This window comes from Bradyrhizobium sp. CCBAU 65884 (assembly GCF_028128835.1).
In the GTDB taxonomy this organism is placed as follows: Bacteria; Pseudomonadota; Alphaproteobacteria; order Rhizobiales; family Xanthobacteraceae; genus Bradyrhizobium; species Bradyrhizobium ottawaense.
The window spans coordinates 1-56,741 of the sequence record NZ_LBJU01000112.1 but is presented as its reverse complement, the minus strand read 5'-3'; the positions used below and the strand labels follow the sequence as shown (position 1 = coordinate 56,741).

The following is a 56,741-nucleotide window of genomic DNA, read 5'->3' as shown; positions in this document are numbered from 1 at the left end:
GCGCCGATCGGCTCCAGCGAGACCCAGACAGCGCTTGCACGCGTGGTGCTGCAAAATCCGGATGGCCGCCTGCGGCCCGGCCTGTTCGTCACGGCGAGGCTGATCCTCGCCGCGCGCAACGTCGCGGTCGCCGTACGCCGCAGCGCGATCCAGACGCTGGAGAACCGGACCATCGTGTTCGTCCGCGAGGACGGCGACAAGATCGAGGCACGCCCGGTTGAAACAGGGGATTCCGATCCGCGCCATGTCGAGATCAAGGCCGGCCTGTCGGCCGGCGAGCACTACGTCGCCGAGAACAGCTTCGTCGTGAAGGCGGAGATGGGCAAGGGCGAGGCCGAACATGATTGAGCGCCTCATCGCCGTCTCGCTGCATCAGCGCTGGCTGGTCCTCCTGTTGGCGCTCGGCGCCATTGCTTTCGGGGCCTGGAATTTCCAGCACCTTCCGATCGACGCGGTGCCTGACATCACCAACGTCCAGGTCCAGATCAACACCCGCGCGCCCGGCTATTCGCCGCTCGAGACCGAGCAGCGCATCACCTTCCCCGTCGAGACCGCGATGGGCGGCCTGCCCAAGCTCGACTATACCCGCTCGCTGTCGCGCTACGGCCTCAGCCAGGTGACGGTCGTCTTCAAGGACGGCACCGACATCTTCTTCGCCCGCCAGCTCGTCGGCGAACGCATCCAGCAGGTGAAAGACCAGCTTCCGGCTGGCGTCGAGGTCGCGATGGGCCCGGTCTCGACCGGGCTCGGCGAGATCTTCATGTACACCGTGGAAGCCAAGACGGGCGCGAAGACGCAAGGCGGTCACGACTATTCGTTGACCGATTTGCGCACCGTGCAGGACTGGATCATCAAGCCGCAGCTTCGCAACGTGCCAGGGGTGATCGAGGTCAACACCATCGGCGGCTTCGAGCGGCAATTCCACGTGCTGCCGGACCCGGGCAAACTGATGGCCTACCGGCTCGGCTTTCGCGACGTCATGACGGCGCTCGCCGCCAACAACGCCAATGTCGGCGCCGGCTATATCGAGCGCAACGGCGAGCAATATCTGGTTCGCTCCCCCGGCCAGGTCGGGAATATCGGCGAAATCCAGGACATCGTCATCGGCTCGCGCGGCGGAAATCCCGTCAGGATCAGGGATGTCGCGACCGTCACGGAAGGCCGCGATCTCCGCACGGGCGCCGCGACGCGCGATGGCGAGGAGACCGTGCTCGGCACCGCCATGCTCCTGATCGGCGAGAACAGCCGCACGGTGGCCCGCCGCGTCGCGGCCCGGCTCGAGGACATCGCCAAATCGCTGCCCGATGGCGTCGTGACGCGAACCGTCTACGACCGCACCGATCTGGTCGAAGCCACCATCCGTACCGTCAGGAACAACCTCCTCGAAGGCGCCGCCCTGGTGGTGGCGGTGCTGTTCCTGATCCTCGGCAACATCCGCGCCGCCCTCGTGGTGGCCTGCGTCATTCCGCTGTCCATGTCGATGACGATCACCGGCATGGTCGAGACGAAAGTCAGCGCGAACCTGATGAGCCTCGGCGCGATCGACTTTGGCATCGTCGTCGACGGTGCCGTGATCATCGTCGAGAATTGCCTGCGCATGCTGGCCGCGGCCCAGCGCGAGAAAGGCGGCCTGCTCACGACCTCTGAGCGGCTCCGTGCGATCCTGCGCGGGTCCAGCGAGGTGATCAAGCCGAGCCTGTTCGGAACGCTGATCATCGCCGTGGTCTATCTGCCCGTGCTGACGCTGACGGGCGTCGAGGGCAAGATGTTCACGCCGATGGCGCTGACAGTGCTGATGGCGCTGGGCGCCGCGGTGCTGTTCTCCATCACCTTCGTGCCGGCGGCCGTCGCCATCTTCGTCACCGGCAAGGTGTCCGAGCACGAAAACCTGTTCATGCGCATGGCCAAGCGCGCCTACCTCCCCCTGCTCCGCTTTGCCATCGACAACCGGCTCGCGGTCGCCGTCATGGCCGCATTCATCGTGGTCGCAAGCGGCATCGCCGCTTCGAGGATGGGCGGCGAGTTCATTCCGAGCCTGGACGAAGGCGACGTCGCGCTGGCCTCGATCCGGATTCCCGGCACCAGTCTGACGCAATCGCTGGACCTGCAGAAGGCGCTGGAAAAGCGCATCACGCAGATTCCGGAGGTGAAGGAGTTCTTCACCCGCATCGGCACCGCCGAGATCGCGACCGATCCGATGTCGCCGGCGCAGACGGATGGCTACATCATGCTGAAGCCGCGCGCCGAATGGCCCGACCCGGGCAAATCGAAATCGGAGGTGATCGAAGCGATCGACAAGGCCGCCGACGACATTCCCGGCAGCGCCTATGAGATTTCCCAGCCGATCCAGTTCCGCGTCAACGAGCTGATCTCGGGGGTGCGCAGCGACGTCGGCGTCAAGATCTTCGGCGATGACCTCGACATCCTGCAAGGCGCCGCCAAGCAGGTCGAGGCCGCGATCCGCGGCGTCCGCGGCGCCAGCGACGTCAAGATCGAGCAGGTCGCAGGGCTTCCGATCCTCACCGTCCGCCTCGATCGCCAGGCGCTCGCCCGCTACGGCCTGAGCGTCGGTGAGGTGCAGGGCATCGTCGAGATCGCGGTCGGCGGCAAGTCGGCCGGCAAGCTGTTCGAGGGCGACCGCCGCTTCGATATCGTGGTTCGCCTGCCGGAGCATCTACGCGGCAATCTCGAGGCGATCCGGGCGATCCCGATCCCTCTGCCGCCCGGCGAGGACGCCGCAACCGCCACGGCCGTTCGCACCGCGCTGTCCGCCTCCCCGCTCACCCAGATGCGCTACGTGCCGCTGTCGTCGGTTGCAACCGTGGATGCCACGCCCGGCCCGAACCAGATCAGCCGCGAGAACGGCAAGCGGCGCATCGTCGTCACGGCCAATGTCCGCGCGCGCGACCTCGGCTCCTTCGTGACCGAAGCCGAGACGGCGGTCGCGGAGAAGGTCAAGCTGCCACCCGGCTACTGGATCGGCTGGGGTGGCCAGTTCGAGCAGTTGGTCTCCGCGACAAAACGGCTGATGATCGTGGTGCCGGTGGCGCTGCTGCTGGTGTTCCTGCTGCTGTTCATGGGCATGGGGTCGGCGGCGGACGCAGCGCTTGTGTTTTCCGGCGTGCCGCTGGCGCTGACCGGCGGCGTCGCCGCGCTCTTGCTGCGCGGTATTCCGCTTTCCATCAGCGCCGGCGTCGGCTTCATCGCGCTGTCGGGCGTCGCTGTCCTCAACGGCCTCGTCATCATCGCCTTCATCGAGCGCCTGCGCAGCGAGGGGCGGCCCATCGCGGACGCCGTGCGCGAGGGGGCGCTGACGCGGCTGCGCCCGGTGCTGATGACCGCGCTGGTCGCCTCGCTCGGCTTCGTGCCGATGGCGCTCGCGACCGGTGCTGGCGCCGAGGTGCAGCGGCCGCTGGCGACGGTGGTGATCGGCGGCATCATCTCCTCGACCGTGCTGACATTGCTGGTGCTGCCCGCGCTCTACGTGCTGTTCCGCCGTGACGTCGCAAACGAAACGCCTACAATGGCAGCTGATTTGGCGACGTCCGGGGAGCGCTAGAATTGGGCAGCCACGACCATCACGGTCATCATCACCATGATCACGCCGACCATGGTCCTGGTCATGGTCACGACCACAGTCACGGCCATGTCCATGCGCCCGCCAATTTCGGCAAGGCATTCGCGATCGGCATTTCGCTCAACACCGCCCTCGTCGTGGCCGAGGCGGTCTACGGCTATCTCGGCAATTCCACCGCCCTGCTCGCGGACGCCGGCCATAATTTGTCCGACGTGCTCGGACTGGTCGTGGCCTGGGGCGCCTCGATCGCGGCACGGCGCGCGCCGAGCGGCCGCTTCACCTACGGTTTTCGCGCCTCCACCATTCTGGCGGCACTGGCCAATGCGGTGTTCCTGCTGGTCGCAACCGGCGCAATCGGCTGGGAGGCGATCCTGCGCCTGCGCGAGCCGGAGCCGGTCGCGGGCGTCACGGTGATGGTGGTCGCCGGCATCGGCATCCTCATCAACGGCTTCACGGCCATGCTGTTTGCGAGCGGCCGCAAGGACGATATCAACGTCGAAGGCGCCTATCTGCACATGGCCGCCGACGCAGCGGTCTCGCTTGGCGTCGTGGTCTCGGCGGCGCTGATCATCTGGACCGGCTGGCTCTGGCTCGACCCCGTCACCAGCCTCGTCATCTGCGCCACCATCCTGTGGAGCACGACCAGCCTGTTGCGCGGCTCCATCGACATGTCGATGGCGGCAGCGCCCAAGGGCACCGACCTCGCCGCGATCAGGTCGTTCTTGCTCGCGCGTCCCGGCGTGTCCGCGATCCACGATCTCCATGTCTGGCCGATCTCGACCACCGAGACGGCGCTGACCTGCCACCTCGTCATGCCCACTGGGGCCGGCGATGCCTTCCTGATGGAGACGGCGCAGCTCCTGAAGACGGCCCATCGCATCGGCCACACCACGCTTCAGGTCGAGACCCATCCGGACAATGGCTGCGCGCTGGCGCCGGATGATGTGGTGTGACCGCGTCTATGCCTCGCCGCGCTCGGCCCGCTCGGACTTGGCCCCGGCCCTGAGCCAATCGAACAGCACACTCCCCAGGATCGCGCTCGAGCCGGCGAGGAAGGGAATGACGTAGTACGCGTAGCGATTGAGCCCATAAACGAGGAAGGTCGGAAACGCGGCGCTGGCCAACGCCAGCAGGATCATCAAGCTGCCGCCGGCAACAAGGCGGCCGGTCGGCCACCGCACCAAACCCGCATGGCTCGCAGGGACGCCAATCAGAAGCACGAGAGCGAGGCCGAGTGTCGCCGCGGACAGCCACCAGATCGGACCCGGGAAATCGTCGTATTCGGTCGAAACCTCCACCCCGCAGCACAGCGCGACCAGCTCCGAGTTGGGCGCGTAGCCACGCGCAAAAAGGCGGTTCAGGGTGAGCTGAAGCCGATCCGCGGAGAGCAGCCGCGACAGTGGCCACCAGGGTTTGTAGTAGTCGTGAACCAACTGTCCGGACTTCAACCCGGTCGGGCTGCCAAAGAACGGGAACCTGTCGCGGTCCATGAAATATTCGTAGCCCTGCGGATTGGGCGTCCGCCGCGCAACCGAATTTGCGTCGAACAGCAGGAAGTACATTTCCCGGAGAAAGTGCTTCGTGAGGTGTCGATAGAGCGTCGACGGCGTCGTCAGCGTTTCGATGAAGATGTCACGCACGACCCGCTCGAGATCCACTTCGCTGTCGCCGGGCTTCGCCAGCCGGTGTATCGCGCCGAACGGCCACTGATAGACACCGGTGTCGGGCCATCCCTGAGGAGTGTCCGCAGCTCGCATCTGCTCGACGTATCCCCGCGCCTGCGCCTTCCGGTCGAGATGAACGCCGTGCTCGAAATCGCCGGAATAGCCGACCACGAAGGCCATCGCGGCCACGATCTCGTTGCCGGCGGGGCGTTTGCCGATCGCCAAGTTGATCGCCGCCGGCGTCAGGTAGACGGCCGAGGCGAAAAAGCCTGCCAGTGCAAGCACGCCAAGCCGGCGCAGGAGCCCTGCGTCCAGCACCACCACCAGCCATAACAGAATGACCGCGGCCTGACCTATTGCGGCCGACCGGCATGTCATCACGGCGCCGAGCGTCAAGCCCACGGCCGCTGCGGCCGGCAACGCCGGCCATTTCCTGAAGGCGGCGCCCGCGGCGATGAAAGCCGCAAGACTGACCAGGAAGTTGGAGATCGTCTCCGCACCGATCGTGTTGTCGTAGTGGACGATGCGGCCGTGCAACGCCGCCAGACAAAAGGCCACGAGCGCGAAGAAACGCGGCGCGCCGGCAAAACGCACGATCCCTGCAACGAAAAGCGCAGTGCCGACGCTCATCAGGTGCTGCGCGATGACGAAGACGAGGATGTGCGGGCCGAACAGTTTTGACAGCAGCACAAGGAAGGCGGCCACACCGTACGGCCGCTTCATCATATCCTCGAGATATTGTCCTCTCAGGATGGATTCGGCCTGTATGATATAGGCCGCGCTGTCCTCATGGATGAAGTGATCCGGCCAGTTCATCAGGAAAGCAAGGTGAACCATCAAGGCCAGGCCGATCGCGCAAACCCAGACCCAGAACCACGCGATGGAGTTCACCCACCGGGGCAAGGCGGACCAAAGACCAGTGCGCTGGTTCAGTGCTGGATTCATCTTCAATGCTCGCAACCGGGAGTTCGGGGGCGACTACGTCGCCTTCGCGGTCACGATCCAGATCGCGCCCTGCAACGCGACGCTCTGCTCCTTCTGGAACGGCGCGAGCATCTCGCGGATCGAGGCTTTTGCGGCCGCGTACGTCTCCGGCGGGTGTCCCTGCAGCGCGCGGCTGGCTGGGCCGATCTGCAGGGCACCGTCAACCGCGGCATCGAGGCCGCCACCGATCGCGACATCCATCTCCAGATTATGCGGCTCCATCGCCATGTCGACGAAACCCGCTCCCTTCAGGATGCGCATCACACGCTCCTCCGAGGCGAACGCGAACGGGCCCGGCTCCTCCGGCCCGACCGGCGGCATCTTCGGCACGTGCTTGTAGACCGCCATCAGCGGCGCCATCATCCACGGGTTTTCCTTTGGCTCGCGCCAGCAGGCGAAGGCGAGCCGCCCGGTCGGCTTCAGCGCGCGCCGCAAGTTGCTGAAGGACGCAATGGGATCGGCAAAGAACATCACGCCGAAGCGCGAGGCCAAAAGATCGAAGCTCGCCGGCTCCAACGGATGCACCGTTGCATCCGCCAGCACGAAATCGAGCGGCAGGCCTTTTGGCGCGAACGCGCGCGCCTGGGACAGCATCGGCTCTGACACATCGAGGCCGAGCGCAAACCCATCGGGCGCCACCGCCTTGGCGAACGCGAACGTCGTCGCACCGGAGCCGCAGCCGACATCGAGGACGCGCTCCCCGGGCCTCGGCTTGGCGCGGTCGATCAGCGCCGCGGCAATCGGTCCGAGCAGGCTCTCCTGCGCCGCATGGCGATCGGCCCAGCGCTGGCCGCTCGGGCCGTTCCAATAGGCGATCTGGTCGGCGTTTTGCTCGTGTCCGCTCGGCTGCTGCATGGTGTTCCCGGTCATTCCCATTCGCGATGCCCATCCCGTCGGTTTTGCAACCGCACAGGGGCGATACCACGTCGGGATGGCGGGCGCACCCCTTCAAGGAGTCAAGGCGGGTCGCGCGCCGGGCCCGGAATTACGAGATTGCGATGGTCGAACGGCCTCGGCTCATGCGACGCGCTTCGCGCAGGCACGCCCGGCAGACATGTCGGTAGATGAGATCCAGCAGAGCACACATTGGCCAACCCTCCGTTGTGACTTGCGGGCGGACATTGGCCTATGCCCGTACGGGCGCCTGTGATGTTCGTCACATTAGGCGTCTTTGCCTCCAGGGCATACTCCGACTACTCTGATCACATTGCGATTTGGGGCTGCAATGGGCACGATTCGGATTTTTCTATTTTTTCTGGCGATATTCTGCCTGGGCTGCGGATCGGCGCACGCTGAAAAGCGCGTGGCTCTCGTCATCGGCAATTCCGCCTACAAGAGCGTGCCCCGGCTGACCAATCCGGTGAACGACGCTTCGCTGGTCGGCGGCATGTTCAGGAAGGCCGGCTTCGACACCGTGGACGTCAAGCTCGACCTGAGCGTCGTCGACATGCGCAAGGCCCTGCGCGAGTTCGGCACCAAGGCGCGCGAGGCCGACGTCGCCGTCATCTATTATGCCGGCCACGGGATCGAGCTGGACGGCAACAATTATCTCGTTCCGACCGACGCCGCGCTGGAAACCGATACCGATGTCTTCGACGAGGCTTTCCCGCTCGATCGGCTGCTGTTCGCCATCGAACCGGCCAAGCAGCTCCGCCTCGTCATCCTCGATGCCTGCCGCGACAATCCCTTTGCCAAGACCATGAAGCGCACGATCGCCGCGCGCGCCATCGGCCGCGGCCTCGCCAAGGTCGAGCCGACCAGCCCGAACACCATGGTCGCCTTCGCGGCGAAGGCGGGCTCGACCGCTTCGGACGGCGACGCCAAAAACAGCCCGTTTGCCGCAGCGCTGGTCGAACGCCTGCCGACGCCGGGGCTCGACCTGCGCAAGGCCTTCGGCTTCGTGCGCGACGATGTCCTCAAGAACACCGGCTACAAGCAGGAGCCCTATGTCTATGGCTCGCTGGGCGGCGACGACGTGCCGCTGGTTGCGACGAAACCGGTCGTCGCCGGCCCCCAGGCCAACCCCGACAGTGAGATCCGGCGCGACTACGAACTGGCGCTTCAGCTCGGTACGCGTGACGGCTGGACAGCCTTCCTCAACCGCTTTCCGAGTAGCTTCTATACCGATCTTGCCAAAGGCCAGTTGAACAAGATCGCTGCCGAAGAAACCCGCGCGACCACGGCGGACAAGGCTCGGCAGGCGGAAGAGGAGAAGGCCCGGCTCGCAGCCGAGCGCGCCACCAAGGCCGAGCAGGAGAAGGCGGCGGCCGCGGCCAAGGCGGCCGAGGAGAAGCGTCTTGCGGCCGAGAAGGCCAAGCAGGTCGAGGAAGCCAAGGCCGCCGCAGCGGAGCAGCGCCGGAAGGACGCCGAGGCGGCAGCGGCGAAGGCCCTCGCCGAGAAGCTTGCCGCGGAGAAGGCGCTCGCCGAGAAGCTGGCGAACGACAAGGCCACCGCCGAGACGGCCGCCAAGCTGGCCGCGGAGAAACAAGCCTCTGCCAGCGCGGAGCAGAAGGTCGCAGCGATAGCGCCCTCTTCGACCCCGCCGACAATGTCGCCGCAGGAAACGACGAAGCTGGTTCAGTCGGAGCTCCGCCGTGTCGGCTGTCTGACAGCTTCCGGAGACGGCGATTGGAATGCCTCATCACAGCGTTCGCTGGCGCTGTTCAACAAATATGCCGGCACCAAATTCGACGCCAAGCTTGCAAGCTTCGATGCGCTGGACGCGATCAAGGCGAAGCCCGGCCGCGTCTGTCCGCTGATCTGCGACCGCGGCTTCAGGGCAGACGGCGACACCTGCACCAAGATCGCCTGCCGCGCCGGCTACCGCGTCAATGACGACAATGAATGCGAGAAGGTGCAGGACAAGAAGCCGATCGCGACGCGCGAGGACGCCAAGAAGCGGGATACTGAGCGCAAGCAAACGGAAGCCAAACCATCCAAGCCTCAGGCAAGCGGGCAGCTTATATGCGGCAACGCAGGCTGTCGTCCGGTCAAATCGGGATGCCGGGTCGAGAGTGGGAGCTCGTCGGGTGCGGGATCGGTCGGATACAGGGAAGTGTGTCCCTAACTCTTCGGCAGCTTCAGGAGTTTAGCCGGGTCGAATTTTTCGGCCCCAGAGTTGGCTGTTCTTCACTTTCGGTCACGGAATCGAACCGCGGACCCTCTCGGTGTAAACGAGATGCTCTAACCAGCTGAGCTAACCCCTTGCCGTAGACATCACCAGACCCGGCGCAGCCGGTCTCATCCGTGCGCATTACGGCCGCATTGGTTTCACCGAACGGCCACATCGGAATCAGATGCCAACCAGATTTCGTCGATAGGTTTTGCCGTTCCTCAAACTGGAAAAGGCATGACCATGCGCAGCTTCACGGCATCCGTCATCGTTGCAGCTCTCTGTCTCGGAACACCGGCTCTGGTGCAGGCACAGGGCGCATCGTCGCAATCCGGCGCGGAACAGCCGTCCACGCAGTCCAGCACCGAGATCCGGAGCATACAGGTTGTGGACGTCAAGGAATTGCAGCCGGCCGTGCGCGCGAAGGTCGATGAACTCGTGGCGCACACAAGCGACAAGGACATCCAGTCGCTCCGGCAGTCCATCGACGCCACACCGCAAGCAGCCTCCGTGCTCAAGGCCAAGGGCTTGAGCTCGTCACAAGTCGTCGCGATCAACATCGCCGATGGTGTCCTGACGATGTTCACCAAGACAGCCTGACAATCAGGCGGGGTTCCAGGCCGAGGCGTTGCGCAGCGGCGGCGAGCACGATCGCCGCCTCCTCGGGCGCGCTCGGCCCTTGCTCCGACACCCGCCGAGGCGCTAAAGAGGCGCCGTGGGGCGGTTAGCTCAGCTGGTTAGAGCATCTCGTTTACACCGAGAGGGTCCGCGGTTCGAATCCGTGACCGCCCACCAGCCTTCGCTCGCTTCGCGAGCTTCGGCTGGGCAAGCCGGCAACTCGGCAGGCCAGCATTCGTGCTCGTGGCGCGAAGTGAGCGAAGGCTGCCGCGCCGAAGCCCAACGGGCGAAGGCGGGCTTTGAGCCGCGAGCTTCGGCTCGGCAAGCCAACCTCAATCCTGCGGCCTCCCCGGCAGCAGCGGCACCGCGTCGATCCATACCGCCGCCGACTGGCACCAGATCTGCCTGACGGGGCGCAATTTGTCGCGCTGGCGGATAGAGCCCCAGCGGATGCCCCAATCGTCGGCCTCATCGCCCTCGCCGCTGGTGAACAGCGGGGAACCGCAATCGGCGCAGAAGTGCTGGAAGCGCATCCGGCCGTTGTCGCCGCGCTTGCCGTAGACCTTGGGCGTGCCGCCGGTCAGGCGGACATCAACGCCGGAGCAGACGGCTGTCACCCGGAACGGCGAGCCGGTCAGCGTCTGGCAATCGGTGCAGTGACAGACCGAGACCTCCTCCGGATCGACCTCGGCCTCGAAGGTGACTGTCCCGCAATGGCATTGCCCGTCGATCTGCATCGCCCTCCTCCCCTTGCCCCCAAAACAAAAACGGCGCCCGAAGGCGCCGTTCTATCATTTTTTCGCCGAACCTCAGTGAGCGGTCAGGCCGCCGGCGGCTTCATCGCCGTCCGGCTTCACCGTCACCTTGGTGTCCTCTTCCCAGACGATCGGCACAGGCTTCTTCACCAGCGCCTTGGCGACGACGTCGTCGAGGCGCGAGACCGGGATGATCTCCATGCCGCCCTTGATCGCATCGGAAATCTCCGTGAGATCCTTGGCGTTGTCCTCGGGGATCAGCACCGTCTTGATGCCGCCGCGGGCCGCAGCCAGCAGCTTCTCCTTCAGGCCGCCGATCGGCAGCACGCGGCCGCGCAGCGTGATCTCGCCGGTCATCGCGACATCGTGGCGGACCGGGATGCCGGTCATGACCGAGATGATCGCGGTGGCCATGGCGACGCCCGCGGACGGGCCGTCCTTCGGCGTCGCGCCCTCAGGCACGTGCACGTGGATGTCGCGGCGGTCGAACATCGGCGGCTCGATGCCGTAGTTGATCGCACGCGAGCGGACGTAGGACGCCGCCGCCGAAATCGACTCCTTCATCACGTCGCGCAGATTGCCCGTGACCGTCATCTTGCCCTTGCCGGGCATCATGACGCCTTCGATGGTGAGCAGCTCACCGCCGACATCGGTCCAGGCAAGGCCGGTAACGATGCCGACCTGCGGCTCGCTCTCGATCTCGCCGAAGCGGTACTTCGGCACGCCGAGCAGCTCTTCCAGAGTCTTCTCGGTGACCTTGACCGACTTCTTCTTGGAGATCATCAGCTCCTTCACCGCCTTGCGGGCGAGTGTGGAGAGCTCACGCTCCAGATTACGCACGCCCGCTTCGCGGGTGTAGCGGCGGATCAAAAGCAGCAGCGCGTCGTCGTCGATCGAGAACTCCTTGGAGTCCAGGCCATGCTTGGACACCGCGTTCGGGATCAGATGCTTGCGCGCGATCTCGACCTTCTCGTTCTCGGTGTAGCCCGCGATCCGGATGATCTCCATGCGGTCCATCAGCGGCCCGGGAATATTGAGCGTATTCGCGGTCGTGATGAACATCACGTTGGACAGATCGTAGTCGACCTCGAGATAGTGGTCGTTGAAGGTGCCGTTCTGCTCGGGGTCGAGGACCTCGAGCAGAGCCGAGGACGGATCGCCGCGGAAATCGGCGCCCATCTTGTCGATCTCGTCCAGCAGGAACAGCGGATTGGACGACTTCGCCTTGCGCATCGACTGGATGATCTTGCCGGGCATCGAGCCGATATAGGTGCGGCGGTGACCGCGGATCTCGGCCTCGTCGCGCACGCCGCCGAGCGAGACGCGCACGAATTCGCGCCCCGTCGCCTTCGCGATCGACTTGCCGAGCGAGGTCTTGCCGACGCCGGGAGGCCCGACCAGGCACAGGATCGGGCCCGTGAGCTTGTTGGCGCGCGACTGCACGGCGAGATACTCGACGATGCGCTCCTTGACCTTCTCCAGCCCGTAGTGATCGGAGTCCAGGATGGCCTGCGCCGATTCCAGGTCCTTCTTCACCTTGGACTTCTTGTTCCACGGGATCGACAGCAGCCAATCCAGATAGTTGCGCACGACGGTCGCTTCCGCGGACATCGGCGACATCTGCCGCAGCTTCTTCAATTCATGCTGCGCCTTCTCGCGCGCTTCCTTGGAGAGCTTGGTCTTGGCGATCTTCTCTTCGAGATCGGCGAGCTCGTCGCGACCGTCGTCGTCGCCGAGCTCCTTCTGGATCGCCTTCATCTGCTCGTTGAGATAATACTCGCGCTGGGTCTTCTCCATCTGGCGCTTGACCCGGGAGCGGATGCGCTTCTCGACCTGCAGCACCGAGATCTCGCTCTCCATCAGGCCCAGCACCTTCTCCAGGCGCGTGGTGACGGACAGCGTCTCCAGGATACCCTGGCGATCCGCGATCTTGACGGCGAGATGCGAGGCAACGGTGTCGGCGAGCTTGGCGAAATCGGTGATCGCCTGCACGACGCCGACGACCTCGGCCGAGATCTTCTTGTTGAGCTTCACATAGCTCTCGAAGTCGGACACGACCGAGCGCGACAGCGCTTCCGCCTCGACCGACTTCGCATCGGTGTCGGCCAGCGCAATGGCGGTCGCTTCGTAATAGTCGGCGCGATCGGTGTATTTCTGCACGCGCGCACGCTCGAGCCCTTCGACCAGCACCTTCACGGTGCCGTCGGGAAGCTTCAAGAGCTGCAGCACGCTGGCAAGCGTACCGGTCTCGTAAATGGAGTCGGGCGCCGGATCATCGTCGGACGCGTTCTTCTGCGTCGCGAGCATGATCAGCGCGTCGTTCTTCATCACCTCTTCGAGCGCGCGGATCGACTTCTCGCGACCGACGAAGAGCGGAACGATCATGTGCGGGAAGACGACGATGTCGCGCAGCGGCAGCACGGGATAGGCGTGCGTTTCGCCATGAACGATGGTTGGCCTGGGTTTTGGATTAGTCATGGCCTTTTCCTTTTGCTTTGCCCCCTTGCACGCAGCCCGCCATGCTCATGCGCAACCGCCACAAGGTGCCGAGGTGATCCGCAAAACCGATCGGTCCGTTTTTCGCGTTGGACCGGCTCGCCGGATCGGAACTGAGGCGAATCTGGAAGAGAATTTTCGCTCGCCGCCGACATTAGGTGGCTATCGACCCGGGGGGTGTCAAGTCATTGAAAAACGCGCGCCATCAGTCGCTTACGCAACGCGGTAAGCGACGCAACATCGGCTGCGGAGATACACTTCCGCAGCCCACTTTGAGGATACAATTGGAGCGTTCCAGCGCCGAAAGATCAGGCGCTGGCGTTCTCGACGGCGCGATCGGACCGATCGGCGTAGATGTAGAGCGGACGCGCCGTTCCTTCCACGACTTCGCGCGAAATCACGACCTCTTCCACACCTTCCAGGCCCGGCAGATCGAACATGGTCTCGAGCAGGATCGCCTCGAGGATCGAACGCAATCCGCGCGCACCGGTCTTGCGCTCGATCGCCTTGCGGGCAACCGCGCCAAGCGCCTCGTCGGCGAAGGTCAGCTCGATGTTCTCCATCTCGAACAGCCGCTGGTACTGTTTCACCAGCGCGTTCTTCGGCTCGGTGAGGATCTTCTTCAGCGAGGTCTCATCGAGGTCCTCGAGCGTCGCCACGACCGGCAGACGGCCGACGAACTCGGGGATGAGGCCGTACTTCAGGAGGTCCTCAGGCTCGACGTGACGGAAGATCTCGCCGGTCCGGCGGTCTTCGGGCGCCATCACCTGGGCTGCGAAGCCGATCGAGGTCGACCGTCCGCGCGCCGAGATGATCTTCTCGAGGCCGGCGAAGGCACCGCCGCAGATGAACAGGATGTTGGTGGTATCCACCTGCAGGAACTCCTGCTGCGGATGCTTGCGGCCGCCCTGCGGCGGGACCGAAGCCACCGTGCCTTCCATGATCTTGAGCAGCGCCTGCTGCACGCCCTCACCCGACACGTCGCGCGTGATCGAGGGATTGTCGGACTTGCGGCTGATCTTGTCGATTTCGTCGATGTAGACGATGCCGCGCTGGGCGCGCTCGACGTTGTAGTCGGCGGCCTGGAGCAGCTTCAGGATGATGTTCTCGACGTCCTCACCGACATAGCCGGCCTCGGTCAGCGTCGTCGCATCCGCCATGGTGAACGGCACGTCCAGGATGCGGGCGAGCGTCTGCGCGAGCAGCGTCTTGCCCGAGCCGGTCGGACCGATCAGCAGGATGTTCGACTTCGCGAGCTCGACGTCGTTGTGCTTGGTCTGGTGGTTGAGGCGCTTGTAGTGGTTGTGCACCGCGACCGACAGGACCTTCTTCGCATGGCTCTGGCCGATCACGTAGTCGTCCAGGACCTTGCAGATTTCCTTCGGCGTCGGAATGCCGTCGCGCGACTTGACCAGCGAGGATTTGTTTTCCTCGCGGATGATGTCCATGCAGAGCTCGACGCACTCGTCGCAGATGAAGACCGTGGGACCCGCGATCAGTTTGCGGACTTCGTGCTGGCTCTTGCCGCAGAACGAGCAATATAGCGTGTTCTTGGAGTCGCTCGTGCCGACCTTACTCATTCATGTCTCCGTCCGCGGTTCGATCCCGTTCCGCTCGATCGCTCCATTCCGACACGATGGTCGGCATGAAGCTTAAGTAGAGCAAATTCCGTACCAAAAAAGACCCTACGCGTTACATCCCGTGCGAATCACGGTCACTCGATTCTCCGCGATCATAGCCGATCATTCGTAGCCAACCATGCTGTCACCCGACTATCAAGAATTCGCTAATCGGGGGTCGCCGGCTACCCGTGACAATACCGTGATTTCCGGTCTTGGCACGGACGAAGTGATCGAAATCACCCCGGCGTTGCTGGATTGCCACGAAAAACAAGCACGAAAGCGGAACCTTCTGCTTGCCGCAGGGCGCAAAATACCGTTTTGCGACGCGCACACGCGTCCTAAACGTGAACGCCCCCCTGATGGTGCCCGGCGATGCCCGAGGGTCTAACAAGGGATCGCCGCAGCCCCAGTAGTGCTACGGGGTCTTCGCCGCCGCCGGTTCCTCGGCACGCTTGTCGATGACCCTGTCGACCAGGCCGAACTCCTTGGCGTCGTTCGCGGTCAGGAACTTGTCGCGTTCCAGCGCGTCCTCGATCGCCTTGTAGGTCTGGCCGGTGTGCTTCACGTAGATCTCGTTGAGCCGCTTCTTCAGGTTCAGGATTTCCTGCGCGTGCAGCATGATGTCGGTGGCCTGGCCCTGGAAGCCGCCGGAGGGTTGATGCACCATGATGCGCGCGTTCGGCAGCGAGAAGCGCATGTCCTTCTCGCCGGCGGCGAGCAGCAGCGAGCCCATCGAGGCCGCCTGCCCCGTGCACAGCGTCGAGACCGGCGGGCGGATGAACTGCATGGTGTCGTAGATCGCAAGGCCCGACGTCACCACGCCGCCCGGCGAGTTGATGTACATCGAGATTTCCTTCTTCGGATTTTCCGCCTCGAGGAACAACAACTGTGCGACGACCAGCGTCGACATGCCGTCCTCGACCGGACCGGTCAGGAAGATGATGCGCTCCTTCAAGAGGCGCGAGAAGATGTCGTAGGCGCGCTCGCCACGGTTGGTCTGCTCGACCACCATGGGCACGAGGTTCATGTAGGTTTCAACCGGATCGCGCATAAGTCACCTAGGGTTTTTAAGAGGCGGACATCGCCAGTCTTGACTGCCAGTTTGGGCTGGATCTGCTGAAGGCCGATGGACGTCCCGTGATGCAGGAACTTGGTAGAGGTAGAAGGCGTACCGACAGATATAGCCCAATTCGCACCTGACAAGTGCGGAGCGCATTAAGGCTTAATCCGCGGGGCAGTTGAAGCTGATTCGTACGAAGAGGCCCAGCCGGCCATCTGGCTAGCTGGGCCTCTTTGCCGATCATCCTTAATGGATGGCTGCCTCAGAGCCCCATTCCGATGGTATCGGAACGGGCCTCAGGCTGCGGTCTTTTCCGCCTCGTCGTCCTTGTAGAGGTCCTCGCGCGAGACCTTCTTCTCGGTCACGTTGGCGAGCTCGAGGATGAAGTCGACGACCTTGTCCTCATAGATCGGTGCACGGAGCTGGGCCAACGCCTGGGCGTTGCTGCGGTAATAGTCCCAGACTTCCTTCTCGCGGCCGGGCATCGAGCGGGCGCGCTCGATCACGGCGCGGCCGACCTCGTCGTCGGTCACGGTGATCTTGTTCTTCTCGCCGATCTCGGAGAGCACGAGACCGAGCCGCACGCGGCGGTCGGCGATCTTGCGGTACTCTTCCTTGGCGGCGTCCTCAGTGGTGTCCTCGTCGGCAAAGGTCTTGCCCGCGGAGTCCATCTCGGCCTTGACCGAGTTCCACATGAGATTGAACTCCTCGTCGACCAGCGAGGGCGGCGCCTCGAAGCGATGGGCTTCATCGAGGCGGTCGAGCAGCGCGCGCTTGACGCGCTGGCGCGTCGCGCCGGCGAACTCGACGTTCAGACGCTCGCGCGCGGCTTCCTTGAGCTTGTCCAGCGATTCGAGGCCAAGCGTCTTGGCGAACTCGTCGTCGATCGCGATGTCCTGCGGCGCCTCGATCGAGGTCGCGGTGGTCTCGAACTCGGCGGGCTGGCCGGCGAGCTTGTCGTTCATGTAGTTCTTCGGGAACGACACCTTCAGCGTGCGGGTCTCGCCCGCGCCGATGCCGGTCAGCTGCTCCTCGAAGCCGGGAATGAAGGTGTTGGAGCCGATCACGACCTGGATGCCTTCGCCGGTGCCGCCCTCGAAGACTTCGCCGTTGATGGAGCCCTTGAAGTTGATGGTGACGCGGTCACCCGACTCGGCCTTGGCGCCCTCGGCCTTCGCGGCATAGCCGCGGTTGGTATCAGCGATGCGCTTGATCGCCTCGTCGACGTCGGCGTCGGTGACGTCGGCCACGGGCTTCTCGACCTGGAAGGTCTTGAAGTCGGCGAGCGCGATCGCCGGCACCACCTCGATCGCGACCGTGTAGGTCAGATCGGTCTTGCCGCTCAGCAGCTCCTCGACCTCGGCCTGCTCGCTCGGCATGGTGATCTTCGGCTCGGTCGCAAGGCGGAAGCCGCGCTCGGAGAACAGCTGCGTGTTGGTGTCGCGGATGGTCTGGTCGATGGTCTCGGCCATCACCGAGCGGCCGTAGACCTTCTTCAGGTGAGTGACCGGCACCTTGCCGGGGCGGAAGCCGTTGATGCGGACCTTGTCCTTGAGGTCGACGAGCTTGGCGCCGGCCTTGGCGTCGAGATCAGACGCGGGAACGCTGATCTTGAACTCGTGCTTCAAACCTTCCGAGAGGGTTTCTGTGACCTGCATGGCGTCCAATCTTCTTCCCGTTCGGTCCCGGCGCGCATGCGTCGGGACGCTGTCATTAATCGATCCGGCGCGGGGCAAACGCCTCAACGCCGGTGCTTCATCGAACCGGCTCCCGGCGGACAAACATCCGCGCGAAAGCAGGTCTCGTAATCCGTGCAAACGCGATAAGCGCTTGGTGCGGGCGGAGGGACTCGAACCCCCACAACTTTCGTCACTGGAACCTAAATCCAGCGCGTCTACCAGTTCCGCCACGCCCGCGTAAATTTGCATCAAGACCGGCCGCGATGCCGCGGGCGGCCGGGCTTATAACATGTGCCTGACTGTTCGCAGCAAAAAAATGGCCCGATGGAGGCAGGCTTTACGTAGGCACGACGGCTGGACTTATCCAGCGTAGCGTGGTCCGGATCGGCCCATGAAAACGCGGTTCTTCGACCCGACCCGACGTGAGCTTTTGGCCGGCCTTGCCGCCGGGCTTGGCACCGGGCTTGGCGCCTCGGCGGCCGGGTTGGTCGCCAGCAGTGCCGCCCCGGCCCTGACCGCCCAGCTTTCCCTTCAGGCAAGGCCGCAAACCTTGGCTCTGAGGCCGGCTCAGCCAGCTACACCAATCTGGGAGCTGGCCGCCGTAAGCCACCTCGGGAGCGTCCGTCTCAAGCGCGGCGACCGCTGCGAGGTGGTGTTTCGCAACGACCTGCCTGTCCCACTTGCCCCAGCCTGGTACGGCCTCAATGGCCCGGCCGCGGCCGACCCGCTGCGCGGGCGCGCGCCCGCTCCGCCGGGCGCGACCGAAACCTCAATTATTTCAGTACCAAGCGCGGGAACCCTGCTGGCGGACTTCCGCCTCTTCGAGGACGTCCTGACGCGGCCTGCGCGCCCGCTTCCGGTCATCGCGCAGGAGGCAAACGCTGGCGCGGTCGATCGCGACGAGGTCCTGCTGATCGAGGAGTGGCGGTTGCGGCCGGACGGCACCGCACTCCCCCCGGGACGGGCCCCAAAGGACGCGACGCCGCTCTATACGCTTAACGGACAGACTTCATTTGAACTCTCAGCTGCAGCTGGCGAGCGTTTGCGGCTGCGCTTCATCAACGGCTCCCAACGCACTGTTCTGGCGATCAAATTGGAAAACCACGACGTCCGGGTAATGGCCCTGGACGGACAACCCGCCGAACCGTTCCCGGCGCGCAACGGTGCTCTGGTCCTGGCCCCGGGCGGGCGTGCCGATGCCATTGTGGATGCGGCCAGCTCGGCCCCGATTCTGCTCCATGACGGCAAGGAGGCGCACCGGATCGGCTCGCTTGCGGTCTCCGGCAGACTGGAGCGCCGCGCGCCGCTGTTGCCGCCGCAGCCGCTCCCTTCCAACGACCTGCCCGACAAGCTGGATCTCCGAGGCGCCCTGCGGTTCGATGTCGCGCTCGGCGCAGCCGACGCTGGATGGGCACGGTGTGCCGACTTCTCCAGATCCTCCGCCCCGGCCCTCCGCGCCAAGGCGGGCCGCACCGTCGTGCTGGCCCTCAAGAACACAGGCCCGGTGACGACCGTCTTCCACCTCCACGGCCACCACTTCCGCCTGCTCGACAAGCTCGACGACGGCTGGAAGCCGTACTGGCTCGACACGCTCGCCATCGAGCCCGGCCAGACCCAGCGCATCGCCTTCGCGGCGACCTCCCCCGGACAATGGCTGATCGAATCCGTCGCAACCGACTGGGCCGCGCCGCGGCTGGTGCGATGGTATGGGGTGGAGTGAGGCCGCGATTAGGCGTGCGGCTTGGCCGTGAGTTCGATTCCAAGCGCCTTCATCACCGCGATCGTCGTCTTGAGCGTCGGATTGCCGTTGGTGCTGAACGAGCGATAGAGCTGCTCGCGAGACAGGCCGGTATCCCTGGCAATCTGCGTCATCCCCTTGGCGCGGGCGACGACCCCAAGGGCATGTGCAATATAGGCTGCATCCTCCGTCTTGAACGCCTCTTCCATAAAGACGGCAATGGCCTCGTCGGACTGGAGGTCCTCGGCCGGGTCATAAGTCGTCAGCTTCTCGGCCATCTCATTCGCTCCACGTCTCGGCAAGGCGTTTAGCCGCCTTGATGTCTTTCGCCTGCGTGCTCTTGTCGCCGCCGCACAGCAAAACGATGATCAGGCTGCCGCGCTTCTGGAAATAGATGCGATAGCCGGGGCCGTAATGGATACGCAGTTCGCTTATTCCATCGCCCACCGGCTCGACATCGCCTGCGTGGCCTAGTGCCAACCGGTCCAATCGCGACGCAATCCGTGCTTTGGCACGCTCATCCTTGAGTCGCGATCGCCACTTCCGAAATGTTTCAGTCTGCTTGAGCTCGACCACCTGTAGTTTTTAGACTACAAGCGAACACAAATCAAGTGTTCTGCGCCTCCAAACGTAGCGGGTGTCCGGTTCTCTCTCCTCGTTCCGCGCCCCGGCGGTCTGCTCGACCTGCACGAAGCCACGCGCCTCGTAGAAGCGGTGCGCCCGCGTGTTGCGCTGGAAGGTCCAGAGCTCCAACCGGTCACAGGCCCGTTTGGCGACGTCGAGGAGCTCGGTGCCAACGCCGCGGCCTTGAGCGGCCGGAAGTACGTAGAGCTGCTCGATCCAACCGTCACGGAACGCGATGATCCCGCTCAGCACATCACCCTCGAACCGTCCCCACACGCGGCACGTCGGAAAGACGCGCTCGCGGTAGAACCAGCGGTCCTCATCCGGCGTGCGTAGCCCGAGGAGCGACGGCATCGCCTGGTCGAATGCGATCCGATGGACTTGCGCTGCCGCGCCCATGTCGGCGAGCGCGAGCTGTCTGAGCACTAGTACTCCACCCCCAGCGCATCATAGATCCGCCGGTGCACAGCCGGCAGCGTCTCGGTGAGATCCTCCGCGATCAGGCCCGGCCCGGCTTCTCGTCCCGCCTCGCCATGCATCCAGACGCCGATGCTGGCGGCTTCGAAGGCCGGCACGCCTTGCGCCAGCAGACCGGCGATGATGCCGGCGAGCACGTCGCCGGCGCCGGCGGTGGCGAGCCAGGGCGGCGCGTTGGCAGCGATGGTGGCGCGGCCGTCGGGGGCGGCAATGGTGGTGTCCGGGCCCTTCAGGAGCACCACCGCGCCGGAGCGCTCGGCAGCGTCGCGCACGCGCTCCAGCTTGGAGCGGCCCGGGTGCTTGTTGCTGAGGTCCGAGAACAGGCGCGGAAACTCGCCCTCGTGCGGGGTCAGCACCACCGCGTTGTCTTGCGATGACTTGATCGATTCGAACAGGCGCTCGGGGGTTGCGGCAAAGCTCGTCAGGGCATCGGCATCGAGCACCAGACGACGCTGCGCGCTCAGCGCGGTGTGAACGAGATCGCAGGTGCGCTCACCGATGCCCGCGCCGGGGCCGATGATGCAGGTGTTGTAGCGCTTGTCGCCGAGCAGCTCGCCGAACTCGACGACGGTATCGACGGGGCGAACCATGACGGCCGTGAGCGCAGCCGCGTTGATCGCGAGCGCATCGCGCGGGCTCGCCAATGTCACAAGGCCCGCCCCTGCCCGCAGCGCGCCGCGCGCGGCGAGCCGCGCAGCGCCGGTCGCCGCCGCATCGCCGGAGACTGCCAGCACATGCCCCCGCGCGTATTTGTGGCCATCGATGCGCGGCACCGGAAAGGCGGCGCCCCAGACATCCGGATCGTCCTCGAACGTCTGCGGCGCGATCTCGTCCAGCACCTGCGCGTCGATGCCGATGTCGGCGACGCGCACCCGGCCGCAATGCATCCGGCCGGGCAGCAAGAGATGCGCCGGCTTCTTGCGGAAAAAGGTGACGGTTTCGGTGGCGTTCACCGCCGCGCCCATCACCGCCGCACTGGTGCCGTTGATACCGCTCGGCAGGTCGACCGCGAGCACCGGGGCGCAGTTGGCGTTGATCGCCTCGATCATCGCGCGCGCCTCGCCGTCGACGGGACGGCTGAGGCCTGCGCCGAACAGCGCATCGATGATCAGCGCCGGGCGTCCGATCGCCTGTGGATTGAACGGCAGCACCGGATGCTTCCAGCCGCGCGCCGCGGAGGCCGCGTCGCCCTGGAGCTGGTCGCGCTCGCACATCAGGATGACCGAGACCTCCCGCCCCTGCGCGGCGAGCTCGGCGGCTGCGACAAAACCGTCACCGCCATTGTTGCCGGGGCCGGCCACGATCAGGATCGGCCCCTCCTCCACCAGCGCCTGGGCGGCCTCGGCGACGGCCTGGCCCGCGCTCAGCATCAGCTTGAAACCGGGCGTGCCGGCTGCGATGGTGAGCTGGTCGGCGCGCTGCATTTCAGCGGTGGTCAGAACTTCCATGCCACTTCCCTGGTCCAAACGCCTTTTCAACAGGCACATGCCGCGCCGCCCCACCCTGGGGAACATCGATCTGCACACTTATTGAACCGTTTGCCTATTTCGTAGTCTTCGGTATTTTGTGCAGGTCGGCACCACTACTCAGAGATGCTCGTTAAAAGGCTGATAACGCTCCAACAATCAGGACATGTGCAACTTGGCATAGACCCTGCTTTCGAGGAAGCCGCTTCGGTTCGTCGTGCTCACTGGCATCTATCAGGGTGTGGCCGGCCGTTGTTGCCGGACTGGTCAGGGTTTCAGGCATAGCGAAGACAAGATCGTGCGTTAAGAAAAGCGCATCCTGACGAAGACGTTGCTATTTGATCGAAAGGCCGGAGGCGCGCAGTGAAGAAAATCGAAGCCATCATCAAGCCATTCAAGCTCGACGAGGTGAAGGAAGCGCTTCAGGAAGTCGGCCTTCAGGGCATCACCGTCACCGAAGCCAAGGGTTTTGGCCGGCAGAAGGGGCACGCCGAGCTCTACCGCGGCGCAGAATACATCGTCGACTTCCTGCCCAAGGTGAAGATCGAGATCGTGATCGGCGACGATCTGGTCGAGCGCGCCATCGACGCGATCCGCCGCGCCGCGCAAACCGGACGCATTGGCGATGGTAAGATCTTCGTCTCCAACATCGAAGAGGCGATCCGCATCCGAACCGGCGAATCCGGGCTGGACGCTATCTGAGCCGGGTGCTATCCCGAATTTTGCGACACTCCGACTAGAAAGAAGGCTGCTTCGGCGGCCTGATTTCGTTTGTGCGGTCGCGCAAAACTCGCCCGAGCGAGAATAATTTTGCTCATCTGGAAACCGACCCGCAGAGCCAAAAGGGGTATGCATGAAGACCGCCAAAGACGTCCTGAAATCGATCAAGGACAACGACGTCAAGTACGTCGACCTGCGCTTCACCGATCCGCGCGGCAAGTGGCAGCATGTGACGTTCGACGTCAGCATGATCGACGATGACATCTTCGCCGAAGGAACGATGTTCGACGGCTCCTCGATCGCCGGCTGGAAGGCGATCAACGAGTCCGACATGTGCCTGATGCCCGATCCGGTCACCGCGACGATCGACCCGTTCTTCGCCGAGACCACCATGGTCATCACCTGCGACGTGCTCGAGCCGACCACCGGCGAGCCCTACAACCGCGACCCCCGCGGCATCGCCAAGAAGGCCGAGGCCATGGTGAAGTCGATGGGCGTGGGCGACAGCGTGTTCGTCGGCCCCGAGGCCGAGTTCTTCGTGTTCGACGACGTGCGCTATTCGGCCGAGCCCTACAAGACCGGTTTCCGCCTCGACTCCTCGGAGCTGCCGACCAACTCCGACACCGAATATGAAGGCGGCAATCTCGGCCACCGCATCCGCACCAAGGGCGGTTACTTCCCCGTCCCGCCGCAGGACTCGGTGCAGGACATGCGCTCGGAGATGCTGGGCGCCATGGCCAAGATGGGCGTCAAGGTCGAGAAGCATCACCACGAAGTCGCTTCCGCCCAGCACGAACTCGGCATGAAGTTCGACACGCTGACGCTGATGGCCGACCACATGCAGATCTACAAGTACTGCATCCACCAGGTCGCGCACATCTACGGCAAGACCGCCACCTTCATGCCGAAGCCGATCTTCGGCGACAACGGCTCGGGCATGCACGTGCACCAGTCGATCTGGAAGGACGGCAAGCCGGTGTTCGCCGGCAACAAATACGCCGACCTCTCGGAGACCTGCCTGCACTACATCGGCGGCATCATCAAGCACGCCAAGGCGATCAACGCCTTCACCAACCCGTCGACCAACTCCTACAAGCGCCTGGTCCCGGGCTATGAGGCCCCCGTGCTGCTCGCCTACTCCGCGCGCAACCGCTCGGCCTCCTGCCGCATCCCCTACACCGCTTCGCCGAAGGCCAAGCGCGTCGAGGTGCGCTTCCCCGATCCGATGGCCAACCCGTATCTCGGCTTCGCCGCGATGCTGATGGCCGGCCTCGACGGCATCAAGAACAAGATCGATCCGGGTCCGGCGATGGACAAGGACCTCTACGACCTGCCGAAGGAAGAGCTGAAGCAGATCCCGACCGTCTGCGGTAGCTTGCGCGAGGCGCTCGAGAACCTCGACAAGGACCGCGGCTTCCTCAAGGCCGGCGGCGTGTTCGACGACGACTTCATCGACGCCTATATCGAGCTGAAGATGACCGAAGTCGCCCGCTTCGAAATGACCCCGCATCCGGTCGAGTTCGAGATGTACTATTCGGGCTAAACGGCCCGGAAGGTATCCGACAAGCAAAAGGCGCTCCGCAAGGAGCGCCTTTTCGTTTGATCGTAGGGTGTACGACCTGCCCGCTACCACGTCGCCGTAAAGGCCTTCTGCAGCTCTGCCGGCGCGGTCACGCCACCCGCGATCAGCAATTGCGTGAGCACCCGCGCCTTCTGCGGATTGAGGTCTTCGGACACGACGAACCCGTTCTTGTCGTCATCGACCTCGACGTTCCGCGTCACGAAGCCCGACCGAACCCGCGTCGAGCGAACCACGATGACGCCCTTCTTCGCCGCAGCTTCGAGCGCATCGAGCGCCGGCTTCGAGGTGTTGCCGTCGCCGACGCCGGCAAGCACGATGCCCTTGGCGCCGTGCGAGATGGCGTCCTCGATCGGAACGGCGTCCATGTTGGCGTGCGAGTACACGATCGCGACGCGCGGCAATTGCTCGCCGGCTGGAAGCTGATAGGTCGCGCGCTTGAGACCTTGAGCCTGCGCCATGAAGCGAATGCCGCCGGCGCTGTCGACATAGCCGACCGGCCCGTCATTGGCCGAGCTGAACGTCTCGATGCTGGTAGTGTTGGTCTTGGTGACCGAGCGTGCGCCCTGAATCTTGTCGTTCAGCACCGCCAGCACGCCGCGCCCGCGCGAGCGCGGGTCGGCCGCCACCTGCACGGCCTCGTAGAGATTGCCGGGGCCGTCCGCGCTGACGGCCGTCGCCGGCCGCATCGAGCCGACGATCACCACCGGCTTGTCGCCGCGCACCACGTTGTCGAGGAAGAACGCGGTCTCCTCGAGCGTATCGGTGCCATGGGTGATGACGACCGCATCGGCCTCGTTCTTGTCGAAGGCCTCCTGGATGCGACGGGCCAGCGCAAACCAAGACCTTGTCGTTCATGTTTTGGGACCCGATCGACGAGATCTGCTCGGCGTTCAGCTTTGCGAGCTTGTCCAGGCCCGGCACCGATTGCATCAGCTGCTCGCCCGTGATCTGGCCGGATTTGTAGGCGCCGGTCGCACGCGCGTCGGCCTGGCCTGCGATGGTGCCGCCGGTCGCAAGCACGAGAATGCGCGGCAGGCCGGCAGCCATCGCGTCCTTGCCCGATTCGGCGGCCTGCGCCGCGGCGATCCCGCACGACCAAAGTGCGAGGGCGATCAGCGGAGCGGCGAGGATCCACGGCCGATTTCGGCGGTGGATTGCGGGTCTGGCGGCATGCTTCGTCATCGAATTCTCCTCCCGTTCAAGTTGGGATCGACATTCGATACGCCCAATGGGGCCGAAGATGGGTCAGCCTGTTGCTTGTCGCTAAGGATTGTCCCGCCGCGGCATGAAATGGTCGAGCAGGCCCGTCGGCAGCGGAAAGACCACGGTCGACGACCGTTCGCCCGCGATATCGTGCAGGGCCGCGAAGTAACGCAGCTGCATCGCCTGAGGCTCCTGCGCGAGAATCCGGCCGGCCTCGACGAGCTTTTCGGCAGCCTGCTGCTCGCCCATCGCATTGATCACCTTGGCACGCCGCAACCGTTCCGCCTCGGCCTGTTTGGCAATCGCGCGCACCATGGTTTCGTTGATATCGACGTCCTTGATCTCTATGCCGGTCACCTTGATGCCCCAGACGTCGGTCTGCTTGTCGAGGATCTCCTGGATGTCGGCGTTCAACCTGTCGCGCTCGGCCAGCATCTCGTCGAGCTCGTGCTTGCCGAGCACCGAGCGCAACGTGGTCTGCGCGAGCTGGCTGGTGGCGGCCATGTAATCACCGACCTTGATGATGGCACGTTCGGGGTCGACGATGCGGAAGTACAGAACGGCGTTGACCTTGACGGACACGTTATCCCGCGAAATCACGTCCTGCGGCGGCACGACCTGCACCATCACGCGGAGGTCGACCTTGACGAGTTGCTGCACGACCGGAATGAGGATGATGAGGCCCGGGCCCTTCACGCCGGTAAAACGGCCGAGCGTGAAGATGACGCCACGCTCGTATTCGCGCAGGATCCGAATGGCCTGGGATAGAAACATGATGACGAGCAGCAGAAGCGCCGCATAGGTCAGATATTCCAGCATCATGATGTACCTCCCTCACCGGTCCTGGCCGGTGCGCGCCGTATCAGCAGCGTCAGGTCGACGACGTTCGCGACTTCGACCGTCTCTCCGGGCTTGAACGTTTCGGCGCCACGCGCCTGCCAGCGCTCGCCATGGGCGAAGACGTGACCTTCGCTCCCACTCCAGTCGAGAACCTCGGCGGGCAAGCCTCGCATCGCCTGCGCGCCGACCCGTTCCGGAGCCCGGGCGGCACGCCGAAGCGAACCAAGCACGACCAGAGCAAAGCCGGCGAACACGGCGGCCGTGATGCCGATCACCCACCACGACAGGTGGTAGCCGGGCGCCTCGACCCTGAAGAGCATCAGCGCTCCCAGCACGAAAGCGATGATGCCCCCGAGACCGATCACCACCGTCGGATTGAAGGCTTCGACGGTGAGAAGCACGATGCCGACCAGCATCAGGGCAAGGCCGGCATAGTTGATCGGCAGCAAATTGAGCGCATAGAGACCGATCAGCAGGCAGATCGCGCCGACCACGCCGGGAGCGACGGCTCCGGGAGACATGAACTCGAAGATCAGGCCGTAGATGCCGACCATCAGGAGAATGAACGCCACATTCGGATCGGTGATGACCGCCAGGAAGCGGGATATCCATCCGGGGTCGATGGCTTCGACGACCGCATCCTTGGTCGCGAGGCGTTGCGTCTTGCCGCCTGCAACCTCCACCACACGGCCATCGAGCTGCCTCAGCAATTCAGCCTGATCGCGCGCGACCAGCTCGATGGCGTGGGCCTGCAGCGCGCCGTTGGCAGAGAGAGTGGCGGCCTCACGGACCGCTTTCTCCGCCCAGTCCACATTGCGGCCACGCAGCTCCGCAAGGCTGCGGATGAAAGCAACCGCGTCATTGGTCACCTTTGCCGTCATCGCATCCTTGGGCTGATCTCTGGGCTGATCCTTCTCGCTCTGCTGGTCGCCGTCCTTCTTGTCCTTGCCGCCCTTGTCCGGTGTGCCGCCCGGCAGCCCCGGCAGCGGTCCGCCAATCTGCACCGGCGTTGCCGCACCGATATTGGTGCCCGGCGCCATCGCCGCGATGTGGGTCGCATAAAGGATATAGGTCCCCGCGCTCGCCGCGTGGGCGCCGGAGGGAGCGACGTAACCGACGACGGGCACGGGCGAGGCCAGCACATCCGCAATGATCTCGCGCATGCTGGTATTGAGGCCGCCGGGCGTGTTGATTCTCAGAAGCACGACCTCGGCGCGCCGTTCGCTTGCCTTGGCCAAGGCCTCCTTCACGTAACTGGCCGACGCAGGGCCAATGGCTCCGTCGATCGACACAATCAGTGCAAGACGGCCGTTCTCCTCCGCTGAACTGGGAAGGAGGCAGCAGATCAAAGCCACGACGCCAATCGCCGCAACGAGGGCCGCCTTCATGGTCTGCACGGCAGGGCTCCCTTGCAGAGCATATGGTGTTCGCCTCTCGAACCTCAATGCAGCCGTGTGCTGGTGCAGGCCCTTGTCCTGATTGTGCGATGCAATGGAAACCGCCCCGTAGATCGGTTGAGCACGGGGCGGTGGCGGGCGGACCATGCCTTGAGCTGATCCGCCCACGCATTCCGTGCTGCTAGCGCCGGGCGATCCGCACCCCGTCCGTCCCGATCGGGCCGAACGTGCTCGCGATGATCTCAGCTGTCGGCTGCATGCCGCCGAGCGACCAGTGCGAGGGCTCCTGCTCCTCGATCCTGACCCAGACGTTGCGGCGGAAATCCGGGCTGCCCTGCCCTTCGACCTCGACCAGGAGGTCGGTGACGCGTTCGAGCAGCGTCTTCTTCTGCGCGGCATCCAGAATGCCGCGGACGGTGGAAATGGTGACGTAAGGCATGTCTCTCTCCAATCATGTCGGGTGACGACGGCGGCAGATTGGACCGGGCGCTCTCCGCAAGGCAGTGGCGGATAAGACAGAGATCAGGCAATTTCCGCCACGCGCCCGCGGACCCGATCGGATAGGATCGCGGCATCAACCCCGGGGGGTCTCATGAAGCTCGCAATTCTGGCACTGGAAGGCTGCATGCATTCGGCGATCGCCGGCGTCGCCGACATCCTGTCGCTCGCCAATCACGTCATGCAGCAGAGCGGCGCAAAATCCCGCTTCAGCTGGCAGACGCTTTCGCTCGACGGCAAACCCGTGCGCGCCGGCGGCGGCCGGATGGTCGTGGTCGATGGCGGGATCGGGCAACGCGCTCGCTTCGACGCGATCCTCGTCCCCGGTAACCTCGTCGATCACGTCACGGCCGAGCGCCTGCAACCGCAATATGCCCGGGCCGGCGCCTGGCTCCGGCAGCAACACGCGAACGGCCGGCTGATCGGCGCGTTCTGCAGCGGCGTGTTCCTGCTGGCCGGCGCCGGCCTGCTCGACAACCGCCGCGCCACCATCACCTGGTGGCTGCAGGGCGAACTGCGGCAGCGTCATCCCACCATCGACCTCGCCGCCGACGCCGTCATCACAGTTGCGGACCGCATCGTCTGCGCAGCTGGCCCGATGTCGTGGGTCGACCTGCTGCTCAGGCTGATCGAGCTGGTCGAGGGCAAGGAGACCGCAAAACTATGCGCGGACTACGTCGTCATCGATACCGCGCAGCGCACCCAGTCGATCTTCATGCCCGTCGGCTATCTGCTCTCGCAGGACCCGCTGCTGACCAGGGCCGACCTCCTGGTTCGCCGCACCGGCAAGGCTCCCATGACGGTCAAACGGCTTGCCGGCGCGCTCGGCCTCAGCGAGCGGACGCTGAACCGGAAGTTTCAGGAGCTCACGCACGAGCCGCCGCAGGCCTTCATCATGCGCCGCCGCGTCGAGCACGCGCGCACGTTGCTGGAGACGACGACACAGCCGATCAAGGCGATCGCGCGCACGACCGGCTATGAGGACGAGAGCAGCTTTCGCAAGGCATTCCGCAAGCTCACTTTGATGTCACCGCAGGCCTATCGCGCGCGACGGATGGAGCGGACGATGTGAGACGCCTTCGAGCCGTCCGCTTTCGTTCCGCATCCGACTCCACTTCGTTCTCAAAGAACAAATCAGAGCCGCAAAAATCAGGGCGGAGCAATTCCTACTGATTGGTTTACGTAGGGCGGATTAGCCGAAGGCGTAATCCGCCGACTGCTGGTGACGCTCATGCACGTTCGCCAAAGTCACCGTCCGTGCTGCTCTCTCCTGCCCAATCCTCAGGAAACAGGCCCGCCTCGACATCTCGGTGGAACGACGAATGCGGCCAGGCCAACACGCGGGTCACATAACCATGCTTCACGGGATTGATGTAACAATACTCGACATGGCGTGCGTAGTCGGTTTCGTCGCGGATGAGGTGCTCCCAGAATCGGTTCTGCCATATGCCACGCTCCCGTCCTGCGATCTGTACCGCGGTCAAAGGCTCCGTCTTCGGCAAGGTCTTCGCGAAGCGCGTCTTGATCAATCTCCACCGCATGGAAAAATCGGCATCGCCGTCCGGAAGCGTCCAGACTGCATGAAGGTGGTCCGGAAGAACGACAAACGCATCGATCGCGAAAGCATAGTCCCGACGCGTCGCTGCAACAGCCGCGCGCAGCGCTGCGATGTGCTCGACGAGCAGCCTCTGCTTGCGGTCGAGAAGATTGACCGTGAAGAACCAGCAACCACCCGGAACAAATGCACGGCGATAGTTTGGCATTGAAGCTGCCCAATCAAGACAAGATGGCGGATTACGCCTTCGGCTAATCCGCCCTACGGCCCGCTCTGGGCGAATGCGGAGGATGCGAGCAGGAGAAGGACCGTGACGGTGGCGCTGCGCTTAGCGAACAACGCCAGCCGCGTCGTCCGTGCTCGGGATCAGCCAATCGAGCCCGATCAGGCACACTTCGAGGACAACGAACGCGACAATGCCGCCGACCCAGCCGAAGAAGACGATGGAAAAGGTCCCGAGCAAGATTGCGCAAAACAGGTCGGCAAGCACCTTGCAGACGCGGAAGTCTCGGTCGTGTCCAGACGGGAAATACGGCATCGGGCGCCCCTTTCGCTGCTCTGGGCCCGGACTTAGCCACAGCGCGAGGCGACCGTCTACTCCGCCAGCCTGCTGATCAGTTGCGACGTCGCAATCGAGATCCGCCGCTCCCCGTGCAAGGGCAGCGTTCGCAGGTCACCGGCAGCCCTCCAATATCTTTGGATCAATCCCCGGGCCGAGATACTTCCTCAATTCTTCGGCGGGCCGAAATCAAGCGGCGGCGGCAGCTCGATGTCGGGAATTTCGATCTTGATCTTGTCCAGATCCACCTTCCTCGGAGCATCCAGCAGCCCCGTGACCGTGATCGGGAATGCGATGACGACCGCAACCATGATCGCCTGCAGGCCGATCCAGGGCATAGCGCCCCAATAGATGTCCGAGCTCTTGACCTCCTTCGGCGCAACACCCCGCAGGTAGAACAAGGCGAAGCCGAACGGCGGATGCAGGAAGGAGGTCTGCATGTTGACGCAGAGCATGACACCGAACCAGATCAAGGCAGCATCCGCCCCGACGACGGGAGTGAGCAGCTTCTGCGCGATCGGCGCGATCATCGGGATGATGATGAAGGCGATCTCGAAGAAGTCGAGGAAGAAGGCGATGAAGAAGATGAACAGGTTCATGAAGATCAGGAATCCCCAGACCCCGCCCGGCAGCGATGTCAGCATGTGCTCCAGCCAGACACCACCGTTGCAACCGAGAAAGACGATCGAGAAGCAGGTCGATCCGATCAGGATGAACGTCACCATGCAGGTGATGCGCATCGTGGTCTCGTAGCCCTGCTTGACCAGGGTGCGCAGGTCCGGAATCCTGACCGCCTCGATGCAGACCCAGGCGACGGCGAGATAGGCAATCGCGAAGGCGATCTTGAACGGCAGATTCGGCGTGAAGTAGATCCCGATGATGGTGCCGACACCCGCCGCCGCAACGCCGACGAGCAATATCTTGCGGCCAGCCAGGCTGAAATCCTTGTGATGGATGACGGCAAGGACGATCGCGCCGACGGCGCCCATCGCGCCTGCTTCGGTCGGGGTGGCGAGCCCCAGCATCATCGTGCCGAGCACCACGAAGATCAGAACAGCGGACGGAATGATGCCCAAAAGGCATTTGCGCCAGAGCGCCCAGCCAGTGAGCGTCCTTGCTTCCTTGGGCACGGCCGGAACGTGGCCCGGCTTGATCACGCTCAGCGCAAACGTGTAGCCGGCGAACAGTGCGATCTGGAGGATCGAGGGGCCCCAGGCGCCCAGATACATATCGCCGACCGACTTCCCGAGCTGGTCCGCGAGCACGATCAGAACCAGCGACGGAGGCACCAGCTGGGTAATGGTGCCGGAGGCTGCGAGCACGCCGGTGATGTAGCGCATGTTGTAGCCGTACCGGATCATCACCGGCATCGAGATCAGCGCCATCGCGATGACCTGCGCCGCCACGGTGCCCGTGATGGCGCCGAGGATGAAGCCGACGATGATCACGGAATAGCCGAGGCCGCCGCGAATGGGACCGAACAATTGCCCCATTGAATCCAGCATATCCTCGGCGAGGCCGCATCGTTCGAGGATCGAGCCCATGAACGTGAAGAAAGGAATTGCCAGCAGCAGCTCGTTGGCCAGAACGCTGCCGTAGATGCGCTCCGGGATGGCCTGGAGGAAGCTGAACCCGAAAAATCCCTCGTGAATCGCGAGAAATCCGAACGAAAGCCCGAGAGCGGCCAGCGTGAAGGCGACCGGAAATCCGATCAGCATGGCCAGGACCAGCCCGCCGAACATCATCGGCGGCATCATTTCAATCGTGATCATTGGGTCGGCCGCTCGTATTTCGCATCGATCGTGACTTCACCACGCAAGGCCGCAATGCGTTTGATGGCCTCCGAGACGCCTTGCAAAGCCAGCATGAAGAATCCCGCAGGCAGGACAAATTTGATCGGCCACCGGAGGAGGCCGCCGGCATTGTTGGACATTTCGCCGATGATGAACGAGTTGTGGAACATAGCCCATGAGAGGTAGCTGAGGAGCAGGCACGCCGGGACGAGGAATACCAATGTCCCGATCAGGTCGAGCCACAGCTGGCCGCGTTCGGAAAGCATGAGGTACATGATTTCGACGCGCACATGCTCGTTACGCTTGAAAGTATAGGACGAGCCGAACATCACGACGACGGCGAACATATACCACTGCGTCTCGAGCCAGCTGTTGGAGCTGTAACTGAAGGCATAACGGATCATCGCATTTGCAGCGCTGACCACGCAGGCCGCGAGCACCAAAACGTTGCAGACGTTGCCGACCTTTTCATTCAGCCAGTCGATAGCCGTACTTACCGCCAACAATGGGCGCATCGATGCCTTTTCCCCGCTCGCTGAGTGCTACCCCCCAGGCGAGCAGGACCATGGCGCTGCAGCAGCAGCCTTCCATTTCTGCGCGGGAGCTAGTTCCCCTCCTGATGCTTCCGCCCGTTCTTGTTTTGGGCAAGACAAGACATGTTCAGGTCTCGCCCGCCGCGTGAAGCGAGGCCACCATTACCGTCGCCCAATTCCGGGTCAACAGGAAAATTGGACAGTTTGCCGCAGCGGGGTCTAAAACATCGTCGCAGTGCTTAACGGGTTGACCTGCGGGGCATGGTCGAAGCGCGGGCGCGCCTACCCTTCCACGTCGTACTGCTTGCAGAGGTGATCGCCGATCTGGACCAGCATGGCAACGCATTCAGGGTAGCCGGGCCGGTCCGAGGTGGCCTGGTCCGCGCTGGCTCGAAACTCCCAGGAAGTACCATCTCGGAGGATCGAGATTGTCATTCCATCGGGACAATCGGCGTGGACCTTCAACTCGGCCTTCGCCATGGCGATCAGTTCGCTTTCCGTCTTCACAGGTCTGCTCATGAAGGTCATCCTCCGTCTTGGGGCAGAACTTTAGTTGTATCTGCCAAATCCACCAAACAAGTCTTCCCGATAAAGCGGCTACCGGCATTGGGATAGCGCAATAAGTCCCTACCAGGGTCACTCCCGCGAGGCGTCGGGCAAAACACCCGGTCAAGCCCTTGGCGTAAAAATATTCCACTTTCCCGAATTTCGGATTTGTGGCATACCCTCGCCCATCCCGGCCCCTGCCAAAGGGGCGCTTCGCGATCGTCACGAGATGCGGGCCGGGTGGCGGTGGACGCGGTAGCGCCGGCGCGGCTCGGCATGATGACAGGGCGGGCAACCGTGAGTCCTCAGGCGACGCGATACGACACGGCGCGGTCACAGCGGTTTCGTCGATGCCTGGGGGCGAGCACACGCAAGCCTTCCGGGTATTTCGGCGGGATCGTCCGCGGACGGAGAAGTCGTGTGGTCCTGACGCCCGGGGTCTGTGCGTCAAGGCTTGCGGTGATGCGGCGGCCCGACCGGGCACGCGCATCGATCATCCGCAAGGCGACGGGGGCAATAGTGCATCGCTCCCCGGGGAGAGCACGAAGGACACCGTTAAAACCAGCCGCGCAGGGAAGGCCGGGCGACCGGCATCACCTGTGGTCCACCCCGTGTGCATCTTCGTCGCGCACGGACTTGCGGGTGCCGCCGGCGCCCGGCCTTCCCTGCGCCCTTTGGTCTTCAAGGAGCGCGAACGACAGCAAGCCTCGGGCGAAACGCGCCGCGAGAGCGCGAAGGCGTGTCTGCGAGTTGCGCTGAGAGCGTGGAGATGCCGACGATGCACCTTGCTCCGTTATTGCGAGGAGTTCTTGCGACGAAGCAATCCAGAATCCCACCGCGGAAAGATTCTGGATTGCTTCCGCCTTCGCCAAGGCTTCGGCGGACAAGTCGCTACGCTTGCAATGACGGTGGGAGAAAGCGCCTCAGCCGCCTCTCGTGCCCCGGACGCAGCGCAGCGCCCCTTAGCGGTGCGCTGCAGAGCCGGGGCCCACGTCACAGCGGTGCGCGGTGCGGCGCTGGGTCCCGGCCCTGCGCCGCAACGCATACGCGTTGCAGCTTGTCCGGGACACGAGAGTACCCTACGCCGCCGCGCGTTGCCGCGCGACCAGGGCCTCGCCAAAGGCTTCGAACAGCTTGCGGTTGACCGGATTGCGCTGGGGATCGTATTCGGCGTGCCATTGCACGCCGAGCGCGAAGGTCGGGGCTTCCGCGATCCGGATCGCCTCGATGGTGCCGTCCTCGGCGACGCCCTCGACCAGCACGCGCTTGCCGGGATCGAGGATGCCCTGGCCATGCAGCGAATTGACCCTGATCTTCTCGCAGCCGAGCAGTTTTGCGAACGCCCCGCCCGGCGTCAGTTCGACGTCGTGACGGTCGGCGAACACCACGGTCGGATCGGGGTGGATCTCGCCGTTCTCGAGCCTGGGCATGCGATGGTTCATGCGGCCGGGAATTTCGCGGATCTCGGGATGCAGCGAGCCGCCGAAGGCGACGTTCATCTCCTGGAGGCCGCGGCAGATGCCGAACAGCGGCACACCGCGGGCGACGCAGGCGACCGAAAGCGCCAGCGCCACCTCGTCGCGATGGATATCGTACGGCTCGTGGCGCTCGCAGGGATCGACATTGAAGCGGGTCGGATGGACGTTGGCGCGGGCGCCGGTGAGCACGATGCCGTCGACCACGTCGAGCAGCGCGCCGATATCGGTGATATCAGGCGCGCCCGCGAACATCATCGGCAGGCCACCGGAAACCTCGGCCACGGCGCGCAAATTGCGCTCGCCGACCATCTGGACCTGAAATCGATTTTCGACGCGATGGGCATTCCCGATCACGCCGACGACCGGCTTTCTCATCTGTCGTTCCGCGCCTCTCCGATAAGAAGATTCTCCAAACATGCCCTTGGGCTGGAACAAATTCAACAGAAGGGATCGCGGGACGGCAATGCTATTTTCGCGCAAATGCCTCCCGGGCCTCGCCCCCGGCGGGCAGCCCGGCGGCCTGCAGTGCGGTTGCGGCAGGATCGCCCGGGGCGGCCAGCCAGGGCAGTTTCGCATCGATGCCGCGCGTCACGGGCTCTCCGAGCACCCCACCGAAATCGATCGGCCAGAACCCGTTGGGCTCGACCTCGGCAGTGATGCCCCGGATCGCATAGCCCTCGCCCAGAACCGCCTCCGCATGGTCGCCGGCGACAAGGCGGGCCGTCTTGGGATCCTTGGGATCGCCAAAGCTCACGAGCACCGGCACGAGGTCTGCCTGCACCGGGACAACGCCGGTCTGCCGGTGGATATCGTTGAACGAGACGCGGTTGCCGCGCGCGGCGCCATAGGCACGGAGCGCGACATAGTTGATGTCGTCGAAGTCCAGCTTGGCGTCCTGCCGGTGCGCCAGCAATGCCACCAGATTCTTGCTCTGACCGAGATCGACGAACACCGCCTCCCCGCGCATCGTGGTGCGGCCGCCACGGTTATAGTTGCGGTCGGGCACGACGGCCAGAACGCCGGATCCGGCCTTGATCCCGTCAGGCGTCGTGACCTCGACCGTCAGACGAAATTTGTGGCCGGGCCGGTTGATCCGGATCTGGTCGCCGACCACGAGCACGGCGAGAAGCCCGAGCAGACCGGCCCATTTGCTGATGAAGCTCAAACCGCCCCCATTGCTCTTTCCTCATCGCTCTGCACCGTCGGCACGCCGACGTCAAACCAGCGTGTTGACGCGGTCTTGATCCGAAGCGCGTTTGCCCGGAGAGTGCAGCGCGCATTGCGCTGAAAAGGACCCGATGTGACCATGTCGTCCAAAGATGAACGCTCCCGGACCCGCGGCGACCTCGCTTGGGCGATCGCGGTCGGGGGCATCGGCGTCGTGCTGTTCACCGCGCTGCTCGCCTTCACCTGGTATTTCGCCGCCACCCTGCTGCTGATCTTCACGGGCATGCTGCTCGGTCTCGGCCTCAACGCGCTGACGGGCGCGCTCGGCCGCCGCGTGCCCCTGCCGCATCCGGTGCGGCTCGCGATCGTCTGCACCGCGCTCGCCCTGATGCTCGCCGGCATCGCCTATCTCGGCGGCGCCACCATCGCCGAACAGGCTTCGCTGCTGAGCAAGACCATCAAGTCGCAGATCGGGAACGTGAAGTCCTTCCTGGACAACCACGGCATCGACACCAGCTTCTTCGATTTCGGCAACGGCGCGACCGACGCCTCGGCCACTGCGCCGTCGGAGACGGCGCCCGCACCAGCAGCGCCCTCGCGCGGTCCCCTGCCCGGCGCCGGCGCGCTGGCCTCCAGTGGCGGGGCGATCGTGAGCCAGACTTTCAAGCTGCTGCTCGGCACCATCCACGGTGTCGGCAACATCTTCATCGTGCTGTTCCTAGGCTTCGCCTTCGCCGCCCAGCCGGCCGTCTATCACGACGGTCTGCTATTCCTGGCGCCTGCCAGGCACCGCACCCGCGTCGCCCTCATCATCGATCGCATCAGTGAGACTCTGGAGCGCTGGCTGATCGCGCAGATCATCGTCATGCTCGCGGTCGGCGTGGTGACCTGGATCGGGCTTGCCATCATCGGCATCCCCAGCTCGTTCATCCTGGGAATTCAGGCCGGCCTGCTCGCCTTCATCCCGACCATCGGGGCCATCATCGCCGGCGTCGTCGTGGTGCTGGCGAGCCTCGCCTCGGGCTGGATCCCGGCGCTATCGGCCTTTCTGCTCTTCATGGGCGTGCACGCCATGGAGAGCTACGTGCTGACACCGATCCTGCAGCGGCAGGCGCTGGACATTCCGCCGGCCACCCTGTTCGCGTTTCAGATCGTGCTCGGCGTCGTGTTCGGCATCTGGGGCCTGGCGCTGGCACTGCCGCTGGTCGCCATCGCCAAGGTCATGATCGACCATTTCAAGACCTATGAGGCGCCGCCTTTGGCAGAAGCGGCCTAGAGCATGATCCGGACCCGAAGGGCCGCGTTAGCGCAAAGTGTGCAGCGGTTTTCCGATAAGATCATGCTCCAGAAATAAACCCTCAGGTCGTGAGCACGGTCTCGGTGTGCTCCACCTCGGGCGGCGAAGCAAAATACTGGCCGACGAGGCCGCGCCATTCGGTGAAATTCTCCGAGCCGCGGAAATCGACGGTGTGGTTCTCCAGCGTCGCCCATTTCACCATCAGCCGGTAGCGCTGCGGCTTCTCGATCGATTTGTGCAGCTCGAAGCCGTGAAACCCCTTGGAGCGGCCGAAGGCGTCCCTGGCCTTGGCGACAGCGGCCTCAAAATCCTTCTCGCTGCCCGGCTTGACGTCGATTTGCGCGATCTCGGTGATCATCGGTTTCCACCCTTTTTGTTCGATGGGCGTGTCTAGCGCAGCCGGCGAAAAAGAAAAAGGCGCCGAAACGGCGCCCTGGTCGGCCCAAAAATGCAGGTCTCTCAGAGCAGCAGCAGGACGGTGCCCGCCACGATCAGGGCGCAGCCGATGAACAGCGCGAGCGGCCAGTAGCTGCGGCGGCCTTGCGTGTAACGCCCCTGCGCGCGGCGCTCGGTGATCAGCGCGCTCTCGTATTCATCCGCGGTCGAGAACAGACAGGCGAAGCCGCTGCGTGCCGAGGCCGCAGCGGCTTCGAGCGACATCAGGGCAGCTTGCGGGTTCTGTCGACGGATCGATTCCATGACCGCAATGGTAGGGATCGAATGGTAAACAGGGGATTACCGCGGGTGCTGCCCCCGCGTCTCAGGCGGTGGCCGGACGCGGCTGCGGCGCACTGATCCGCGCGGCGCTCTGTCGGCGCCAGTTCTCCAGCGACAGCGGCAGCTCCTCCGCCGCCTCGACGCGGTTACGGCCGCCGCGCTTGGCCTGGTAGAGTGCGGTGTCGGCCGAAGCCAGCAGCACCTCGAGCTCGGTGCCGGCGGGCCCGCCGGCGACGCCGATGCTGACGGTGGTGTCGACCGGGCCTTCATCGACCACGACGCCGGACGTCTCGAACGCCTCGCGCACGCGCTCGGCGACCAGCACGCCCTCCTCCAGCGAGCACGGCAGCAGCGCGGCGAACTCCTCGCCGCCGATGCGGCCCGACATGTCGGTGATGCGCAAATTACTGACGACGACGGTGGAGAACAGTTTCAGCATCTCGTCGCCGGCGGGGTGGCCGAAACGATCGTTGATCGACTTGAAGTGATCGATGTCGAAGATCATCACGGTCACGGGACGTCCGGCCTTGGCCTCGCGCTCGATCACGCGGCCGCAGGCTTCCGAGAAGCCGCGCCGGTTGAGCATGCCGGTCAGGGGATCGGTCGACGCGGCGGTGCGGTGCGCGGTCACGGTGCGCTCGGACACCAGCATGAAGATCACGAACACGGTGCCGACGGCGTAGAGGATGAGTTCAACCGCGAACACCTTGACCCAGATGCTCTGGGAGAAGCCAGCATCGTGCGGACGCAGGAAGCTGCCGATCAGGACCGGCAGCATCAACACGCAGCCATGCATCACCGGCATCACGAAGGCCGGCCAGCGCCGCTGCAGGCTCTTGCGCCGTTCGGTCCAGAGCTCGCTGGCGGTCAATGCCGCGTAAACCGAGACGATGCCGGCGCCGATGATCATCCGCAACATGGATGCCTCGGGGTCGAGCAGCGTGACGGCGGCGACCCAGGCGAGCGCGCCGAGCACGAGACCCGGCCAGTTCGGCTTGCGGCCGTGGAAGACGCGCGCCGCATTCCACACCATGCCGCAGGCGACGAAGCCGACCGCGTTCAGCGCAAGGTAAAGATGCGGGCCCAGCCTGTCGCCGGCCGCGGTCCACAGCGCGACGGAGGCGGCACCGAGCAGATACGCGGTGCCCCACCATTTCAGTGCAGGGCTGTTCTCCTGCCTGCCGAAAAACACCATCATGGCGCCGAGCAGTGCGGCAACCATGGTGGCGACCAAATAGAGCGTGATGCTATCGAGCGACATCATGTCGGCCCCCTCTAGAACATAGCAGTTACGCGACCGGCCCAGCCGATTTGCGCGCCCTTCCGAATGCGACGCTAGGTCGCGCGAGTTCCATTCAGGTTTTCGCGGGAGGCCAAGTTTTCGGGAAACACGCCATCAATTTGCATACAAACGAACAACAAAAAGGGCGCTGAAATCAGCGCCCTTTTGCATCTCATTGAAGCCGCTTTCGCGGCGAATGTGACCGAAGCGATTAACGCTTCGAGAACTGGAAGGACCGGCGGGCCTTGGCCTTGCCGTACTTCTTGCGCTCGACCACGCGGGAGTCGCGCGTCAGGAAGCCGCCCTTCTTGAGCACAGAGCGCAGCTCCGGCTCGAAATAGGTCAGCGCCTTGGAGATGCCGTGACGGACCGCGCCGGCCTGGCCGGACAGGCCGCCGCCGGCAACCGTGCAGATCACGTCGTACTGGCCCGAACGCGCGGCCACGGAGAACGGCTGCTCGATCATCATCCGCAGCACGGGACGGGCGAAATAGACCTCGACCTCGCGCGAATTGACGGTGACCTTGCCGGCGCCCGGCTTGATCCAGACGCGGGCGACCGCGTCCTTGCGCTTGCCGGTGGCATAGGCGCGGTTGAACTTGTCGACCTTCTTCTCGTGCTTGGGCGCATCGGGCGCCGCCGCCGTCTTGAGCTGCGAGAGCTGGTCGAGCGACTGGATGGATTCGGCCATGTTATGCGGCCCTCGTGTTCTTGCGGTTCAACTTGGCGATGTCGATCTTCTCGGGCGTCTGTGCCTCGTGCGGATGATCGGCGCCGCCATAGACGCGGAGATTGCCCATCTGGACGCGACCGAGCGGGCCACGCGGGATCATGCGCTCGACGGCCTTCTCGAGCACGCGCTCGGGATGCTTGCCCTCGAGGATCTGGCGCGCGGTGCGCTCCTTGACGTGACCGACATAGCCGGTGTGCTTGTAATAGGTCTTCTGCTCGCGCTTGCGGCCGGTGAGGACCGCATGCTGCGCATTGATGATGATGACGTTGTCGCCGCAATCAACGTGCGGGGTGTAGGTCGGGAGGTGCTTGCCGCGCAGGCGCATGGCGACGATGGTGGCGAGGCGGCCGACGACCAGACCCTTGGCGTCGATCAGCACCCACTTCTTCGTCACCTCAGCCGGCTTTGCCGAAAAGGTTTTCATGTCAGAGTTTCCGTGGACGGGGAGCATCGGCGCGAACACCGCACCGGACTGCGCGGTTTTCTAGAGAAGAGACGCGCAACGGTCAATGCCCGGCGGCGGAAATTAGTACCGTAATATCAATGGCTTGAAAATATGGTGCTATATTACCTGCAAAAAGCTCAAACATTTGGAATGGAATAGGTCGAGGTGACATGGGCGATCGGATCGGGCGAGCTGCCGGACAACAGTTTCACCTCCCCGACCGCCAGCCGCTTGCCGAGCTTGAGCAGCCGCGCCTCCGCCAGCACGTCCTGCCCGGGCCCGCCCTTGCGCAGGAAGTTGATGTTGAGATTGGTGGTGACGGCGAGCCCGACCGGCCCGATCGCGGACAGGAGGACCACGTACATCGCGAAATCGGCCAGCGCCATCAGCGTCGGGCCGGACACGGTTCCGCCCGGTCGCAGCATCCTTTCGCTGTAGCGCTGGCGCAAAAGGCAGGTCTGGCCGTCCGCGCTTTCGATCGTGATGTCGTCGCCGCTGAAGGCCTGGGGAAACTCGTGGCGGAGGAACTGCTCGACCTCTGCCACGCTCATTTTCGCTAACGCCATGCTGTTCCCCACCCTCGCTTCACTTGCCCTGTTACATTAAGTTATCTGCGTCATTCAAATGCAATAATCCAACGGAAACGCTTCGATGTCCGCCCAGGCTGCCCGCGCTCCCTCCCCGCAACCGCCGATCCTGCTGCGCGAGACCGTAGGCCCGATCGCCGTACTGACGCTGAACCGCCCCGCCGCGCGCAACAGCCTGTCGGCGGCGATGATCGCAAGCCTGCATGCCGAGCTCAATGATATCAGCAGCGACAAGGCCGTCCGCGGTGTCGTGATCGCCGCCAACGGTCCCGCCTTCTCCGCCGGCCACGACATGAAGGAGCTGACCGCGCGCCGCACTGACCCCGATCGTGGCCGCGCCTTCTTTGCCGAGATGATGACCGCCTGCAGCGCGATGATGCAGGCGATCGTGCACCTGCCAAAACCTGTGGTCGCATCCGTCCGGGGTATCGCGACCGCGGCCGGCTGCCAGCTCGTGGCCAGCTGCGATCTCGCCATCGCCTCGGAGGACGCGAAATTCGCAACGCCGGGCGTCGACATCGGCTTGTTCTGCTCGACCCCGATGGTGGCGCTATCGCGCAACGTGCCGCGCAAGCAGGCGATGGAGATGCTGCTGACGGGCGAGCCTGTTACGGCCGCGCGCGCCCGCGAGATCGGCCTCATCAACCGCGTGGTGCCCGCCGGCACCGAACGCGACGCCGCGATCGCGCTGGCGGAGCAGGTCGCGCTGAAATCGGCCTACACCGTCAAGCTCGGCAAGGAGGCGTTCTATCGCCAGGCCGAGATGAGCCTCGCGGATGCCTATCGCTATGCCGCAGAGGTGATGACCGAGAACATGATGGCGCGCGACGCCGAGGAAGGCATCGGCGCCTTCATCGAGAAGCGCACGCCGACATGGCGGGATGAATAGAATTCGTCATTGCGAGCGAAGCTAAGCAATCCGGAAATCCCTCCGCGGAAAAAGACTGGATTGCTTTGTCGCTTCGCTCCTCGCAATGACAAGGAAAAAGAACAAATGAACCACGACTCCTATTCCGACAATTACATCCGCGCCATCCTCAACAGCGTGAAGTCGATCGCGATGGTCGGCGCCTCGCCGGTCAATGTGCGGCCGAGCTATTTCGCATTCAAATATCTGGCGCAGCGTGGCTACGACATGATCCCGGTCAATCCCGGCCATGTCGGCAAGGAGCTGCTCGGAAAGCCCTTCATCGCCTCGCTGTCCGACATCGGCCGTCCCATCGACATGATCGACATCTTCCGCAATTCCAGCCACATCATGCCTGTCGTCGAGGAAGCGCTCACGCTCGACCCGCTGCCGAAAGTGATCTGGATGCAGCTTGGCGCACGTGACGACGTGGCGGCAGCGAAAGCCGAGTCGGTCGGTATCAAGGTGGTGATGAACCGCTGCCCCAAGATCGAATATGGCCGCCTGTCGTCCGAGATCTCCTGGATGGGCGTGAATTCGCGCACGCTCAGCTCCAAGCGCGCGCCGGCACCGACGCAAGGCATGCGGCTATCCCTCAATCGGATGAGCGTCGGCGGCGGCGACACAGCGGCCTCCGATCGTGCCGCCAAAAACAAGACCGAGCAAAGCTGACGCAATTGCGAGGGATTCATTTTGCCAACGCGACAATGCGTAGCAAGATCATTCCCAAATGGTCTTGATGTGACACGGCGCCTTGACGCCGAGCGCGGCGCCCATCAGCATGCCGCGCGATTTCAGACCAAGAGAACAGGACGCCCTCAATGAGCGATCGCCTTCCGGGATTTTCAACCCTCGCCGTGCATGCCGGTGCACAGCCCGACCCCACCACCGGCGCGCGCGCGACTCCGATTTATCAAACGACGTCGTTCGTGTTCAACGATGCCGACCACGCCGCCTCGCTGTTCGGTCTGCAGGCGTTCGGCAACATCTATACCCGCATCGGCAATCCTACCAACGCGGTGCTGGAAGAGCGCGTCGCCGCGCTCGAAGGCGGCACGGCCGCGCTTGCGGTGGCCTCGGGCCATGCCGCACAGGTCGTGGTGTTGCAGCAATTGATGCAGCCCGGCGACGAGTTCATCGCCGCGCGAAAACTCTATGGCGGCTCTATCAACCAGTTCACGCACGCCTTCAAGAGCTTTGGCTGGAACGTGGTGTGGGCCGATCCCGACGATATCGCAAGCTTCGAGCGCGCGGTGACGCCGCGCACCAAGGCGATCTTCATCGAGTCCATTGCCAATCCCGCCGGCAGCATCACCGACATCGAGGCGATCTCGACGGTGGCGCGGAAGGCGGGCGTGCCGTTGATCGTCGATAACACGCTGGCCTCGCCCTACCTGATCCGCCCGATCGACCACGGCGCCGACATCGTCGTGCACTCGCTGACGAAGTTCCTGGGCGGTCACGGCAATTCGCTCGGCGGCATCATCGTCGATGCCGGCACCTTCGACTGGTCGACGGGCGGCAAATATCCGATGCTGTCGGAGCCGCGGCCGGAATATCACGGCATCCGCCTGCAGGAGACCTTTGGCAATTTCGCCTTCGCGATCGCCTGCCGCGTGCTGGGCTTGCGCGACCTCGGCCCCGCTCTGTCGCCGTTCAACGCCTTCATGATCCTGACCGGCATCGAGACCTTGCCGCTGCGCATGCAGAAGCAGTGCGACAATGCGAAAGCGATCGCCGAATTCCTCGCCGGCCATCCGGCGGTGGCGTCGGTTAGCTATGCGGGCTTGGCAAGCGACAAGTATAACCAGCTCGCGCGCAAATACGCACCGAGGGGCGCGGGCGCCGTGTTCACCTTCAGCCTGAAGGGCGGCTATGACGCCGGCGTCAGCCTGGTGTCGAAACTGCAGCTGTTCTCGCATCTCGCCAATGTCGGCGACACCCGCTCGCTGGTGATCCATCCGGCGTCCACCACGCACAGCCAGCTCGACGACGCCGCCAAGGTGAAGTCCGGCGCCGGCCCCGACGTGGTGCGGCTCTCGATCGGCATCGAGGACAAGGAAGACCTGATCGCCGATCTGGAACAGGCGCTGGGGGCGTAGCTTTCCCGGTCATTCCGGGACGCCTGAATGCGCCCCGGAATGACGTCCCGGTTAACAGTCATTAACCATATCTGCCCCATACATCGTCCTTGGATCGCCCTTTTGATTCGGAGCCGACGATGCTGCGCTGGATGGTGCCTGCCCTTGCGGCGATGCTGACGGTTTCAGCCGCCGTTGCCGCTGACTTGCCGGCCACGCCGAAGCGACGCGCCGCCGCTCCGCCACAGGAGCCGCCGCAGGTCTATGTCGATACCGACCCGGATGCGCTGATCTCGCCGGCCTATGGCATCGGCAGCTATATCCGCAATCTGCCGGGCACGCCGCTGCTGCCGGGCTCGCACACCTTGCCGGGCTACTACGGCCGCCCCTGGAGCTACGACTATCAGGGCGCGTATTACGGCGGGAAGCAGGTCGATTATTTCTGGCGCCTACCCTACGCGTGCGGCATCTACGGCTATTGCTGATCAGCCGGGCTGGCTAATCGGAACCGCACGCGGCTGCGCCTCCGCAGATCGCCGCGAAGCGAGCCGCTCCACCTGCATCACCGCGAGCGTCAACACGACGATTGCGACGGCCTGGTGCGACAGCGCGAGGTCGATCGGCACCTGGTTGAGCAGCGTGAGAATGCCGAGCACCGCCTGCAGGCTCACCGCCGCGAACAGCCAGAGCGCGCCGCTTGCGGCCGCACCTGCGCGCGAACGCACCGCGTCGATCGCATGCAGCGCGGCCAGCGCGAACAGCGCATAGGCGGTCATGCGGTGCTCGAACTGTACCGTCAGCACATTGTCGAACATGTTGCGCCACCACGGCGTCTCGAACCACAGCCGCTCGGCCGAGGGAATGAACGCGCCGTCGATCTGCGGCCAGGTGTTGTAGGCGCGCCCGGCGCGCAGGCCCGCAACCAGCGCACCGAAATAGATCTGCGCGAACGTCACGACGAGGAGCAGCGCGCCCGTGAAGCGCAACCGCGCAGACGCCGCGATCTGCGGCCGCTCCTTGAGCCGCCGCACCGTCCAGACGATGCCAGCAAAGATCAGGAGCGCGAGCACAAGATGCGTCGCCAACCGATATTGCGACACCTCGACCCGCTCGGTGAGACCCGAGGCGACCATCCACCAGCCGACCGCGCCCTGGAGACCGCCAAGCGCGAATAGAAGCCACAGTCTACGTTTCAATTCACCGGACAGGCCACCGCGCCACAGGAAGAACAGGAACGGCAAGAGATAGGCGACGCCAATGAAACGGCCGAGCAGCCGGTGGCTCCATTCCCACCAGAAAATCTGCTTGAACTCGGACAGGCTCATGCCCGCGTTGAGCTCGCGATATTGCGGGATTCTCTTGTAGGCCTCGAACGCCTCGGTCCACTGCGCCTCCGACAGTGGCGGAACGCTGCCCGTGACCGGCTTCCATTCGACGATCGAAAGGCCGGATTCCGTGAGCCGCGTCGCGCCGCCGACCAGCACCATCAGCGCGATCAGCGCGGCGACGGAGATCAGCCACCAGCGCACGGCGCGATGCGAGTTGGTTGGAACGGAATTCGTCGTCAAGGCGCTAAAACCAGGGCTTGAACCGGACTGCGTGCCCCTTATAGTCCCCCGCTCCCGCAGCGCAAGTTACGCGAAGGCCGTAATAGTCAGCCATGACGATCCGCACCCGCAAGTTCCTCGGCGCCATCCTGCTCCTGGTGCTGGCCACGGTCTGGGCCCTGCTCGGCATGGCGGCGGCGCAGATGCCGTGGATCGCCGAGTCCGGCTGGCGGCAGGCGATCTATTACGTGGTGGTCGGCATGGGCTGGGTGCTGCCGGCGATGCCGATCGTGAGCTGGATGCAGCGACCTGATCGCGTCAAGTCTGGCTCGTAGCGGTCGGCCTCACCGGCGCAAACGCAACACCCGACACCAGTACGCGCAGCATGCGCAGGGAGCGCACGCGACCATCCCAGGAAATCCGCGGCAGCGCGCGCAGATTGGTCCGCCCCTCCGCGTCCACGATGCCCGGGATCGTCGACACCGCGCTGGCAAAGCCCGCCTCCTCCGCCATCACAACATGGCTGCGCCGGAACGAGGTACGATCGCCGAACGGAAAGGCGAGATGCCTGACATCGCGGCGGAAGGCCGCTTCGGCAACGGCCTTGCCCATCGCCATCTCGCGCGAGGCTGCCGTATCCTTCATGTTGGCGAGAACCGGATAGTTCACCGTGGCGCTCCCGATCGTGACGAGCGGATCGGCGGCGAGCTTGGCCAGATCCTCCCAATCCATCGACGCCTCGCGCGAGAGCGCGGCAAGCTCAATGCGGTAGCGCGTGCAGAGATCGGCGATCGCGGCCGACAGATCCGCCGGCGACAGCGAGCGCAGCCAGCTCTCGATATGCGAAAACAGCGCCTGCTTCTCGGCATTGCCGGTGACGGTGAAGCGCTGCTCCTTCTCGCCCATTATCAGATTGATGCGGCTCTCGCGCGCGATCACCTGTTCGAGCCCGAGCCACCAGGCCTGCCCGACGCCATCGGGAAACGCGGTGGGCACGTAGATCGTGAAGGGCACGGCGTGCTGCGCCAGCACCGGATAGGCAAAGTCGATCAGATCCTTGTTCGCGCCGTCGAAAGTGAGCGCCACGAAACGCCGCTTCTCCGGCAGTGTCACCGCGCGCCGGCAGACCTCGTCCATGCCGAGAAAATCGTAGTTCCAGCGCTTCAACGCGCGAATGGCGCGGTCGAGAAATTGCGGCGTGATCTCGTCCGCGCGCAGCGGCTGAAACCCGCCGCGCCGCCGTGGCCGCACCCGCGCAAAGCGCAGGATGGCGCCGGCACCGCGGCTGCGCAGCGCAGCCTGGCCGGTGAACCAGGCCAGCTCGAGGCGCAGCCGTTCCAGCCATCTGTCGTCGGATGCCAAAATCTTGACCCTTCGCGCCCTGAAGGCGCCCGTTCCCTCTCCATTGTCCTTACCCTTTGTTGACATTTCTTTGCAAAGGTCGGCCACAGGCCGAATTACGTCTATTTTGATTTCTCGACAGGTTTCGCGAATGACCATGGCTGCGGCGATGCAAAGCCGGACGGCAGAAGCGCCAGCGCGGTCGAAAGCGAGCCGTATCGCGCATGTCGATATCGTCACCGATCTCGGCGCCGCCGAGGCGGTCTGGCGCGCCTTCGAGGAGCCCGGCCATCTCTTCACGCCCTATCAGCGGTTCGATCTGCTGAGCCCCTGGCAGCGACTGGTCGGCGAGCGCGAGGGCGCGCGGCCCTTCGTCGTGATCGGCCGCGACGCCGATCACACGCCATTGATGCTGCTGCCGCTCTCGCTGCGCCAAAGCCACGGCGTGCGTACGGCCTGCTTCATGGGCGGCAAGCATACGACCTTCAACATGGGCCTGTGGAACGCCGCGTGTGCTGCGCAGACCACTGCCGCCGATCTCGATACGCTGCTTGCGCCGCTGCGCGAGCACATCGACGTGCTCGCGCTGACGCAGCAGCCGCAGCGCTGGCACGGCCAGCAGAACCCGTTTGCCCTATTGCCGCGGCAGAGCCCGATCAACGGCTGCCCGCAACTGGTGCTGGAGCCGGGCGGGCCGCCGGCATCGCGGATCAGCAATTCCTTCCGCCGCCGCCTCAAGAGCAAGGAAAAGAAGCTCCAGGCGCTCGCCGGCTATCGCTATCACCTTGCCACGTCAGACGCGGACGTCACCCGCCTGCTCGACTGGTTCTTCCGCGTCAAGCCGGTGCGGATGGCAGAACAGAAGCTCCCGAACGTCTTCGCCGAGCCGGGCGTCGAACAGTTCGTCCGCAGCGCCTGCCTTGCGCCGCGCGGCGAAGGCCGCGTCATCGACATCCATGCACTGGAATGCGACGACGAGGTGATCGCGATCTTCGCCGGCGTTGCCGACGGCGAGCGCTTCTCGATGATGTTCAACACCTACACGATGTCCGAGCACGCCCGCTACAGCCCCGGGCTGATCCTGATGCGCTACATCATCGATCGCTACGGCGAGCGCGGCTACCGCTCGCTCGACCTCGGCATCGGTTCGGACGACTACAAGCGAATGTTCTGCAAGGACGACGAAGACATCTTCGACAGTTTTGTCCCGCTGACCTCGCGCGGCAAGCTCGCGGCGATGGCGATGTCCTCGCTCAGCCACGGCAAGCGGCTGGTGAAGCAGAACCAGATGCTGTTTGATCTGGCCAGGCGGCTGCGGCAGGCATTCGGGTAAAGCCTCTCCGCGAACGCCGATATCGTAGGGTGGGCAAAGCGACTTGTCCGCCGTAGCTCGCAGAGCGAAGGCGGAAGCGTGCCCACGTCGTCTGTTACTGTATGGAATAGGTGGTGGGCACGACGCGAACGCGCCTTTGCCCACCCTACGATTCCGAGTGCGCGAGAGGGAAAGAAAAGCCTACGCCGCCACCACGCGCGGCGCGTCGACCGCGTCCGAAGCCTGCACGGGCTTGCTCAGCATCGTCACCTCGCTGAAGCCGACCGCCCGGAGCTGCTCGCACATCAGCGCGCGCGCATCGCTTGCCATCGAGGCATCGGGCACCACGACGGCGCGGGCATGCGCCGTCAGCAGCTCGGCCGGAAGGTCGGAGGCGCTGCCGGCGTCGACCAGCACGTGATCATAGGCGCGCAGCAGCGCGTCGATGGCGAGCGTCACCCGCGGCGATTGCAGCACGCTGCGGTCGAAGCCGGGACGACCGGCCATGACGAGGTGGAGCCGTGACAGCTTGTCCCGGGTGATGATTTGCGCGAACGACGCCTCGCCCTGCATCAGCTCGGCAAGGCCGGGCGCCGAAGCATCGACGGACACCGCGGCAATCGTCGGCGAGGACGCAGCGAGATCGACCACGACGACGCGCGCCTCGCGCGCCAGATGCCGGGCGAGCGTCAGCGTCGACAGCGTAATGGCTTCGCCGGAAGCGGTGCCGAGCACCGTGACCTTCTTCGCCGCAGCGCCCGCGGCGCGCAGGCTGTCGGCCAGATTTTCGATCTCGGTGAATTCGGTGATGTCGGCATGATCAGTCAGCTCCGGCTGAAGCGGCGCGGCCTCTGCCATGACCGGATCGGCGATCGGCTCGACCTCGGGCCGCACCACCGGCTGGACGACCGGTTGGACAACCGGTTCCCGGCGCACCGGTGCCTGCGTTTGCGCCGGGCCGACCGCGGCCACAGCGCGCGGTGCGGTCTGGCGCAACAGCTCGCCGGTGACGACGACGCCGGACGAGAGCAGCAGCGTCGCGATCGTCGCGATCAGCACGATCGGCAGCTTCTTCGGGTAGGCCGGCGTGTTCGAGACGATGGCGCGCGAGATGACGCGGCCGTCGGTCGGCGCCGTGTCGATGGTCTCGCGGGTATTGGCCTCGCGGTACTTGGCGAGATAGCCTTCCAGCAGATCGCGCTGCGCCTTGGCCTCGCGATCGAGTGCGCGGAGCTGGACGTCCTGGCCGTTGGTCGAGGTCGCCTGCTTCTTGAGCTGCTCGAGGCTCACGGTCAGGCCATCGACGCGGCCGCTGGCGATCCGCGCGTCGCTTTCGAGCGAGCGGGAAATCTTGGCCGCTTCGTCGCGGATCTGATTGTCGAGGTCGCCAAGCTGCGCCTTCAGCTCCTTGATGCGCGGGTGATTGCCGAGCAGCGTGGACGACTGCTCGGCGAGCTGCGCACGCAGCGTCACCCTTTGCTCCGACAGCCGCCGCATCAATTCGGAGTTCACGACTTCGGATGCCTCGATCGGCTTGCCGCTCTGGAGCATCTCCTTGATCAGCCTAGCCTTGGATTCCGCATCCGCCTTCAGCGAGCGCGCATTGTTGAGCTGGGTGTTCACCTCGCCCATCTGCTGGTTCGACAGCGTGGTGTTGTTGGTGCCGATGAACAGGCTCGACTTGGAGCGGAAGTCCTCCACCCTGGCCTCGGCGTCGGAGACCTTCTTGCGCAAGCTCTCGATCTCGCCGGCGAGCCACTGGCTGGCATTCTTGGCCTGGTCCTGGCGCGCATTCTGCTGGAGCACCAGATAGCCGTCGGCGATCGAATTGGCGACGCGGGCGGCAAGATCCGGATCGGCGGACTGGAATTCGACCACGATGACGCGCGATTTGTCGACGGCATAGGCCTGCAGGCGCTCGTAATAGGCGTCGAGCACGCGCTCTTCCGGCGTCATCGAGAACGGATCACGGCCGATACCGATCATCGCGGCCAGCGACTTCAGTGGCGAGATGCCCTGCAGCACCGGATCGAACTCGGGGCGTTCGGCGAGCTTGTTCTTCTTGATGATCTCCCGCGCGAGATCGCGCGACAGCACCAGCTGCACCTGGCTGGTGACGGCCTCGGCGTCGAGCGCCTGCCGCTCCTCGGCGCGGTCGCTGCTCGGACGCAGGAACACGTTCTCCCGGCCGTCGATGAGAATGCGCGATTCGGACTTGTAGCGCGGCGTGACGAGATTGACGATCGCAAAGGATGCGACCAGCGCCAGCACCGTCGGCACGATGATCCAGCCGCGCTTGCGCGCCAATGCCGCGCCGAGCGCGTGCAGGTCGATATCGCCGGACTCGACTTGGGCCTGCTTCGTGACGATCGGCGCAGGCCTGACTTCGGTCTTCTGCTCGATCTTCTGCTCGATCTTGGGCTCGACTTGGACTTCAGCCTTGACGTCAGCTTTGGGCGCGACTTCGGTCTTGGACTTTCCAACAGCCCGCGCAACCACCGCCTTGTCCTTGCCGGCACGCCAGAACGCTAAACGCATCGAACACTCCCGCAGGGGCAACGCCACTAAGCTACCTCAACCCCGGCGATTACACTCCATTAAGGTTGCCGCTGGGTTAATCGCGGCATGCGGCGACTTGCGCAGGCGCACGCGTCACCGTTTGTTAACCACGAGGCCCCTTAATCCGTCTCGATATTTTCCTAGGAATTGTTCGGCATTCGCCGTCGAGCGCTGGTTTTGATTCATGCCCCCCTCTCCTGACCGGCCGCTTCGTATCCTGCACGCCGTGCGTGCTCCGGTCGGCGGCATCTTCCGCCACATCCTCGACGTCGCCAACGGCCAGGTCGACCGCGGCCACCATGTCGGCATCCTCGCCGATAGCCTCACCGGCGGCGAGCGCGCCGACAAGGCCCTCGCCGAGCTCGCGCCGCGGCTGAAGCTCGGCGTGCACCGGATGGCGATCCGCCGCGAGCCCTCTCCGGACGACGTTTTGGTGTGGCTTCGCATGCGGCGCCTGATTGCCACCCTGAAGCCCGACGTCATGCACGGCCATGGCGCCAAGGCCGGCGCCTTCATCCGCATGCGGCGACGCTCCGACGACACCATCCGCATCTACACGCCGCACGGCGGCTCGCTGCATTATCCCCTCAACACCTTGAAGGGCGAGTTTTACGCGCGACTCGAGCGCTCGCTGATGGATTCGACCGACCTGTTCCTGTTCGAAAGCGCGTTTGCCCGCGACACCTATCAACGCATCGTCGGCACGCCCAAGGGCGTGGTGCATTGCGTCTTCAACGGCGTCACGCCCGAGGAGTTCGAGCCGGTCGTGACCACCGACGATGCGACCGACCTCGCCTATGTCGGCGAGTTCAGGCACATCAAGGGCGCCGATCTCCTGGTCGATGCCGTGGCGCGCCTGCACGAGGGCGGCAAGAAGGTCACGCTGACGCTCGGCGGCGACGGCGAGGAGACGGCGGCGCTGAAGGCGCAGGTCGAGAAGCTCGGTTTGTCCGGCGCCATCCGCTTCATCGGTCACGTCAAGGCGCGCTACGGCTTCTCCAAGGGGCGGCTGCTGGTCGTCCCCTCGCGCGGCGATTCCATGCCCTATGTCGTGATCGAGGCCGGCGCGGCCGGCATTCCCATGATCGCATCGCGCATCGGCGGTATTCCCGAGATCTTCGGCTCCGGCAGTCCGGCCCTGTTCGCGCCGAGCAATTCCGAGGCCATGGCCGAGGCGATCGCGGCCGCACTCGACGATCCCACCGCAACGGCGCAGCGCGCCGTGTCCTTGCGCGAACGCATCTCGGCGCATTTCTCGCAAGCCGCCATGGTCGACGGCGTGATCGCCGGCTATCGCGATGCATTTGCCAATCATTAACCATCCTTAAGCCCGCTTTAGAAAATCTTCCGATTTGTTCGATAATCGAAGGACCGGGGGATGCCGCCCGGGGCGCCAACGCCATTGGCCCGCGGGTGCTTGAAATGGACGTGGACGCCCGTGGAACCGCTCAACGCACGCTCGATGCTCGATGCCGCGACCAGTGCCGCGGCGAAACCCGCTGACCAACCCTTCGTGGAGCGCCGCCGCCGGCTCTCGCCCGCAGCCCTCGACGTCGTCAACCAGAAGGTCGCCCGCGCCTATTCGCCGATCGTGATCGCCGGCTTCGTGCGCGTGGCCGACTTCGCGCTGCTCAGCCTCGTCGGTATCGCGCTCTATGTCGGCTACGTCATGCCGCTCTCCGGCTTCAGCTGGGTCTATCCCGCCGAGGTCATCGCCGTATCGATCGCCGCCGTGATCTGCTTCCAGGCCGCCGACATCTATCAGGTGCAGCTGTTCCGCGGGCAGCTCCGGCAGATGACACGGATGATCTCGTCCTGGTCGTTCGTCTTCCTGCTGTTCATCGGCATCTCCTTCTTCGCCAAATACGGCAGCGAAATCTCGCGGCTGTGGCTTGCCGCCTTCTATTTCCTCGGGCTCGCCGCGCTGCTTGCCGAGCGTCTGGTGCTGCGATCGCTGGTGCGCGGCTGGGCGCGCCAGGGCCGGCTCGACCGCCGCACCATCATCGTCGGCGCCGACAGCAACGGCGAGCAGCTGGTCGAAGCGCTCAAAGCGCAGGAGGATTCCGACATCCACGTGCTGGGCGTGTTCGACGACCGCAACGACAGCCGCGCGCTCGACACCTGCGCCGGCGCGCGCAAGCTCGGCAAGGTCGACGACATCGTCGAATTCGCCCGCCGCACCCGCGTCGATCTCGTGCTGTTCGCGCTGCCGATCTCGGCGGAAACGCGCATCCTGGAAATGCTGAAGAAGCTCTGGGTGCTGCCGGTCGACATCCGCCTTTCCGCGCACACCAACAAGCTGCGGTTCCGGCCCCGCTCCTATTCCTATCTCGGCGAGGTGCCGACGCTCGACGTGTTCGAGGCGCCGATCACCGACTGGGATCTGGTGATGAAATGGCTGTTCGACCGCGTCGTCGGCAGTCTCGCGCTGCTCGTGGCGCTGCCGGTGATGGGACTGGTGGCGCTGGCGGTGAAGCTCGACAGCCCCGGCCCGGCGCTATTCCGCCAGAAGCGCTTCGGCTTCAACAACGAGCGCATCGACGTCTACAAATTCCGCTCGATGTACCACCATCAGGCCGATCCGACGGCCTCCAAGGTCGTGACCAAGAACGATCCGCGCGTCACCCGCGTCGGCCGCTTCATCCGCAAGACCAGCCTCGACGAGCTGCCGCAGCTCTTCAACGTGGTGTTCTCCGGCAATCTCTCCCTGGTCGGCCCCCGCCCGCATGCGGTGCAGGGCAAGCTGCAGAGCCGGCTGTTCGACGAAGCCGTCGACGGCTATTTCGCCCGCCATCGCGTCAAGCCCGGCATCACGGGCTGGGCCCAGATCAATGGCTGGCGCGGCGAGATCGACAACGAAGAGAAGATCCAGAAGCGCGTCGAGTTCGACCTCTATTACATCGAGAACTGGTCGGTGCTGTTCGACCTCTACATTCTCCTGAAGACGCCGATCTCGCTGCTGACCAAGAACGAGAACGCGTATTGAGTTTTCCGTCATGCCCCGGCTTGACCGGGCGATGACAGCGGTGTTGGCGTCCGAATAGCGTGAGCATGTGATGGCGTATGCGGCGACAGCCGGTGGAGTGAACGTAGCCGTACCGGCTGCGCCCGGCGTGCTGGCGCTGCAGCGCGCGCTGGTGTGGCTGGTCGGCGCCTCCGGCGCGGTCGTCTTCATCGAGCCGAGCCCCTACGAGATCATGACGCTGCTCGCAGCCGTCATGTTCTTCGCCACCGGCCTGCGGCTGCGGCTCGCGCTGATGCCGCTGGTGTTGATGCTGGTCCTGCTCAATGTCGGCTACACCATCAGCGCGATCCCGCTGTTCGAGCAGTCCGAGGTCGTAAGCTGGATCGCGACCTCCTGGTACATGGCGGTGACCGTGGTGTTCTTCGCGATGGTCACGTCCGAGGACACCGCGGCCCGGCTCGACATGCTTCGCCGCGGCCTCGTGGTCGGCGCAATGATCGCCTCACTGCTGGCGGTCGCCGGCTATTTCCACCTGGTGCCCGGCGGCAACGACCTCCTCACGCTCTACGGCCGCGCGCGCGGCACGTTCAAGGACCCGAACGTGCTCGGCGCCTTCCTGATCCTGCCCGCGCTGTTTGCGCTGCAGAGCGTGGTTTCGGACAAGCTGGCGAAGGCGTTCCGCAACGTCATCGCCTTCGGCATCATGTCGCTGGCGATCCTGCTCGCCTTCTCGCGTGCCGCCTGGGGCGGCCTCGTGCTGACCTCCGCCTTCATGCTGGCGCTGATGGTGCTGACCAGCCGCACCAACGCGCAGCGCTCGCGCATCATCATCATGGCCATCGTGGCCGCCGTGCTGGGGCTCGCGCTGATCGCGGTGCTGCTGTCGTTCGATTCCACCGCCGAGATGTTCAAGCAGCGCGCGAGCTTCGACCAGAGCTACGACGAGGGCCGCTTCGGCCGGTTCGGCCGCCACATCCTGGGCGCAGAGATGGCGCTCGACCTGCCGTTCGGCATCGGCCCCCTGCAATTCCACCGCTTCTTCCCCGAGGACACCCACAACTCCTATCTCAACGCCTTCATGTCCGGCGGCTGGCTGTCCGGCGTGTGTTATCCCGCGCTGGTCTTCACCACCGTCATCATGGGCTTCCGGCACATCTTCGTCCCGGTGCCCTGGCAGCGCGCTTATCTCGCCGTGTTCTCCGCCTTCGTCGGCACCGTCGGCGAAAGCTTCGTGATCGACACCGACCACTGGCGGCACTTCTGGATGATGCTGGGCGCGATGTGGGGCATGATCGCGGCCGCGCAGATCTGCAAGATCAGGGCTGGCGAGGACGCGTCTTCAGCTTGAGAGCCGGACGTTTTTCCGGCGGCGTGTCGAGCAGGCTCTTCAGCGCCTCGGTCGCCGCGAGCACGCCCTTGTAGCCTTCGTTGGCGAAACGCAGCAGCAGCCTCAATTCCTCGTCGGAATAGCCGCCGAACACCTTCTCCATCGCCTGCTGCATCGGCACGTAGAACTGGCCGATCTTCATCGCCGCGTCCGGCACGACGGCGATGAAGACCTTGCGGCGGTCTTTCTCATCGCGTTCACGGCGCACCAGCCCCGCCTTTTCGAGCCGATCGACCACGCCGGTGATGGCACCGGTCGTGAGGCCCGTGACCTCGGCGAGCCTCCCTGCAGTGACGCGTCCTTCGAGATACAGGATGTCCATGCATTCGAGATCGGAATTGGCGATTCCGGCAACGTTGGCAACGGTTTGCCCATAGAGCACGCCTTGCGCTGACGACCGGCGCATGGCGTCCTCGAGCTCCTGCAGCAGCGCGTTGCGCGCCTTCGTCCTTGACAAGGCCGACCTCATATCTTAGGCGATATATATCTTAGTAACTAAGATATTTAGCGACCGTAATTCCTCCTAGCACCACGGAAACGTCGGGAGCAAGTCATGTCCTATCGACCCCGCAAGGCCCTGATCATCGGCGCCGGCATTGCTGGCCCCGTTGCCGCGATCCTGCTGCGCCGCGCCGGCATCGAGTCCGCGATCTTCGAGGCCTGGCCCTATTCGAAGGGCATCGGCGGCGGCCTTCAGATCGCGCCGAACGGCATGCATGTGATGGACGAGATCGGGCTGGCGAATGAGTTGATCGGCCGCGGCTCGGTCGCAGAATCCTTCGACTTCTATTCGCAAGGCGGCGTGAGGCTCGGTTCGATCAACCGCGACATGGAACGGCGCTTCGGCCAGCCTGCGGTGAACGTCTGCCGCGCCACGCTGAACGAAATCCTGATCGACAAGGCCTGGTGCGCCTGCGTTTCGCTCTATTTCGAGAAGCGCCTGATCAAGGTCGAGGATCGCGGCGACCAGCCGATCATTGCCTATTTCGCCGACGGCACCACAGCCGAGGGGGACTTCCTGATCGGTGCCGACGGCGTGCACTCGATCACACGTCGGCAGGTGGTGCCGGACGGACCCCAGCCGTTCAACACCGGACTGATCGGCTTCGGCGGCTTCGTGCCGCACGCCGTGCTCGACGGCAGATCGATCGGCCGGCACGTCGAGACCACGTTCGGCCAGAGCGGCTTCTTCGGCTACGGCTATTGCAGCCCCGATCCCACGGACGGCGTGATGTGGTGGAGCACGCAGCCCGCGCACGGCATGGACGCCGCGATGTTTCGCGCGCTCGACCCGTCGACGCTGAAGCAGCATCTGCGCGGCTTCCACCGCGGCTGGCACGATCCGATCCCCGATGTCATCGAGGCCGCCGAGAACATCGTGGTCACCGACACGCTCGACGTAGCGACCCTGCCGACCTGGTCGCGCAAGCGCTCGCTGCTGATTGGGGACGCCGCGCATGCGACCAGCCCCCATGCCGGCCAGGGTGCTTCGCTCGCGCTCGAGGATGCGATGCGGCTCGCCCGCCTGATGCAGGACGGCCAGGAGCTCGGCGCCACCTTTAGGGCATTCGAGGCCGAGCGTCGCCCGCGCACCGAGAAGATCGTCGCCATGGCCCGCCGCAACGGCAACAGCAAGCGCGAATTCAGCGCTACCGGCGCGTGGGTGCGCAATCAGATGCTGAAATGGCTGCTGCCGCTGGGCGCCAAGGGCATGGACTTCATGTACGCATATGATGCGCGGGCGGTGTAACCAGCACGAACGCTGCCGTAGCAACCATTAAAGCACGCCCGATTTCCGCGAGCATGACGCCGTGCTTGCGGCCGTCAAGGCGTGGCCT

Annotated in this window: 52 protein-coding genes, 2 tRNA genes and 1 pseudogene (1 of these 55 running past the window's edge); 22 read left to right on the top strand and 33 right to left on the bottom strand. The window is 64.5% G+C overall.

Annotated features, from left to right (window positions below):
• The 3 genes in view from ihpB to XI03_RS15410 are tightly spaced (at most 2 nt apart) and all read left to right on the top strand, a layout consistent with a single transcriptional unit that may run on beyond the window.
• Positions 1-348: the 3' end of a divalent metal ion exporter adaptor subunit IhpB gene (ihpB, locus tag XI03_RS15420; RefSeq protein ID WP_028141444.1), read on the top strand. Its footprint begins 627 nt before the window's first position; 348 of the gene's 975 nt are visible here — the last part of the coding sequence; its start codon lies beyond the left edge, outside the window; it ends in the stop codon at positions 346-348.
• Entirely contained in the window at positions 341-3,559 is a 3,219-nt protein-coding gene (locus XI03_RS15415; protein ID WP_271592571.1) for an efflux RND transporter permease subunit, read from the top strand. Before ihpB ends, XI03_RS15415 begins: the two co-directional genes overlap by 8 nt.
• 2 nt (positions 3,560-3,561) lie before the next feature.
• On the top strand, positions 3,562-4,530 hold the full coding sequence (locus XI03_RS15410; protein ID WP_271592570.1) for a cation diffusion facilitator family transporter: 969 nt from the start codon (positions 3,562-3,564) through the stop codon (positions 4,528-4,530).
• A 6-nt stretch (positions 4,531-4,536) separates the two neighbouring features.
• Here the strand turns inward: XI03_RS15410 and XI03_RS15405 are convergent, their stop codons facing one another.
• Positions 4,537-6,201, bottom strand: a complete 1,665-nt coding sequence (locus XI03_RS15405; RefSeq protein ID WP_271592569.1) for a hypothetical protein — start codon at positions 6,199-6,201, stop codon at positions 4,537-4,539.
• Between the two features lie 18 nt (positions 6,202-6,219).
• Positions 6,220-7,080, bottom strand: coding sequence for a class I SAM-dependent methyltransferase (locus tag XI03_RS15400; RefSeq protein WP_271592609.1), 861 nt, complete (start codon positions 7,078-7,080; stop codon positions 6,220-6,222).
• Positions 7,081-7,450: 370 nt separating this feature from the next.
• Between XI03_RS15400 and XI03_RS15395 the strand changes: the two genes are divergently transcribed.
• The 3 genes from XI03_RS15395 to XI03_RS15385 all read left to right on the top strand — a co-directional run bounded on the left by XI03_RS15395 (position 7,451) and on the right by XI03_RS15385 (position 10,132).
• Complete coding sequence (locus XI03_RS15395) at positions 7,451-9,292, top strand: caspase family protein (RefSeq protein ID WP_271592568.1); 1,842 nt, start codon at positions 7,451-7,453, stop codon at positions 9,290-9,292.
• Positions 9,293-9,574: 282 nt separating this feature from the next.
• Positions 9,575-9,937 (top strand): hypothetical protein, encoded by a 363-nt coding sequence (locus tag XI03_RS15390; RefSeq protein WP_271592567.1) that lies wholly within the window; start codon positions 9,575-9,577, stop codon positions 9,935-9,937.
• A gap of 118 nt (positions 9,938-10,055) precedes the next feature.
• Positions 10,056-10,132: transfer RNA gene (locus XI03_RS15385), tRNA-Val, on the top strand.
• Between the two features lie 155 nt (positions 10,133-10,287).
• On the opposite strand, the gene XI03_RS15380 is transcribed toward XI03_RS15385, so the two are convergent.
• The 6 genes from XI03_RS15380 to XI03_RS15355 form a co-directional block, all read right to left on the bottom strand.
• Positions 10,288-10,692: a GFA family protein gene (locus XI03_RS15380; protein ID WP_271592566.1), complete on the bottom strand. Its 405-nt coding sequence runs from the start codon at positions 10,690-10,692 to the stop codon at positions 10,288-10,290.
• 72 nt (positions 10,693-10,764) lie between these two features.
• Complete coding sequence (gene lon / locus XI03_RS15375) at positions 10,765-13,188, bottom strand: endopeptidase La (RefSeq protein ID WP_028141439.1); 2,424 nt, start codon at positions 13,186-13,188, stop codon at positions 10,765-10,767.
• A 326-nt stretch (positions 13,189-13,514) separates the two neighbouring features.
• Entirely contained in the window at positions 13,515-14,786 is a 1,272-nt protein-coding gene (gene clpX / locus XI03_RS15370) for an ATP-dependent Clp protease ATP-binding subunit ClpX (protein ID WP_018320118.1), read from the bottom strand.
• 457 nt (positions 14,787-15,243) lie between these two features.
• Positions 15,244-15,879 (bottom strand): ATP-dependent Clp protease proteolytic subunit, encoded by a 636-nt coding sequence (locus XI03_RS15365; protein ID WP_028141438.1) that lies wholly within the window; start codon positions 15,877-15,879, stop codon positions 15,244-15,246.
• Between the two features lie 305 nt (positions 15,880-16,184).
• On the bottom strand, positions 16,185-17,546 hold the full coding sequence (tig, locus tag XI03_RS15360; protein WP_028141437.1) for a trigger factor: 1,362 nt from the start codon (positions 17,544-17,546) through the stop codon (positions 16,185-16,187).
• Positions 17,547-17,719: 173 nt separating this feature from the next.
• Positions 17,720-17,804, bottom strand: a tRNA-Leu gene (locus XI03_RS15355).
• Positions 17,805-17,958: 154 nt separating this feature from the next.
• On the opposite strand from XI03_RS15355, the gene XI03_RS15350 reads away from it, so the two are divergent.
• Positions 17,959-19,287: a multicopper oxidase family protein gene (locus XI03_RS15350; protein WP_271592565.1), complete on the top strand. Its 1,329-nt coding sequence runs from the start codon at positions 17,959-17,961 to the stop codon at positions 19,285-19,287.
• Positions 19,288-19,295: 8 nt separating this feature from the next.
• Here XI03_RS15350 and XI03_RS15345 read toward each other — a convergent pair whose 3' ends face one another.
• The 4 genes from XI03_RS15345 to XI03_RS15330 are packed head-to-tail and all read right to left on the bottom strand — an operon-like array spanning position 19,296 to position 21,854.
• Positions 19,296-19,583, bottom strand: a complete 288-nt coding sequence (locus XI03_RS15345; protein ID WP_038971411.1) for an addiction module antidote protein — start codon at positions 19,581-19,583, stop codon at positions 19,296-19,298.
• A gap of 1 nt (position 19,584) precedes the next feature.
• The gene (locus XI03_RS15340; protein ID WP_271592564.1) at positions 19,585-19,881 is read right to left on the bottom strand and encodes a type II toxin-antitoxin system RelE/ParE family toxin; all 297 of its coding nucleotides are present in this window, start codon (positions 19,879-19,881) and stop codon (positions 19,585-19,587) included.
• Positions 19,882-19,890: 9 nt separating this feature from the next.
• Positions 19,891-20,355: a GNAT family N-acetyltransferase gene (locus XI03_RS15335; RefSeq protein WP_271592563.1), complete on the bottom strand. Its 465-nt coding sequence runs from the start codon at positions 20,353-20,355 to the stop codon at positions 19,891-19,893.
• Positions 20,355-21,854, bottom strand: coding sequence for an NAD(P)H-hydrate dehydratase (locus XI03_RS15330; protein ID WP_271592562.1), 1,500 nt, complete (start codon positions 21,852-21,854; stop codon positions 20,355-20,357). Before XI03_RS15330 ends, XI03_RS15335 begins: the two co-directional genes overlap by 1 nt.
• 381 nt (positions 21,855-22,235) lie before the next feature.
• Between XI03_RS15330 and XI03_RS15325 the strand changes: the two genes are divergently transcribed.
• Complete coding sequence (locus XI03_RS15325; protein WP_007603495.1) at positions 22,236-22,574, top strand: P-II family nitrogen regulator; 339 nt, start codon at positions 22,236-22,238, stop codon at positions 22,572-22,574.
• A gap of 151 nt (positions 22,575-22,725) precedes the next feature.
• The gene (gene glnA, locus XI03_RS15320; RefSeq protein ID WP_018320110.1) at positions 22,726-24,135 is read left to right on the top strand and encodes a type I glutamate--ammonia ligase; all 1,410 of its coding nucleotides are present in this window, start codon (positions 22,726-22,728) and stop codon (positions 24,133-24,135) included.
• A gap of 83 nt (positions 24,136-24,218) precedes the next feature.
• Here glnA and XI03_RS15315 read toward each other — a convergent pair whose 3' ends face one another.
• The 5 genes and pseudogenes from XI03_RS15315 to XI03_RS15295 form a co-directional block, all read right to left on the bottom strand.
• Positions 24,219-24,992, bottom strand: a complete 774-nt coding sequence (locus tag XI03_RS15315; protein ID WP_271592608.1) for an asparaginase — start codon at positions 24,990-24,992, stop codon at positions 24,219-24,221.
• A 91-nt stretch (positions 24,993-25,083) separates the two neighbouring features.
• Positions 25,084-25,221 (bottom strand): annotated as a pseudogene (locus XI03_RS15310) (asparaginase domain-containing protein); the annotation flags it as partial.
• Positions 25,222-25,437: 216 nt separating this feature from the next.
• Entirely contained in the window at positions 25,438-26,199 is a 762-nt protein-coding gene (locus tag XI03_RS15305) for a slipin family protein (RefSeq protein ID WP_018320108.1), read from the bottom strand.
• Entirely contained in the window at positions 26,196-27,614 is a 1,419-nt protein-coding gene (locus XI03_RS15300) for an NfeD family protein (RefSeq protein WP_028141433.1), read from the bottom strand. The genes XI03_RS15305 and XI03_RS15300 overlap by 4 nt, the downstream gene beginning before the upstream one ends.
• 181 nt (positions 27,615-27,795) lie before the next feature.
• The gene (locus XI03_RS15295) at positions 27,796-28,053 is read right to left on the bottom strand and encodes a tautomerase family protein (RefSeq protein WP_028141432.1); all 258 of its coding nucleotides are present in this window, start codon (positions 28,051-28,053) and stop codon (positions 27,796-27,798) included.
• A 153-nt stretch (positions 28,054-28,206) separates the two neighbouring features.
• On the opposite strand from XI03_RS15295, the gene XI03_RS15290 reads away from it, so the two are divergent.
• Positions 28,207-29,184 carry a GlxA family transcriptional regulator gene (locus tag XI03_RS15290; protein WP_028141431.1) on the top strand — a complete coding sequence of 326 codons (978 nt, stop codon included), beginning with the start codon at positions 28,207-28,209 and terminating at the stop codon, positions 29,182-29,184.
• Between the two features lie 157 nt (positions 29,185-29,341).
• Here the strand turns inward: XI03_RS15290 and XI03_RS15285 are convergent, their stop codons facing one another.
• Positions 29,342-29,875 carry an REP-associated tyrosine transposase gene (locus XI03_RS15285; RefSeq protein WP_271592561.1) on the bottom strand — a complete coding sequence of 178 codons (534 nt, stop codon included), beginning with the start codon at positions 29,873-29,875 and terminating at the stop codon, positions 29,342-29,344.
• 102 nt (positions 29,876-29,977) lie between these two features.
• Between XI03_RS15285 and XI03_RS15280 the strand changes: the two genes are divergently transcribed.
• The gene (locus XI03_RS15280) at positions 29,978-30,241 is read left to right on the top strand and encodes a hypothetical protein (protein ID WP_271592560.1); all 264 of its coding nucleotides are present in this window, start codon (positions 29,978-29,980) and stop codon (positions 30,239-30,241) included.
• 152 nt (positions 30,242-30,393) lie between these two features.
• Here XI03_RS15280 and XI03_RS15275 read toward each other — a convergent pair whose 3' ends face one another.
• From XI03_RS15275 to XI03_RS15255, 5 genes are all read right to left on the bottom strand, one after another.
• Positions 30,394-31,998: a TRAP transporter large permease gene (locus tag XI03_RS15275; protein ID WP_271592559.1), complete on the bottom strand. Its 1,605-nt coding sequence runs from the start codon at positions 31,996-31,998 to the stop codon at positions 30,394-30,396.
• Positions 31,995-32,534, bottom strand: a complete 540-nt coding sequence (locus XI03_RS15270) for a TRAP transporter small permease subunit (protein ID WP_028141427.1) — start codon at positions 32,532-32,534, stop codon at positions 31,995-31,997. Before XI03_RS15270 ends, XI03_RS15275 begins: the two co-directional genes overlap by 4 nt.
• A 300-nt stretch (positions 32,535-32,834) precedes the next feature.
• Entirely contained in the window at positions 32,835-33,071 is a 237-nt protein-coding gene (locus XI03_RS15265) for a hypothetical protein (RefSeq protein ID WP_028141426.1), read from the bottom strand.
• A 1,106-nt stretch (positions 33,072-34,177) separates the two neighbouring features.
• Complete coding sequence (locus tag XI03_RS15260; protein WP_028141424.1) at positions 34,178-34,951, bottom strand: gamma-glutamyl-gamma-aminobutyrate hydrolase family protein; 774 nt, start codon at positions 34,949-34,951, stop codon at positions 34,178-34,180.
• A 91-nt stretch (positions 34,952-35,042) separates the two neighbouring features.
• Positions 35,043-35,741, bottom strand: a complete 699-nt coding sequence (locus XI03_RS15255) for a hypothetical protein (protein ID WP_038948763.1) — start codon at positions 35,739-35,741, stop codon at positions 35,043-35,045.
• A gap of 141 nt (positions 35,742-35,882) precedes the next feature.
• Here XI03_RS15255 and XI03_RS15250 point away from each other — a divergent pair, with 141 nt between their 5' ends.
• Positions 35,883-37,019, top strand: a complete 1,137-nt coding sequence (locus XI03_RS15250) for an AI-2E family transporter (protein ID WP_271592558.1) — start codon at positions 35,883-35,885, stop codon at positions 37,017-37,019.
• Between the two features lie 82 nt (positions 37,020-37,101).
• Here the strand turns inward: XI03_RS15250 and XI03_RS15245 are convergent, their stop codons facing one another.
• The 6 genes from XI03_RS15245 to XI03_RS15220 form a co-directional block, all read right to left on the bottom strand.
• Entirely contained in the window at positions 37,102-37,398 is a 297-nt protein-coding gene (locus XI03_RS15245) for an antibiotic biosynthesis monooxygenase family protein (RefSeq protein ID WP_271592557.1), read from the bottom strand.
• A gap of 101 nt (positions 37,399-37,499) precedes the next feature.
• A complete protein-coding gene (locus tag XI03_RS15240; RefSeq protein ID WP_028141420.1) occupies positions 37,500-37,739 on the bottom strand; it encodes a hypothetical protein in 240 nt (79 codons plus the stop codon).
• A gap of 61 nt (positions 37,740-37,800) precedes the next feature.
• The gene (locus XI03_RS15235; protein WP_028141419.1) at positions 37,801-39,021 is read right to left on the bottom strand and encodes a GGDEF domain-containing protein; all 1,221 of its coding nucleotides are present in this window, start codon (positions 39,019-39,021) and stop codon (positions 37,801-37,803) included.
• A 229-nt stretch (positions 39,022-39,250) separates the two neighbouring features.
• On the bottom strand, positions 39,251-39,730 hold the full coding sequence (gene rpsI, locus XI03_RS15230; RefSeq protein WP_008547917.1) for a 30S ribosomal protein S9: 480 nt from the start codon (positions 39,728-39,730) through the stop codon (positions 39,251-39,253).
• 1 nt (position 39,731) lies between these two features.
• Positions 39,732-40,196 carry a 50S ribosomal protein L13 gene (rplM, locus tag XI03_RS15225; protein WP_008137961.1) on the bottom strand — a complete coding sequence of 155 codons (465 nt, stop codon included), beginning with the start codon at positions 40,194-40,196 and terminating at the stop codon, positions 39,732-39,734.
• A gap of 158 nt (positions 40,197-40,354) precedes the next feature.
• Positions 40,355-40,783, bottom strand: a complete 429-nt coding sequence (locus XI03_RS15220; protein ID WP_028141418.1) for a PaaI family thioesterase — start codon at positions 40,781-40,783, stop codon at positions 40,355-40,357.
• Positions 40,784-40,868: 85 nt separating this feature from the next.
• On the opposite strand from XI03_RS15220, the gene XI03_RS15215 reads away from it, so the two are divergent.
• The 4 genes from XI03_RS15215 to XI03_RS15200 all read left to right on the top strand — a co-directional run bounded on the left by XI03_RS15215 (position 40,869) and on the right by XI03_RS15200 (position 44,277).
• Positions 40,869-41,693, top strand: a complete 825-nt coding sequence (locus XI03_RS15215; RefSeq protein ID WP_038973476.1) for an enoyl-CoA hydratase — start codon at positions 40,869-40,871, stop codon at positions 41,691-41,693.
• A 105-nt stretch (positions 41,694-41,798) separates the two neighbouring features.
• Complete coding sequence (locus XI03_RS15210) at positions 41,799-42,383, top strand: CoA-binding protein (RefSeq protein ID WP_028141416.1); 585 nt, start codon at positions 41,799-41,801, stop codon at positions 42,381-42,383.
• Positions 42,384-42,532: 149 nt separating this feature from the next.
• Complete coding sequence (locus XI03_RS15205; RefSeq protein WP_028141415.1) at positions 42,533-43,813, top strand: O-acetylhomoserine aminocarboxypropyltransferase; 1,281 nt, start codon at positions 42,533-42,535, stop codon at positions 43,811-43,813.
• A gap of 119 nt (positions 43,814-43,932) precedes the next feature.
• Positions 43,933-44,277 (top strand): hypothetical protein, encoded by a 345-nt coding sequence (locus tag XI03_RS15200; protein ID WP_028141414.1) that lies wholly within the window; start codon positions 43,933-43,935, stop codon positions 44,275-44,277.
• Here XI03_RS15200 and XI03_RS15195 read toward each other — a convergent pair whose 3' ends face one another.
• On the bottom strand, positions 44,278-45,360 hold the full coding sequence (locus tag XI03_RS15195) for a COX15/CtaA family protein (RefSeq protein ID WP_271592556.1): 1,083 nt from the start codon (positions 45,358-45,360) through the stop codon (positions 44,278-44,280). It abuts the gene before it with no gap.
• Between the two features lie 92 nt (positions 45,361-45,452).
• Here XI03_RS15195 and XI03_RS15190 point away from each other — a divergent pair, with 92 nt between their 5' ends.
• A complete protein-coding gene (locus XI03_RS15190) occupies positions 45,453-45,674 on the top strand; it encodes a DUF2842 domain-containing protein (RefSeq protein WP_018320088.1) in 222 nt (73 codons plus the stop codon).
• Here the strand turns inward: XI03_RS15190 and XI03_RS15185 are convergent.
• Positions 45,658-46,701: a polysaccharide deacetylase family protein gene (locus XI03_RS15185; protein WP_271592607.1), complete on the bottom strand. Its 1,044-nt coding sequence runs from the start codon at positions 46,699-46,701 to the stop codon at positions 45,658-45,660. The genes XI03_RS15190 and XI03_RS15185 overlap by 17 nt on opposite strands.
• Before the next feature lie 130 nt (positions 46,702-46,831).
• On the opposite strand from XI03_RS15185, the gene XI03_RS15180 reads away from it, so the two are divergent.
• On the top strand, positions 46,832-48,013 hold the full coding sequence (locus XI03_RS15180) for a GNAT family N-acetyltransferase (RefSeq protein WP_271592555.1): 1,182 nt from the start codon (positions 46,832-46,834) through the stop codon (positions 48,011-48,013).
• 180 nt (positions 48,014-48,193) lie between these two features.
• On the opposite strand, the gene XI03_RS15175 is transcribed toward XI03_RS15180, so the two are convergent.
• Complete coding sequence (locus XI03_RS15175; protein ID WP_271592554.1) at positions 48,194-50,530, bottom strand: GumC family protein; 2,337 nt, start codon at positions 50,528-50,530, stop codon at positions 48,194-48,196.
• Between the two features lie 205 nt (positions 50,531-50,735).
• Here XI03_RS15175 and XI03_RS15170 point away from each other — a divergent pair, with 205 nt between their 5' ends.
• The 3 genes from XI03_RS15170 to XI03_RS15160 all read left to right on the top strand — a co-directional run bounded on the left by XI03_RS15170 (position 50,736) and on the right by XI03_RS15160 (position 54,864).
• Positions 50,736-51,869 carry a glycosyltransferase family 4 protein gene (locus XI03_RS15170; protein ID WP_271592553.1) on the top strand — a complete coding sequence of 378 codons (1,134 nt, stop codon included), beginning with the start codon at positions 50,736-50,738 and terminating at the stop codon, positions 51,867-51,869.
• 120 nt (positions 51,870-51,989) lie between these two features.
• On the top strand, positions 51,990-53,537 hold the full coding sequence (locus tag XI03_RS15165) for an undecaprenyl-phosphate glucose phosphotransferase (protein ID WP_028141408.1): 1,548 nt from the start codon (positions 51,990-51,992) through the stop codon (positions 53,535-53,537).
• A gap of 70 nt (positions 53,538-53,607) precedes the next feature.
• Positions 53,608-54,864 carry an O-antigen ligase family protein gene (locus XI03_RS15160; RefSeq protein WP_212477226.1) on the top strand — a complete coding sequence of 419 codons (1,257 nt, stop codon included), beginning with the start codon at positions 53,608-53,610 and terminating at the stop codon, positions 54,862-54,864.
• Here the strand turns inward: XI03_RS15160 and XI03_RS15155 are convergent.
• Positions 54,833-55,309, bottom strand: coding sequence for a MarR family transcriptional regulator (locus XI03_RS15155; protein WP_049801985.1), 477 nt, complete (start codon positions 55,307-55,309; stop codon positions 54,833-54,835). The two genes, XI03_RS15160 and XI03_RS15155, sit on opposite strands and share 32 nt — an antisense overlap.
• Positions 55,310-55,456: 147 nt before the next feature.
• On the opposite strand from XI03_RS15155, the gene XI03_RS15150 reads away from it, so the two are divergent.
• Complete coding sequence (locus tag XI03_RS15150; RefSeq protein ID WP_271592552.1) at positions 55,457-56,653, top strand: FAD-dependent monooxygenase; 1,197 nt, start codon at positions 55,457-55,459, stop codon at positions 56,651-56,653.
• Positions 56,654-56,741: the final 88 nt, after the last annotated feature.

What these genes read in the sequence shown, in the direction of transcription:
- XI03_RS15415 (WP_271592571.1), top strand. Translation starts at nt 341, where the DNA reads ATGATTGAGCGCCTCATCGCCGTCTCGCTGCATCAGCGCTGGCTGGTC.
- XI03_RS15400 (WP_271592609.1), bottom strand. Translation starts at nt 7,080, where the DNA reads ATGCAGCAGCCGAGCGGACACGAGCAAAACGCCGACCAGATCGCCTAT.
- XI03_RS15395 (WP_271592568.1), top strand. Translation starts at nt 7,451, where the DNA reads ATGGGCACGATTCGGATTTTTCTATTTTTTCTGGCGATATTCTGCCTG.
- XI03_RS15390 (WP_271592567.1), top strand. Translation starts at nt 9,575, where the DNA reads ATGACCATGCGCAGCTTCACGGCATCCGTCATCGTTGCAGCTCTCTGT.
- XI03_RS15380 (WP_271592566.1), bottom strand. Translation starts at nt 10,692, where the DNA reads ATGCAGATCGACGGGCAATGCCATTGCGGGACAGTCACCTTCGAGGCC.
- lon (WP_028141439.1), bottom strand. Translation starts at nt 13,188, where the DNA reads ATGACTAATCCAAAACCCAGGCCAACCATCGTTCATGGCGAAACGCAC.
- clpX (WP_018320118.1), bottom strand. Translation starts at nt 14,786, where the DNA reads ATGAGTAAGGTCGGCACGAGCGACTCCAAGAACACGCTATATTGCTCG.
- XI03_RS15365 (WP_028141438.1), bottom strand. Translation starts at nt 15,879, where the DNA reads ATGCGCGATCCGGTTGAAACCTACATGAACCTCGTGCCCATGGTGGTC.
- tig (WP_028141437.1), bottom strand. Translation starts at nt 17,546, where the DNA reads ATGCAGGTCACAGAAACCCTCTCGGAAGGTTTGAAGCACGAGTTCAAG.
- XI03_RS15350 (WP_271592565.1), top strand. Translation starts at nt 17,959, where the DNA reads ATGAAAACGCGGTTCTTCGACCCGACCCGACGTGAGCTTTTGGCCGGC.
- XI03_RS15345 (WP_038971411.1), bottom strand. Translation starts at nt 19,583, where the DNA reads ATGGCCGAGAAGCTGACGACTTATGACCCGGCCGAGGACCTCCAGTCC.
- XI03_RS15330 (WP_271592562.1), bottom strand. Translation starts at nt 21,854, where the DNA reads ATGGAAGTTCTGACCACCGCTGAAATGCAGCGCGCCGACCAGCTCACC.
- glnA (WP_018320110.1), top strand. Translation starts at nt 22,726, where the DNA reads ATGAAGACCGCCAAAGACGTCCTGAAATCGATCAAGGACAACGACGTC.
- XI03_RS15305 (WP_018320108.1), bottom strand. Translation starts at nt 26,199, where the DNA reads ATGATGCTGGAATATCTGACCTATGCGGCGCTTCTGCTGCTCGTCATC.
- XI03_RS15295 (WP_028141432.1), bottom strand. Translation starts at nt 28,053, where the DNA reads ATGCCTTACGTCACCATTTCCACCGTCCGCGGCATTCTGGATGCCGCG.
- XI03_RS15290 (WP_028141431.1), top strand. Translation starts at nt 28,207, where the DNA reads ATGAAGCTCGCAATTCTGGCACTGGAAGGCTGCATGCATTCGGCGATC.
- XI03_RS15285 (WP_271592561.1), bottom strand. Translation starts at nt 29,875, where the DNA reads ATGCCAAACTATCGCCGTGCATTTGTTCCGGGTGGTTGCTGGTTCTTC.
- XI03_RS15275 (WP_271592559.1), bottom strand. Translation starts at nt 31,998, where the DNA reads ATGATCACGATTGAAATGATGCCGCCGATGATGTTCGGCGGGCTGGTC.
- XI03_RS15270 (WP_028141427.1), bottom strand. Translation starts at nt 32,534, where the DNA reads ATGCGCCCATTGTTGGCGGTAAGTACGGCTATCGACTGGCTGAATGAA.
- XI03_RS15265 (WP_028141426.1), bottom strand. Translation starts at nt 33,071, where the DNA reads ATGAGCAGACCTGTGAAGACGGAAAGCGAACTGATCGCCATGGCGAAG.
- XI03_RS15260 (WP_028141424.1), bottom strand. Translation starts at nt 34,951, where the DNA reads ATGAGAAAGCCGGTCGTCGGCGTGATCGGGAATGCCCATCGCGTCGAA.
- XI03_RS15250 (WP_271592558.1), top strand. Translation starts at nt 35,883, where the DNA reads ATGTCGTCCAAAGATGAACGCTCCCGGACCCGCGGCGACCTCGCTTGG.
- XI03_RS15245 (WP_271592557.1), bottom strand. Translation starts at nt 37,398, where the DNA reads ATGATCACCGAGATCGCGCAAATCGACGTCAAGCCGGGCAGCGAGAAG.
- XI03_RS15240 (WP_028141420.1), bottom strand. Translation starts at nt 37,739, where the DNA reads ATGGAATCGATCCGTCGACAGAACCCGCAAGCTGCCCTGATGTCGCTC.
- XI03_RS15235 (WP_028141419.1), bottom strand. Translation starts at nt 39,021, where the DNA reads ATGATGTCGCTCGATAGCATCACGCTCTATTTGGTCGCCACCATGGTT.
- rpsI (WP_008547917.1), bottom strand. Translation starts at nt 39,730, where the DNA reads ATGGCCGAATCCATCCAGTCGCTCGACCAGCTCTCGCAGCTCAAGACG.
- rplM (WP_008137961.1), bottom strand. Translation starts at nt 40,196, where the DNA reads ATGAAAACCTTTTCGGCAAAGCCGGCTGAGGTGACGAAGAAGTGGGTG.
- XI03_RS15220 (WP_028141418.1), bottom strand. Translation starts at nt 40,783, where the DNA reads ATGGCGTTAGCGAAAATGAGCGTGGCAGAGGTCGAGCAGTTCCTCCGC.
- XI03_RS15215 (WP_038973476.1), top strand. Translation starts at nt 40,869, where the DNA reads ATGTCCGCCCAGGCTGCCCGCGCTCCCTCCCCGCAACCGCCGATCCTG.
- XI03_RS15210 (WP_028141416.1), top strand. Translation starts at nt 41,799, where the DNA reads ATGAACCACGACTCCTATTCCGACAATTACATCCGCGCCATCCTCAAC.
- XI03_RS15205 (WP_028141415.1), top strand. Translation starts at nt 42,533, where the DNA reads ATGAGCGATCGCCTTCCGGGATTTTCAACCCTCGCCGTGCATGCCGGT.
- XI03_RS15200 (WP_028141414.1), top strand. Translation starts at nt 43,933, where the DNA reads ATGCTGCGCTGGATGGTGCCTGCCCTTGCGGCGATGCTGACGGTTTCA.
- XI03_RS15190 (WP_018320088.1), top strand. Translation starts at nt 45,453, where the DNA reads ATGACGATCCGCACCCGCAAGTTCCTCGGCGCCATCCTGCTCCTGGTG.
- XI03_RS15180 (WP_271592555.1), top strand. Translation starts at nt 46,832, where the DNA reads ATGACCATGGCTGCGGCGATGCAAAGCCGGACGGCAGAAGCGCCAGCG.
- XI03_RS15175 (WP_271592554.1), bottom strand. Translation starts at nt 50,530, where the DNA reads ATGCGTTTAGCGTTCTGGCGTGCCGGCAAGGACAAGGCGGTGGTTGCG.
- XI03_RS15170 (WP_271592553.1), top strand. Translation starts at nt 50,736, where the DNA reads ATGCCCCCCTCTCCTGACCGGCCGCTTCGTATCCTGCACGCCGTGCGT.
- XI03_RS15160 (WP_212477226.1), top strand. Translation starts at nt 53,608, where the DNA reads ATGGCGTATGCGGCGACAGCCGGTGGAGTGAACGTAGCCGTACCGGCT.
- XI03_RS15155 (WP_049801985.1), bottom strand. Translation starts at nt 55,309, where the DNA reads ATGCGCCGGTCGTCAGCGCAAGGCGTGCTCTATGGGCAAACCGTTGCC.
- XI03_RS15150 (WP_271592552.1), top strand. Translation starts at nt 55,457, where the DNA reads ATGTCCTATCGACCCCGCAAGGCCCTGATCATCGGCGCCGGCATTGCT.